Raw genomic sequence first — 55,874 nt, forward strand, 5'->3', positions numbered from 1 at the left:
GCCGACAGTGCCCACGCAGGGATCAAGCCTGACCGCCCGGAGTGGGCACTGTCGGCCGCAGCCCCAAACCGCAACCAAAGAGGGCAAATGACCCCGCCAACACTACTGACCATCGCCGGCTCGGACTCCGGCGGCGGCGCCGGCATCCAGGCCGACCTCAAGGTCTTCGCGGCGCTGGGCGCCTACGGCACCAGCGTCCTCACGGCGGTCACCGCGCAGAACACCCGGGGTGTCGACGCGGTGCTGCCGCTGCCCCCGCGCACCGTCACCGAGCAGTTGGACAGCGTGCTCACCGATTTCACCGTCTGCGCCGTGAAGACGGGGATGCTCGGCACCCCGGCGATCGCCGACGTGGTGGCCGAGGCCGCCCGGGACAACCGGCTGCCCCACCTCGTCGTCGACCCGGTGCTCGTCGCCACGAGCGGTCACCGGCTCGGCGTGGTGGGTGCGGTGGAGCGGCTGCTGCCGTACGCCACCGTGGCGACCCCGAACTGCGCGGAGGCCGCGGCGATCACCGGACGCCCGGTGGACGACGTGGCCGCGATGGTCGTGGCCGCCGAGGCCCTGGTGGCCGGCGGCCCGGAGTACGTGGTGGTCACCGGCGGTGACCTGGACGGGGGCGAGGCGGTCGACGTGCTGCACGGCCGCGGCGTCACCACCGTGTTGCGCGCACCCCGGGTGGCCACCCGGCACACCCACGGCACCGGGTGCTCGTTCTCGGCGGCGATCGCGGTGCGGCTCGGTCTCGGCGACCCGGTGCCGGACGCCGTGAGGGCCGCCAAGGAGTACGTGCTCCGTGCGCTGACCGGCGCGCGGGGCTGGGAGCTGGGCGCGGGGCGCGGACCGCTGAACCACTTCGGCTGGTCCGCCTGATCACCAGGGAGGCTGTCATGCACGCACGAGGCAAGGTGTACGTCGAGGGTTCACGGCCGGATGTCCGGGTGCCGTTCGCGGAGGTGGGGCTGACCGGTGACCTGCCGCCGGTGCGGCTCTACGACACGTCCGGCCCGGGGTCGGACCCGGAGGTGGGGCTGCCCGCACTGCGGGGCCCGTGGATCGCCGAGCGGGGTGACGTGGCGCCCGTACGGGGTGCGGGTACCCCGCTGGCCGGGGTGGGCAATCGCCGGCCCACCCAGTTGGCGTACGCGCGGGCCGGTGTGGTGACGCCGGAGATGGAGTTCGTGGCGATCCGGGAGAACGTCGAACCGGAACTCGTGCGGGCCGAGATCGCCGCCGGTCGGGCGGTGCTCCCGCTCAACGTCAACCACCCGGAGTGCGAACCGGCGATCATCGGTAAGGCGTTCCTGGTCAAGGTGAACGCCAACATCGGCACCTCGGCGGTCAGTTCGTCGGTCGCGGAGGAGGTGGAGAAACTGACCTGGGCCACCCGCTGGGGCGCGGACACCGTGATGGACCTGTCCACGGGTAAGCGGATCCACGAGACCCGGGAGGCGATCGTACGGAACTCGCCGGTGCCGATCGGGACGGTGCCGATCTACCAGGCGTTGGAGAAGGTCGGCGGCGACCCGGTGAAGTTGAGCTGGGAGGTGTTCCGGGAGACCGTGATCGAACAGGCCGAGCAGGGCGTGGACTACATGACTGTGCACGCCGGGGTGCTCCTGCCGTACGTGCCGCTGGCCGTGGACCGGGTGACCGGGATCGTGTCCCGAGGCGGTTCGATCATGGCAGCGTGGTGCCTGGCGCACCACGAGGAGAACTTCCTCTACACCAACTTCGAGGAGCTGTGCGCGCTGCTCGCGCGTTACGACGTGACGTTCTCCCTCGGCGACGGGCTGCGCCCCGGGTCGATCGCCGACGCCAACGACGAGGCGCAGTTCGCCGAGCTGCGGACCCTCGGTGAGCTGACGAAGATCGCCTGGGCGTACGACGTCCAGGTGATGATCGAGGGCCCCGGTCACGTACCGATGCACAAGATCAAGGAGAACGTGGACCTTCAGCAGGAGTGGTGCCACGAGGCGCCCTTCTACACGCTCGGCCCGCTGACCACCGACATCGCGCCCGCGTACGACCACATCACCTCGGCGATCGGCGCCGCGATGATCGGCATGTTCGGCACCGCGATGCTCTGCTACGTCACGCCGAAGGAGCACCTCGGCCTGCCGGACCGCGACGACGTGAAGGCGGGCGTGATCGCGTACAAGATCGCGGCACACGCGGCGGACCTGGCCAAGGGGCACCCGGGCGCGCAGGCCTGGGACGACGCCCTGTCGAAGGCGCGGTTCGAGTTCCGCTGGGAGGATCAGTTCAACCTCTCGCTGGATCCGGAGACCGCGCGCTCGTACCACGACGCGACCCTGCCGGCGGAGCCGGCGAAGACCGCACACTTCTGCTCGATGTGTGGCCCGAAGTTCTGCTCCATGAAGATCACCCAAGAGCTCAAGGAGTACGCGGCGCGCGGCATGAAGGACAAGTCGGAGGAGTTCGTCTCCGGCGGGAGCCGGGTCTACCTGCCGCTCGCCTGACCTCCCTGCGGGCGTAGGCCGTCCCTGTGTTGCGAGGCGACGCAGGGACGGCCCGCGTGGCCGGTGTCGGCCTGCGCGGCCCGGCGCGTGGGATGTCGCGGGGTCGGTCAGACGACCGGTCGGTGCGTCTGCGTGGTGGAGTCAGTCGCGGTGGTGTCGACCGGTGGAGCGCAACGACCGGCGGCTGTTCTCCTGCTCGGGCTCGTTGTCCGACACCGGCTTGCTCAGACCGGCGACCCAGTCGACGAATTCCTCGTCCTGGGACGCCAGCGGCTCCGCGTCATCCGACGTCTTCGGGCTCTCCTCGTCGGCGCGGGAGCGGTTGCGGCGGAACAGCCCACCGAGCCGCCCTCGCCGGGAGGGCTGCTCTGCCACCTTCGGTTGCGTCGGTTCTGCCGACGTGGTGTCGGTAGGCGTCAGATCGCCGGTGCCGGTGCCGGCACTGGTGGGCGCGCCCTCCGGCCGGCCCGGGTGTTCGGCCGGAGCGCTCTCGCCGGCTTCGGTTGGCGCTGTCCGTGCCGTCGAGCTGTCCTGCGATCCCGCGGACCCGCGGCGCCGAGAGGTGTCGAACGCGTTCCAGGTGCCGGCCCGGCTCAGGTCCGGCAACGGTGCCCGATGCCGGGGCCTCGGCCCGGTCGGCGCCTCAGGACTGCTCGACCCCTCCGATGCCGTTGCCCCCGGTTCGGGGGCCTGCGGTGGCACCGTCCACGTCGAGGTGACCGGCCAGGCCGACGGCGCGGGCGTCCACCGGTCCGTGTCCGGGTCGTTGGCGGCGGTGGCCGCGAACAATCCGGCGGCCGGAACGTCCTCGGCGGCGGACCGCGCGCTGTCGGTGCCACGAGCCCCGGCGATCGCGGAATCGCTGGTCGCGTCGGCCGCTGCTGCCTTGCTGTCCGTGCCGGCTTTCGGGACGCGCGGTGTGGCTTTCGCGCCAACCTGGCCGGCAGTGGTGGTCGGTGCTGGTGTCGCCCCGGTCCCGGTGGTCGGGGTCTGTGTGGCGTCGGTCGGCGTGCTGGGGGACTTCGGGTTGGCCGGCACCTGCGTCGCGCCGGTTTCGGCGGTCGTCGACGCGGCCGGTGCTCGCTTCGAGCCGGTGGCGGAGGTGGCAGGTGCTCGCTTCGCGCCGGTAGCGGTGGTCCGGGCTGCTGCCGTGCCGGAGGCAGCAGCCGAGGCGACCTCGGAGGTCGAACTCGACAGCTCACCCAGGCTTTCCTGGCTGGGCGCCGGAGTGTCGGTGGCGGTGCTGTCGGCGGACCTGCCCGGCCGGGTGCCCTTCGTGGCGCGGCCGGTGGTCGTCGCGTCGGTGGTGGTCTTGCTTGCGGTCGTCTTGCTTGCGGTCGTCTCGCTTGTGGTCGTCGCGTCGGCGGTCGTCTCGCTGGGTGTTGCCGAACCGGCAGAGGACGTGTCGTCGGCCACGTCGGAGGCGGTGGCGTCCGGGTTGGCTTTCGTCTTGCGGCTGCGTCGCGGCTTGATCGTCGGCGGCGCCTCGGGCGTGCCGTGGTCGAGCGTGCCAGCGGTGCTCGGGGTTGGCCCCGTGCCCGTCGATGCCGTGGCGTCGGGATCGGAAGCCTCAGTGCCCGGCGATGCCGTGCTGGTCGCCTCGGTGCCGCTGCCCGCGCTGGTCGGGCTGGAACCGGGTGCGCCCGTGGCGCTCGACGTGTCGGCGGACTTGCGGGTGGTGCGCCCACCGGTCGGCCTGCCACTGGTCGCCGTGCTGCCGCTCGGGTCCGTCGCTGTGCTGCCGCTCGGGTCCGTCGCTGTGCTGCTGGTCGGCTCGTCGACAGCCCGGCCGCCCGCCGGGGTCGCGGCGTCGGCGCGGCCGGCCGTCGTGCCGGTCGCGGTGGCGTCGGTGACGATGCTGACGTCCGCGCCGGCCGAGGGCTCGGTAGTGGCCAGGACATCATCCTGACGCGGGGGCGTCTGCCCAGCGGCGGTGAACTCACCGGTCGGCGCGGTCAGCCAGGCCGCGGGCTGAGCCGGTGCGGCGGGAGTAGCAGTGGCGGCGGGAGTAGCAGTGGCGGGAGCCGGACCGTGCTGTCCGCTCGCTGTGGTCGCCGGCCAGTCCCAGTGGGCCGGGACGGTGCGTACGGCATCGGGATCGCCCGCCGCCCACGGACCCGCAACGACGCCGGCGGGCTTCGTGCGGGTGGCCAGCTCCGTGTCGGTGCCCCCGGCGCTGTCCGTGTCGTTCGGCGCGCTGTCTCCGCCGTTCGCCGCGCTGTCAGTGTCGTTCGACGCGCTGGTCAGCGCCGGGCCGGTGGACAGCGGGCGCAGGATGGCGGTGGGCTCGATCGCCTGCGGATCGGTGGTACGGGTGCCCATCGGCCAGCGCAGCAGCGCGGCGGCGGCCGCGCCGAGCGCTCCGGCGAGGATCGCGATCAACGAGCCGTAGTAGGGGGCGGTCTGGTAGCGGTCCACAGCGTCGCCCGGACCGGCGGTCAGGTAGGCGAACGCCACCAGCACCGGACCGGCCACCCCGGTGGCTCCGCTGACCAGTGGAGCCTGACCCCGCGAGCGAGCCAGCCCGGCGGTCGCCGCACCGGCCAGCAGCGCCACGATGGGCAGCAGGAGCATCGCCAGCCGCTGTGCGGCGGCGTCGGCGAGCCAACTCGGCTCCAGTACGCCGAGCCGAACGGTCGGCAGTGGGCCGGCCGTGCCGAGCGACGGTAGGACGGAGATCAGCGCCAGCAGCCAGACCGTGCCGGCCACGGCCGCCATGTTCCACCCCAGCTCGGGCCGGAACAGGACGGCGATCGCCGCGCCCGCCCCGATCACCGCACCGACCATGGCGCAGATGCCCACCGCCCAGACCGGGTCAACGGAGATCAGCTCCGCAGCGCGGGCGGGCTGCATGCAGAGCGGAGCGATGACTGTGGCACCGAGCGCTGCCGCGCCACCGACCGCCAACTGCCGGCCGGTGCTGGCCGCCGGAGCGTCACGGCGAGCGAGGCGTCCGGTCAGGACGGCGCCGGCGACGGCTGCGTTGGCGGCGAACCAGCCCACCCAGACCAGCTGGGCCGGCCACTGGTTGACAGTCGTACCGGTGAATGCGCCGGTCAGGCGGACGATGCCGAAACCGTACGCGACGCCGAGCTGGCCGGCTCCGGCCAGCACGCTCACCCCGAGCGCCGTGAGCAGCAGTCTGCCCCAGGTCCGAAAGGCCATGTCCGGCACGTTACGCACCCGGTACACCCGATAGCCAACGGCGCGCCGCGCGGCACGCCGGTGGCCATCGGCGGGTCTACTTGAGTTCGACCAGCCGAGCCAGGTAAGTCGTATCCCCGACATTGGTCAGCATGTGCACCGCGCCCGGGTCCCGGTAGACGACTCCACCGGTGGGCTCGTCGGCGTCGATCAGGGTGCCGTCGATGGTCTGTACGACGTTCTTGGCGCCCTCGATCGCCACCACCAGGTAGGGGTGGTCGTGCCGGTGCAGCGGTTGCCGCTCGCCCGGCTCGAGGCGGATGTGCCAGACCCGGACCCGGTCGTTCTCGTACACGATCTCCTGGCCCACCGGTCCGAGTTCGGTTCCGTCGATCACGTCGGTCATCGTGCTCCGTCCAGTTGGGGCAGCACCTCGGCGGCGATCAGCTCAAGGTGGTCGAGATCGTCAAAGTCGATCAGGCGCAGGTGGACCCGGGTGGTACCGATCGCGGCGAACTCGCCGAGCCGCTGCGCGAGCTGCGCGGGGGAGCCGACCACCGGGTCCTCCGGTGGCAGAGCGCTCTTCTCGTGCAGAGGGGCGGCCCGACGCTGGGCCTCCGCGTCGGTCCGGCCGATGGCGACGACGATCCCGGCGGACAGCACCAACGGGGCGCGCCCGGACTCCGTCCGTCCGGTGCGCTCACACGTCTCGCGCACCCGGTCGTACGCCTCGGCGGTGGCGGCCACGGACTTGAACGGCATGTTGAACTCGTCGGCGTACCGGGCAGCCAGTTCGGGTGTGCGCTTGGGGCCACGCCCGCCCACGATGATCGGCGGGCCGGGCACCTGCACCGGCTTGGGCAGGGCGGGAGCGTCCACCAGCCGGTAGTGGTCGCCGGTGAAGCTGTAGGTCTCACCGGGTGGCGTTCCCCACAGCCCGGTGATCACCTCAAGCTGCTCGGCCAGCCGGTCGAAACGCTCGCCGACCGCCGGGAACGGGATGCCGTACGAGGTGTGCTCGCGCTCGTACCAGCCGGCGCCGATGCCGAGGTCGACCCGGCCACCGCTCATCTGGTCGACCTGCGCGACCATCACCGCGAGGGGGCCGGGCAGGCGGAACGTGGCCGACGTCACCAGGGTGCCGAGTCGGATCCGCTCGGTCTCCCGGGCCAGCGCGGCGAGGGTCAGCCAGGCGTCGGTGGGGCCGGGCAGGCCCGGGTCGGCGCCCATCGACTGGTAGTGGTCGGCGCGGAGGAAACCTTCGTAGCCGCAGGCCTCGACCAGCCGGGCGAACCGGAGCTGGGTGTCGTAGCTGGCGCCACGGTTCGGCTCGGTGAAGACCGACACCCGCATCGTCAGTGTCCTTCCGCGCCGGCGGTGGCCGGCTGTTCGCGTTCCATCAGCAGTTCGTGCAGGTCGGCGCTGACCTGGGCGACGTCGGCCAGGTGGGCGTTGCGGCCCAGGGTGCGGGGCCGGGGGATGTTCACGTCGACGACCTTGCGGATCCGGCCGGGGCGCGGGCTCAGCACGACCACCCGGTCGGCGAGCAGCACCGCCTCGTCGATCGAGTGGGTGACGAAGACGATGGTCGGCTTGTTCTCCATGTGCACCCGCTGGAGTTCGCCGGAGAGTTCCTCGCGGGTGAGCGCGTCCAGTGCGGAGAACGGCTCGTCCATCAGCATCACCCGGGGCTCACCGATCAACGACCGGCACAGCGACACCCGCTGCTGCATTCCGCCGGAGAGTTCGTGCGGCAGCCGCTTCTCGAAGCCGGCCAACCCGGCCACGTCGAGCAGTTGCCGGGCCCGCTCCCGGTGCTTGGCGCGGCTCCAGCCGAAGATCTCCACAGGCAGCAGGACGTTGTCCAGCACGGTGCGCCAGGGCAGCAGAGCCGGCTTCTGGAACAGCATGGCGATGTCCTGGCGGGGGCGGGCGATCGGCGTACCGGCGACGGTGATCTCACCGGCGCTCAGCGGGAGCAGCCCGGCGATCAGCCGCAGCAGTGTGGACTTGCCGCAGCCGGAGCGGCCGAGCACGGCGACGAACTCGCCCTCGGCGACGTCGAGGTTGATACCGCGCAGCGCCTCCACCCGGCCGGATCGGCCCTCGAAGGTACGGGACACCCCGGTCAGTCGGATCATCTCCGGCGTACCTCCGCTGAGTGGTCGGTCAGGAATCCGACAAAGGCTAGCCGCCCTGTCGAGGTATCGCACCGACTGGGGTGGTCGTCAGGTTGTTTCCGTTCCGCAACCCGATACGCCTGGCGTCGCAACTGTGGGTTTCTCGTACGCTGTGCCCGCGAAGAGTCCCCCCACGACGGCGGCGTCCGGCTTCCACCCCTCCCGCCGGCCCGTCACGACAACCCCCTCCGGTGGCCTGCGGCCCCGGTCGGAAAGGACATGGTGCACTGATGAGAAGGCTGACCCGTACGGTCGCTACGGCCGCGCTGGCCACCGCCCTCGCCCTTGTCTCTGCCTGCAGCAGCGGGTCGGATTCGGCCGACGATGCCAAGGGCGGCGACGGGACGACGCTGACGAAGGTGACCTACCTCACCTCGTTCGGTAACTTCGGCCGTGACTCCTACGCCTGGGTGGCGAAGGACAAGGGCTTCTTCAAGGACGCCGGTTTCGACGTCGAGATCAAGGCCGGTCAGGGCACCGGTGGTGTGATCCAGACCGTCGTCGGCGGCCAGGCCGACTTCGGCCCGATCGACCTCACCGGCGGCCTGCTCCAGCTCGGCAACGGCCAGGCGAAGGACTTCACCGCGGTGGCCGCGATCCAGCAGCGCACCATGGCGGGCATCGCCACCGTCGAGGGCAAGAACATCAGCTCGCCGAAGGACCTGGAGGGCAAGAAGCTCGCCGACACCCCCGGCTCCGTCGTCCGCAACCTGTTCCCGACGTACGCCCGGCTCGCCGGTGTGGACGCGACCAAGGTGACCTGGGTCAACGGTGAGGCGCAGAACCTGATCGGCACGCTGGCCGCGGGCTCGGTCGACGGCATCGGTCAGTTCGTCGTCGGTCAGCCGACCATCGAGGCGGTGGCCAAGAAGAAGGCCGTCATGCTGCCGTACAGCAACGTGATGCAGGACCTCTACGGCAACGTGCTGATCACCTCCTCGAAGATCGCCAAGGAGAAGCCCGAGATGGTGAAGAAGTTCACCGCGGCGCTGCTCAAGGGCCTGGAGTACAGCCTGGCGAACTCCAAGGAGGCCGCCGACATCCTGAAGAAGAACGTCGACGCCACCAACCCGGTCTCCGCCGCCGCCGAGCTGGAGCTGATGGCCGCGTACGTCCGTTCCGGCAACACCGGCACCGCGATCGGCACCCTGGACAGCGGTCGGGTCGCCAAGAGCATCGCCATCCTGCAGGGCGCTGGCGCGCTGAAGCAGAACATCACCCCCGAGCAGATCATCGACTTCAGCCTCGCGCCGAAGGCCTGATCGTCCGGTCGTCATCAGGGGGTACGTCCCACCGATCCCGGTGGGGCGTACCCCCGTCGCTCGTCGGCCCCCGGCGGGCCGTGGGATTTCGAGGAGGACAGAGATGACCGACGTCCGGTCAGCGGACCCGGCGGTGGCGGAACCCCCGCCCCCGAGTGCCGGCCCCGAGGTGGGGCGCGCGGGTCGAGGTGCCGGTCTGCGGGCCGGGGCCGAGGCGGTGCTGCCCGCGGTCGGCATCCTGGTCGCGCTGGCGGCGTGGTGGCTGGTCGCCCGGCTGGAGCTGGTTCACCCCGCAGCCCTGCCTCCACCCGGCGACGTGCTCACCGCGTTCGTCGACAAGCCGGCGCAGCTGCTGGAGCACACCTGGGACACCACGTTGGAGATCCTGACCGGGTTCGCCCTCTCGGTGGCCGCCGGTGTGCTGATCGGGCTCTCGCTGGCCAGTTCCCGCACTGTGGAGCGGATGTTCACGCCACTGCTGGTCGCCGTGAACGCGGTGCCGAAGATCACGCTGGGTCCGCTGCTGGTGGTGGCGCTCGGCTGGGGCCAGAAGCCGATCCTGACCATGGTGTTCCTGCTCTGCTTCTTCCCGATCGTGCTGTCCACCGCGACCGGGTTGACCACCACGCCGGCCGACCTGGCCGAACTGGTGCGGTCCTGGAACGCCTCCCGCTGGCAGGCGTTCCGCAAGGTGCGCTTCCCGGCCGCGTTGCCGCAGATCTTCGTCGGGCTCAAGGTGGCCATGCCACTGGCCGCGATCGGCGCGGTGATCGGTGAGTTCCAGGCCGGCGAGAGTGGCCTTGGCTACGTCATCACGCAGTACGCCGGCGTCGGCGACACCGCCACCGCCTGGGCGGCGATCATGCTGGTGGCGCTGGTGAGCATCCTGCTCTACTCGGCGCTCCTGCTGATCGAGCGGTTCGCCCTGCCCTGGGTGCGAGAAACCACAAGCAGCCGCTAACCACAGAAGAGATCACAGAGCAGCACCAAGACACCGATCAAGATCAACATTAAGAAACGCGCAGGGCCGGCCTCCCTCTCAGGAGGCCGGCCCGTCTTGTCGACGCTGCTGGCGCAAAGGGTGTGGCCTACCGTGCCCGGCGGAGGGATCAAGCCTGACCGCCCGGAGCCGGGCACGGTAGGCCACACCCCCCACCCGGCACTCGACGAAGAGCGCCGGGCCAAAGAACATGAGGCCCGAGCGTCTACCCAGCCAACCGCCAGCGCCCGTTGCGGGCGACCAGCGTGGTGAGCGCCTGCGGCATCAGGCCGCTGTGGTTGTCCGGCGTCATGCGGATCGGGCCGGAGAGGCCGTCCATCTGGGACGTCTCCAGCACGTCCCGGATGCCGTTGCGGTCCACCTTCCCGATCTCACCACCGGCGCGCAGTTCGGCGTCGGCGATGAGCTGGACGGCGTCCGCGGCGAACGACGAGGACCCGTTGTAGCCACCGAAGCGGGCGGTGTAGTCCTGGAACCACTGCCGCCGCGCCGCCTTGGCCGGCGTGGTCGCGATCACGTCATCGATCACCATCGTCTGGGTGAAGATCAGCGTGGCCTTCTCGGTCGCCTTGGCCGCCGCGCCGAGGAAGAGGTCCCCGGCCGCTCCCGCGTCGAAGTAGATCGACCCACGGAAGATGGTCTGCTGGACGGTGGTGGCTGCCAGTGTCGCCTGCTCCGGCGGGGTCCAGAAGACCATCGCGTCCGGCTTGCCCGACGCGAGCTGCTGGACCTGCTGGCTGACGTCGGTGTCGGTGGTCTTGACCCGCTGCTGTCGGAGCGTGATCTTGGCCTTGTCGAGCTCGCTCTTGAGCGCCGTCGCGCCCTCCTGGCCGTAGTCGTCGTCGCTGACCAGCATCCCCACCTTGCGGATGTTGTTGCGGCGCAGTTCGGTGGTCAGTGCGGCGGCGCTGTCCGGGGCGTTGGGGCCCAGCTTGAACACGTAGCGCCGTTCAGCGGCCGGCGCGGCGATCGCGCCGGAAGCGGCTAGCGCAATGGTGGGAATCCGCTTCTCGTTGATGGTCCCGACGGCTCCGACCGCGCATTCGTTGCAGCCGCCCATGATGATGGCGCTGACCTTCGAATCGCTGCTGAAGTCGACGATGTTGCGAAGTGACTCGGCCGAGTCGGAACGGTTGTCCTTCACCTTCAGGTCGATCCTCCGGCCGTTCAGTGCTCCGGAGGCGTTCAACTGATCGACCTTGAGTTCGAGGGCGCGCTGGTATGTCCGGCCAACTGTGGCGGCGGCGCCGGACAGTTCGAGATCGGCGGCGATCACGATCGGACTCGTGTCCTTCTCCGCCTCACCAAACTGGCAGCCGGTGAGCGTGGTGGCCACTACGGCCGATGCGAGCGCCGCGATGGTCGCGGAGCGGATGGGGCTCAACTCAGTCCTCCAGGTGCGGGCGCGGGCGCTGCCCGGTCACCGCCGCTAATCCGTCCTCAGTGGAGGACGGGATCTCCTCTGCCGTACGGTGTGCGCGAAGCCTGCAAAACCTTGCCAATGGCCGGCGCTGTGGTCAAGCGCGGACCCCGGCAGCATTTTCGGGACGGCCATCCCACATGCTGGGGTAACGCAATGTTTGCAAAAGCTCACTTTGCATGCACGCGTGACCACTCTGGAGTTACATGCCCTGTTCAGGGGCTTGCGGAAATGAAGGTATCAGTTGCCCGGATCACGGGATGCGCTCCGTCCGACCGTTTCCTACCTCACTGCGGCTTCCCAAACACGATCATCTCTGATGAAATCGCGGCCGTGCCGCGCGTGGTCCCCTCCGCTTACGGCATGGCTCGGCGGCTCAGGCGGGGAAGAAACGACGGAGGCGATGTCGTGAGCACCGGACCGACGACCCTGCCCGCGCTCGGCGATAGCGGTCGGCCTGCGCGCCGACGGATGCCGAGACTGCGTGACGCCCGGATCCGGTCCAAGTTGGCGTTGATTCTGGTCGTCCCGGTGGCGGCGGTGATCGCGCTGGCCACGGTCCGCCTGATCTCCGTCGGCGAGGGCGCGTTCGACGCCACCCAGGCCCGGTCACTGACGGCCCTCTCCGTCGACGTCAGCGCCCTCACCCAGGACCTCCAGTCCGAACGGATGGCGGCGGCCGCCTACCTCGCCGCTCCGCAGCAGCCGGCTGACGCGTACAACCTGCGGGTCCGCCAGACGCAGCAGCGGGTGGACGAGTACCGCGCCGAGCGGGGCCGGATCGGCGACGTGCCGGCCGCCCTGCGGGACCGGCTGGCCGCCATCGACGACCACCTGGCCACCTTGGACGGCACCCGTCAGGAGGTGTTGGACCGCCGGCAGATGGCGGTCGCCGAGGCGGTGCTCCGCTACGGAGTCATCCTCACCGACCTGGTCTCGTACGGTGACGGTCTGGCCCAGCTGCCCGGCTCGGAGAGCCTGGCGGACAGCCGCCGCGCGGTCGCCGCCTTCGCCCGCGCCAAGGCCTCCGTCGCCGAGGAAGAGGCCGTCGCCTTCACCGCGCTGACGGCCGGCCAGCTCGACTCGGAGCAGTTCTCCTCCTTCGTGGCAACGTTGACCGGTCAGCAGGAGGCCCTGGTCGCCTTCTCGCTGGCCGCCGACCCGGTGCAGCGCGCCCTGGTCGACAGCACCGTGTCCGGCGACGCCGTCGGCCTGGCCGACCGGGTGGCCACCGACATCACCCGCTCGGTCGGGCAGCGCTCACTGGTCACCGCCCAGGACGCCACCGCGGCGATCGGCGCCGTGAACGACCTGATGCGCTGGGCTGAGGTCCAACTGCAGGACCGACTGCTCCAGCAGGCCGACCAGGCCCGCTCGGACGTCATCCGGCAGGCAGTGGTCGAGTCGATCCTGGTGCTGTTGACCCTGATCATCGCCGTGTCGCTGGCCGTGGTGCTGGCCCGCTCGCTGAACCACTCGCTGCGCCGACTGCGCGAGGGCGCGCTTTCGGTGGCCAACCACGACCTGCCCGACGCCGTGCAGCGGTTGCAGAACATGGGCAGCGTGGGTGACGGCGGGGTGGACGAGATCGTCCGCCAGGTCCGGGACCCGATCCAGTTGAACAGCCGCGACGAGGTCGGTCAGGTGGCGCTGGCCTTCAACGTCGTACACCGGGAGGCGGTGCGGGTCGCCGCCGAGCAGGCGGCACTGCGTACCAGCGTCTCGGCGATGTTCCTCAACCTGGCCCGCCGCAGTCAGACCCTGGTCGACCGGATGATCGGCGAGCTGGACGCGATCGAGCGCGGCGAGGAGGACCCGAAGCGGCTCGCGCAGCTCTTCGAACTGGACCACCTGGCCACTCGAATGCGCCGCAACGACGAGAACCTGCTCGTCCTGGCCGGTGCCGACTCCGCCGCACCGCGTCACGACGACGCGCTGGTGGTGGACGTGCTGCGCGCCGCCCAGTCCGAGGTCGAGCTCTACAACCGCATCGAGTTCGGCACCGTGGACACCGACATCTCGGTGGCCGCGCACGCGGTGAACGACGTGGTACGCCTCGTCGCCGAGCTGCTCGACAACGCCACCCGGTTCTCACCGCCGAACACCACTGTGGTCGCCGACGGTCGCCGGATCCGTGACTACGTGCTGATCCAGATCGAGGACCGCGGGCTCGGCCTCACCGACGACCAGCTCGACTCGCTCAACCGGCGGCTCGCCGCCCCGCCGAGCGTGGACGTCGCCGCGTTCCGACTGATGGGTCTGGCCGTGGTGAGCCGGCTCGCCTCCCGCTACGGCATCCGGGTGGAGTTGCGCCGCAACGTCGAGGGCGGCACCGTCGCCCAGGTGACGTTGCCCGCCGCCACCGTGGTGCTGCCCAGCAACCGGGGCCGCGAGCAGGTGCTCGCCCGGCCGCGTCAGCCGATGGCAGTGGAGCAGGCCCCGCTCTCCTCGGCCGGCCACGCCGAGCAGTTCGCCGGTGCTGCCACGACGGCGGCGACGCTGCCCGACCAGTGGCGGACCAGCTCGCCGGCGCCCGCCCAGTGGCAGTCGCCGCTGGATTCGCGGGACACCACCCCGGCCGTGCAGGCCGGTGGCTACACCGGTCCGCGCTCGACGATGCCGCCGGCACCCGCGGCCCCGGCGCCTGCCGCCCCGGCACCCGCCGCCCCGCTGCCGCCGGCCCGGCCGGCCTACAGCAGCGGTGCGGGCGCCTCGCTGGGCAGCCCGACAGTGGCGTACCCGACGGTCGACCCACTGCCTCGGCGTGGCTCCACCCCGGACACCGCGGATGGGCGTGGCGCCCAGGGCCTCCCGGTCGGGCCGGTCGCCGGGCCGGGCGCGGTGGCACCGCCAGCCGTTCCGTCGGTGCCCGCCGCGCCGGTCAGCACCCGGCCGGACTTCCCGGCCGAGGCTCCGATCTTCCGGGAGATGGAGGCGGTCTGGTTCCGGTCGCACGGCGACGACGCCACCGCGATCTTCACCCGGCCCAACTTCGACGAGCCGCCCGCGCCCGCCACCACCGCAACGGCCGACACCGGCCTGCGCACCGGCAACGGCGGCCAGCCGAGCGCCGCGACGGTGCCGGCCGCGTCGCCGGCCCGACCGAAACTGCCGACCCGTACCCCGGGCGGCACCGACGGCACAGCCACCCTGGGCGACGGCCCCGGCGCCACAATGGACGGCTTCGCGGCGCGACCGTCGGCGCCGCCGACGTACGCCCCGCCCCCGGCCGCCCCGACGGCTCCGCCCGCGCCCGCCCCCGACCCGGCAGCATGGCGTACGGCGGCCGACGAGGGCTGGTCCCGGGCCAGCCGGGCTGCCGAGCCGGCTCCCGCCGGCACCACCCGCTCCGGCTTGCCCAAGCGGGTGCCGCAGCAACAGCTCGTGCCGGGTGGCATCGAACCGAAGAGCGGCCGGGACCGCAGCCGGCGGACCCCGGACGAAGTACGTGGTCTGCTGTCGGCCTACCACCGCGGTGTGCAGCGCGGTCGGACGGCCGGAACGGATCTGAACAGCACCTCGACCAAGGAGAGCCGATGAACAGGCCAGCTGCCATGCAGGACATGGGTTGGCTGCTCACCAACTTCGCCGACAGCGTGGCGGGCATCGCCCACGTGGTGGCGGTGTCCGCAGACGGGCTGTTGCTCGCGTCCTCCCGGGATCTGCCGGGGGACCGGGCCGACCAGCTCGCCGCGATCACCTCCGGGGTGGTGAGCCTGACCGAGGGCGCGGCCCGGATGTTCAGCGCGGGCGGGGTGTTGCAGACAGTCATCGAGATGGACAGCGGGTATCTCTTCCTGATGTCGATCAGCGACGGGTCCTCGATGGCCGTGCTGGCCGCGCGCAGCTGCGACGTGGGCCAGGTGGGCTACGAGATGGCGCTGCTGGTCGAGCGGGTGGGCGCCGCGCTGGTGCCGCTGCCGCGCGACGCGGTGCGCTCTTAGCACCGGAAGGCGGCGCTCGTTCCGAGCGCCGGACCAGGGACGAGAGGCGGCACAGTCCGGCTCAGCAGGGGACGAGGAGGTGATCGGGAATGGACCAACGACGCGCTGACCCGCGTGGCGCGCTGGTGCGTCCGTACGCGGTCACCCGTGGTCGTACCGAGCCCCGGCAGGACATCGCCCTCGAGGCCGTCCTGACCGCCTCTCCGACCCAGGTCGCCGAGTCCCGCTTCGCCGGGCACGACAAGCACCGCATCGCCACGGTCTGTGAGGGCCGAGCACAGTCGCTGGCGGAGATCGCCGCGTATACCCGGATGCCGCTGGGCGTCGCCCGGGTGTTGGTCGCCGACATGGTGGCCGAGAGCCTGCTGACGTTACACACTGCTGCTCCCGCCGAGGGGTTCGAGGAGCGGATGGAACTGCTTGGAAGGGTGCTAAGTGGACTTCGCAGGCTATGACCCCGCAGGGGGGCGGCCGGGCCGGGGAATCGTCTCCGCGAAGATCGTCGTCGCGGGCGGATTCGGCGTCGGTAAGACGACACTGGTCGGGGCGATCTCCGAGATCACACCGCTGACCACCGAGGCGTTGATGACAGCGGCGGGTGTCGGCATCGACGACCCGTCCAAGGTGCCGGGCAAGGAGACCACAACGGTCGCCATGGACTTCGGCCGGATCACAATGGCCCAGGACCTGATCCTGTACCTCTTCGGTACACCGGGTCAGACTCGGTTCTGGTTCATGTGGGACGAGATCATCCGTGGGGCGGTGGGTGCCGCCGTGCTGGTGGACACCCGCCGGATCACCGACGCCTTCGCCCCGCTGGACTACTTCGAGAACCGCAACCTGCCGTACGTGGTGGCGCTGAACAAGTTCGACGGCGCACCGCAGTACGAGGCCGAGGAGGTCCGCGAAGCGCTGGCCATCTCGCCGCAGGTGCCGCTGGTGATGACCGACGCCCGGCAGCGGGACTCGGTCAAGCAGGTGCTGGTGACGGTGGTCGAGCACGCCATGCTCCGGCTCCAGTCCGAGCACGGGCGGGGCTTCCCGACGCCGGTGGGCTGAAACGTCGCGTCACGGCCGGCACGCTACGGCCGGCCGTGACGTGTTCAGGGCGTGTGGAAGTGCCCTCGGCCCGATCGGGGACTCCGCACGCCCTAGTCGACCCGCAGCCGGTAGCCGCGCTTCACCACTGTCTGCACCACGCGGGGCGCGCGCAGCCCGGCCCGGAGCCGGGCGACGGCCATCTCGACGGCGTGCTCGTCCGCGCCCCGGGGCAGGGTCCTCAGCAACGCCGTGCGGGACAACACCCGACCCGGGGTCTGGGCCAGGGCCCGCAGCACCGCCATCGGCGCGGGCGCGAGCGGCCGCAGCTCGCCGTCGATCACTGCGGCGTGCCCGCGCAACGTGAGCAGGTGCCCGCCGGCCTTGAACGTCACGGTCCGGCGGGGCAGCTCGTCGACGATGGTCCGCACCAGTGCGCCCAACCGGGCCCGGCCCGGCGCGCTCACCGGCACCCCGTGCCGCAGCAGCGGCTCGGCGGTCACCGCCCCGACGCAGCTGGCCAGCACGTCGCCGCGCAACGCCGACAGCACCGCGTCGGTACGGTCGCCGGCGGCCCGCAGCAACGCCTCGGCCGCCGGTGCCGAGGTGAACGTCACAGCGTCCACCAGCCGACCGGCGATCAGGTCGATCAGCCGGTGCAGCGGCGCCGGATCGGTCGGCGGCGCCCAGCGGTAGACCGGCACCTCGATGACAGTGGCGCCCGCCGCCTCCAGCGCGAGCGTGCACTCGGGCTGCCGCTCGCCGTGCAGCTGCATGGCGATGACCTGCCCGGCGACGCCACGCCGGCGCAGGTGCTCGACCACCTCGTCGCAGCTCTCCGAGGCGGGTGACCACTGGTCGTGCAGCCCGGCCGCCCGGATCGCGCCGCGTGCCTTCGGGCCGCGCGCCACCACGTACGAGCTGGCCAGCACGGAGCGCAGTGGCTCGGCCAGCCCCCAGCCCTCGGCCGCCTCCAACCAGCCGCGCATGCCGATGCCGGTGTTGGCCATCAGGATGTCCGGTGGTTGGTCGAGGCAGGCGCGGGTCGCCTCGCGCAGCTCGGTGTCGTCGGACAGCGGCACGATCCGCAGCGCCGGGGCGAGCACCACCCGGGCGCCCCGTCGTTCGAGCAGCGCGGCCAACTCGTCGCGCCGCCGGTCGGCGGTCACCCCGATGGTGAAGCCCGCCAGTTCTTCGCGCATCAACCCTCCTGTCGCAGCCGCACCTCGACCAGCCCGTCGCGGCACCGTGCGTCGTGCCGAGCCACCGCCACCCCGGGCAGGTCGAGGCAGTGCCCGCTGCGCAGGTCGTACACCTGCTTGTGCAGCGGTGACGCGACGGTCGGCACTCCGCCGCGACTGCCGACGATGCCCCGGGACAGCACGTACGCCCCGGAGACCGGATCGCGGTTGTCGACCGCGAACAGCTCGTCGGCGGTCCGGAAAAGAGCGATCTGCACCCCGTCGACCAGGGCGGCGACGCCCCGGTCCGGTTCCAACCGGTCGAGCAGGCAGACGGTGGTCCAGGTCAGCGTGAGTGTCTGGGTCATCGCCGTACCTCCGGTAGGCCGAGGGTGACCGGTTGCCGACGGTGACCGTTGGTCGCCTCGGATCCGGTCGGGGACTGGTCGCGTACGGGAACCGGCTGGCCGCGTTCCCGGATGAAGGTGATCGACGGGTCGGGTACGTCGGGGGCGTTGACGAAGGAGGTGTAGCGGCGCAGCCGATCCGGGTCGTCCAGGACGTCGCGCCACTCGTCGGAGTACGACGAGACGTGTCGGGCCATCGCCGCGTCGAGGTCCTCGCAGAGCCCGAGCGAGTCGTCCACGATCACCGAGCGCAGGTGGTCCAGGCCACCGTCCATCGCCTCGATCCAGCCGGCGGTGCGTTGCAGCCGGTCGGCGGTACGGATGTAGTAGATGAGGAACCTGTCGATCAGCCTGATCAGGGCGTCAGTGGTCAGGTCGGTGGCGAACAGGTCGGCGTGCCGGGGTCGGAAACCGCCGTTGCCGCCGACGTAGAGATTCCAGCCGGTCTCGGTGGCGATGATGCCGAAGTCCTTGCTGCGCGCCTCCGCGCACTCCCGGGCGCAACCGGAGACCGCCGACTTCAGCTTGTGCGGAGCACGCAGCCCGCGATAGCGCAGCTCCAGCGCGACGGCCAGCCCCACCGAGTCCTGCACCCCGTACCGGCACCAGGTCTCGCCCACGCACGACTTCACAGTGCGCAGCGCCTTGCCGTACGCGTGCCCGGACTCGAAGCCGGCGTCGACCAGCCGCCGCCAGATCTGCGGCAGCTGCTCGACCCGCGCCCCGAACAGGTCGATCCGCTGCCCGCCGGTGATCTTCGTGTAGAGCTGGAAGTCCCGGGCGACCTCGCCGATCACGATCAGCTTCTCCGGGGTGATCTCGCCGCCCGGTATCCGGGGCACCACCGAGTAGCTGCCGTCGCGTTGCAGGTTGGCCAGGAAGTGGTCGTTGGTGTCCTGCAACGACGCCTGTTCGCCGTCGAGCACGTGCCCGCTGCCCAGCGAGGCGAGGATGGACGCCACCACCGGTTTGCAGATGTCGCAGCCGCGGCCCCGACCGTGCTCGGCGACCAGCCGGGAGAAGGTGCGGATGCCGCGGACGCGGACGATCTCGAACAGCTCCCGTCGGCTGACGTCGAAGTGCTCGCAGAGCGCGCTGGACTGCGCCACGCCGGCCGCGTCCAGGAGCTGCTTCAGCATCGGCACGCAGGAGCCGCAGCTGGTGCCGGCCCGGGTGCACGCCTTCAACGCCGGTACGTCCGCGCAACCGTCGGCGATGGCGGCGTCCACGTCGCCCCGGGTCACCGCGTTGCAGGAGCAGACCTGCGCGGCGGCGGGCAGCGCCCCGGCGTCCGCGCCGCCGCCGTCCGGGGCGAGCAGCGCCAACGGCGCGGCCGGCAGCGGGCCGCCCACGCTGGCCCGCAGCGTCGGGTACGCGCTGGCGTCACCCACCAGCACCCCGCCGAGCAGTGTGTGCGCGTCGTCGGAGAGGACGAGCTTCGCGTAGACCCGGGTGGCCGGGTCGGTGAACGTGACGTCCAGGCAGCCCTCGGTCGCGCCGTGGGCGTCGCCGAACGAGGCCACGTCGACCCCGAGCAGTTTGAGTTTGGTGGCGGTGTCCGCGCCGGGGAAGGTCGCCGCGCCGCCGACCAGCCGATCGGCCACCACCTCGGCCGTCGCATACCCCGGCGCGACCAGACCGTGGCAGGTGCCGTCGACCGCCGCGCACTCTCCGACGGCCCAGATCCGCTCGTCGGCGGTACGACAGGTCTCGTCGACAAGCACCCCGCCGCGCGGGCCCAGCGGCAGACCGGCGTCCCGGGCCAACTGGTCCCGGGGCCGGATGCCGGCGGCCACCACCACCAGCTCGGCGTCGAGGTCGGTGCCGTCGGACAGTTCCAGGGCCGCGACGCCGCCGTCCGGGCCGGGCCGGATCGCTGTGGTCGCCACCCCGAGATGGGTCCGTACGCCCAGTTCGTCGACGTAGCGGCGGAGCATCGCGCCGCCGGCCTGGTCCACCTGCACCGGCATCAGCCGGGGCGCGAACTCGACCACGTCGGTGCTCAGGCCGAGCAGCCGCAGGGCATTGGCGGCCTCCAGGCCGAGCAGCCCACCACCGATGACCGCGCCGACCCGTCGACCCCGCGCGTACGCCCGGATCGCCGCCAGGTCGTCCAGGGTCCGGTAGACGAAGACCCCGGGCAGCTCCGTGCCGGCCACCGGCGGCACGAACGCGTACGACCCGGTGGCGAGCACCAGCGCGTCGTAGCGGTATTCGCCGACGGCGGTGGTCACCACCTGGCGGTCCCGGTCGACGGCGGTGGCCGGCTCGCCGAGGCGCAGCCGCACCCCGTCGTGTGGGGTGTGCAGGTTGAGCTCGCTCTCACTGACCCCGTCGAAGTACGCCGAGAGCCGCACCCGGTCGTACGCCGGGCGCCCCTCCTCGGCCAGCACCGTCACCCGCCAGTCGCCCTGTGGGTCACGGGCGCGCAGCGCGTCCACGAAACGCTGCCCGACCATGCCGTTGCCGATGACGATCAGTTCGCCGCCGCTCATCGCGTCACCTCCACCGATTCCGCCTGGCTCAGCCAGTCGACGATGCCGCTCACCGCGTCCCGGCATCCGCCGCACCCGGTGCCGGCCCGGGTCGCGGCCACCACCGCATCGACGGTCCGGGCGCCGGAGCGCCAGCTTCTGACCAGTGCGCCCTTGCTCACCGTGTTGCACTGACAGACCGTGGCCGCGTCCGGCATCAGCGCCGGTGAGGCGGCCGGCGTCGCGCCGACCGTGCCGAGCGCCCGGCCGAGCAGCAGCGCCCGGCGGTCACTCGGCACCGGCTGGGCGCGGTCGAAGAGTTGGATCACCGTGCCGACCGCCGGGTTGTCGCCGAGCAGGATCGCGCCGATCAGCCGCTCGTCCCGGATCCGCAACCGGGCGTAGGTGCCCCGGGTCGGGTCGGCGAACGTCAACTCCTCGCCCGGTCCGCCACTGGCCGCGTCACCCATCGAGGCCAGGTCGATCCCGGCCGCCTTCAGCCGGGTCACCACCGGCCGGGGCCGGTACCGGGCCAGTGGGTCCGTGCCGCTCAGCACGTCCGCGAGCACCTGGGCCTGGGCCCAGGCGGGCGCGACCAGCCCGGTGAGCACGCCGTCGTGCTCGGCGCAGTCGCCGATCGCCGAGATGGACCGGTCGCTGGTGCGCAGCCGGTCGTCCACCACCACGCCGCGCCGCACGGTCAGGCCGGCGGCCTGCGCGAGTGTGGTGTCCGGGCGCACGCCACAGGAGAGCACCAGCAGGTCGGCGCGGAGCGTCCGGCCGTCGGCCAGGTCGAGGCGGACGCCGCTGGCGTCCGCGACCACGCCGGTCGCCGAAACCCCCAGTTGGACGGTGACGCCGAAACCGGCGAGCGTGCCCGCGAGCACCGCCCCGGCGGTCGGGTCCAGCTGCCGTTCCATCAGGTGTTCTCGCGGGTGCACGACAGTGGTGGCCAGCCCTCGGGTGGCCAGCCCTCGGGCGGCTTCCAGGCCGAGCAACCCGCCGCCGAGCACCAGCGCGCTGCGGGCGCCGTCCGCCGCGGCGAGTATCCGCCGGCAGTCGTCCAGGGTCCGGAAGGGCACCACCCGCTCCGGCAGGTTCGCCGGGTCGAGGCCTGGCAGTGGCGGCACCACCGCACGGGCGCCGGTGGCGAGCACCAGGTGGTCGTATCCGATGCGTTCGCCGTCGTCGGTGCGGACCTCCCGGGCGGACCTGTCGACGGCGGTCACCGGTACGCCGCTGCGCAGGTCGACGCCGTGCCCGGCGGCTTCGGTCAGCTCCACGTCCGGCTCGTCGATCCGGCCGGCCAGCAGGGTGGAGAGCAGGATCCGGTTGTACGCGCGATGCGGCTCGGCCCCGAGCACTGTGACCTTCCGGTCTCCCTCCCGGGCGTGCAGCTCACCGGCGAGGCGTGCGCCCGCCATCCCGTTGCCGACGATGACCACCCGCGCGGTCATGCCTTCTCCACCCGGACCGCGCAGATCTTGAACTCGGGCATCCCGGAGATCGGGTCCACCGCGTCGTTCGTCACCGAGTTGGCGCGTCCCGCCCCCGCGTAGTGGAACGGGGCGAACACGGTGTCGGGTCGGATCCCGGCGCTGAGCCGGGCCGGCGCGCGGAACTCACCCCGTCGTGAGGTCACCCGCACCGGGTCGCCGTCGTCGATGCCCAGCCGGGTGGCCAGGTCGGGGTGCAGTTCGACGAACGCCTCCGGGGCGGCGCGGCGGAGCGCCGCAACCCGCCGGGTCTGGGTGCCCGACTGGTACTGCGCCAGCACCCGACCGGTGGTGAAGTGCAGCGGGTACGTGGCGCAGACCTCCTCGGCGGCCGGCCGATGGTCGACGGGGTGGAAGCGGGCCCGGCCGTCCGGGGTGGCGAACCTGTTGGCGAAGAGTCGGGGCGTGTCCGGCCCTTCGTCGGTCGGGCAGGGCCAGTAGACCCCGTCGTCGGCGTCGATCCGGTCCCAACTGATGCCGGCGTAGTCGGCGGCCCCGCCGGCGGATGCGCGGCGCAGCTCGGCGAAGACGACAGCCGGGTCGGCCGGGAACCGAGCCGCCGCCACGGCTTCCGGTCGCGCCTCGGCGGCTGCCAGCCGCACCGCCAGGTCGGAGATGATGGCGAGGTCGGTGCGGACGTCCGGCGGGGGCGGCCGTAGCGCGCGCCGACGCAGCACCCGACCTTCCAGGTTGGTCATGGTGCCGTCCTCCTCGGCCCACTGCGCGGTGGGCAGCACCACGTCCGCCAGCGCGGCCGTCTCGGAGAGCAGAAGGTCCGCGACGACAAGCAGGTCGAGGTCGCGCAGCCGACCCTCGATGCGGGCCGCCCGGGGTGCCGAGACCACCGGGTTCGACCCGAACACCAGCAACGCGCGCGGGCCACCAGGGGTGCCGAGCGAGTCGAGCAGTTTGTAGGCGGGCACTCCCGGGCCGGGCAGTTCGTCGGCCCGCACACCCCAGACCCCGGCCACGTGCTCGCGGGCCGCCGGGTCGTCGATCCGCCGGTAGCCGGGGAGCTGGTCGGCCTTCTGCCCGTGCTCCCGCCCGCCCTGGCCGTTGCCCTGGCCGGTGAGGCAGCCGTACCCCGAACCGTCGCGGCCGGGCAGCCCGAGGGCGAGAGCGAGATTGACGTACGCGGTGACGGTGTCCACCCCCTTGGCGTGCTGCTCGGCGCCGCGCGCAGTCAGGATGATCACGCGACCGCCGGTGCCCAGCGCTCGGGCGGTCGCCTCCAGGTCGGCCACCGGCACCCCGGAGAGCTGTTCCGCGCGGGCCGGCCACCAGGCGGCGACGCCTCGGCGGACCGCGTCGAATCCGGTGGTGCGGTCGGCCACGTAGGCCCGGTCGACCCAACCTTCGGTGAGAGCGATGTGCAGCAGCGCGTTGGCCACCGCGAGGTCGGTGCCGGGCAGCGGTTGCAGATGCAGGTCTGCCTGGCGGGCGGTGGCGGTGACCCGGGGGTCGACGACGATCAGTTTCCCGCCGTTGCGGCGCTGCTCGGTGAGCCAGCGCACCAGCGGCGGCATGGTCTCCGCCGGGTTCGCTCCGACCAGCAGCAGGGTGTCGGCCCGACCCAGGTCGGCGAGGGGGAACGGCAGCCCGCGGTCGATGCCGAAGGCCCGCATCCCGGCGGCCGCCGCCGAGGACATGCAGAACCGTCCGTTGTAGTCGATGTGCCTGGTGCGCAGCCCGATCCGGGCGAACTTCCCCAACGCGTACGCCTTTTCGTTGGTCAGGCCACCACCGCCGAAGACGGCGACCGCGTCCCGGCCGGCGTCGTCCTGAACGGCGCGGATGCCGGCGACCACCCGGTCCAGTGCGGTGTCCCAGCTCGCCGGGTGCAGTTCGCCGGTGGCCGCGTCGCGCACCAGCGGAGTGGTCAGCCGATCCGGGTGATCGAGTAGTTCGGCGGCGGTCCACCCCTTCTGGCAGAGCCCGCCCCGGTTGGTGGGGAACTGGCGCGGGTGGACCGTCACACCGGTGTCGTCAGCGCGCAGTGTCATCCCGCACTGCAGTGCGCAGTACGGGCAGTGCGTCGCCACTTCCCGGGGCGTCAGCCCCGGTGGAGTCGCCGACCGTGCACCGTCTGTCATGTCGGGAAAGCGTGCCGCCGGGCGGTTTCCGGTCCGGGTCCCTTCTGTTTCGGTCCTGTCAAGTGGGGCTCACACCGCACAGGGGCAGCGCGCCTGACGGGTGGGCGAGCGGTCGCCTCGGACGGACGCTCGACCAGTGCGGGTCGCAGCCTGTAGAGCTGAATCGTCTACGACATCGGCGGTTGATTCGTTTGCGACATCAGCTCGACAGCGACAGCGCACCTCACCTGGCGGGGGCGGTCAGCGCACGTCGAAGCGGTGTGGTCGGCGGGTCAGGGACAGCCAGCCGAGGAACCGGGCGTGGAGTGCCCGCGGGTCAGGGTGAACGCCCAGGGAGTACAGGTCGTCGAACGCGTCGTGCATGTTCGCTGCCAGGTAGAGCGCCAGGGCGATCGAGTGGCCGTAGAACTCGGTCGTGAGGTGAAGCTGAGCCGGCGTACACGGCCAGGCAGCCGCGCAGTTACGGCAGAGCCACGCCGGGCGCATCGGCTGGTGCGGGCGGGGTCGGCGGCTCATCCGACCCTCACCGGACCGCGCCTGACGGGCGTGCGGGTGGTCGGGCGACGGGCCGGCGGGCCGGGCGGGCCCGGCCAGATCAGGCCCGCGGACATCACGAACAGCGACCGGCGCGCGACCGCGTCACCATTCGCGGCCAGCTCGTAACCGTCGATCCACAGCCACCCGTCGTACGTCGGCCAGTCGAGAACGCGAATCACGCGAACGAAGATCGGACGCAGGAACTGCACGCTCGCGGCACGGGTCAGGTGCAGGACCTCGCCCGCGTGCGGCTTCCGCCGTGTGGGCCTCGGCGTGGGTCTCCGATCCGGCGGCTCATCCGGCACGATGCTCTCCCCTTGGTCGTCACTGTGGGAAGAGGCCGCCCCGTGGTGCTCATCCGTCGAGATCTTGGACAGTTTCCGTCACGTGACGACGGAAACTGTCCAAGATCTGCGGCAGGCCGAGGGCGGCCCCACACGAACGCGCCCGCCGGGTCTCAGGTCCCTACCAGCCGCGCCGTCTGCCGGTTACATTGCCGAGAGCGATGGGATCAGTACACGACGTAGCTCTATTCCCAGGGACGTTCGGGATGTTCCTCTTGGAGGCAGGATGAACCATGCACTTCAAGTGGCCATGGCCGAAGCTGGCGAGACAGCCGAAAGCCTGGCAGCTCAGACTGGCGTTGATCCGAAAACGGCAGCGCGGTGGATAAGCCCGGGACGCGTGCCGCAGCCCCGTCGGCGCGCGAAGTTGGCCGCGCTCCTCGGAAGGGACGTTGGGGACCTCTGGCCGGATGTCCTCAAACGGCGCGAGCCGCAATGGCTGCGCGAGTGGGTTGACTGGGAACGCGAAGCCCTCGCGATTCGTTGGTTCGAGCACACCTGGGTGCCCGGCCTCTTGCAGACGGACGCGTACGCGCGGGCGACACTGGCAGGCGAAGCGTTGACGCTGGGCGAAGTTGACGACGTGGTCGCCTCCCGCATCGATCGACAGGCCGTCCTTCGCCGTGAACGTCCACCCCTTCTGGTCGCAGTCGTCCACGAACTGGTCCTGTATCAATCGGCGTATGGCGACCGAGCATTGATGCGTGAGCAGGTCGCACACCTTGCGCAGTGCGCGGCACTGCCCGCCGTGCAGGTGCTCGTGGTGCCGCAGGACGTCGGGATGTATCCGGGCCTTGGTGGGGGGTTCATCGTGGCCGAGTTGCCCGACGGCGGGCAGGTCGCACATATCGACAGCCAGGTGCGGGCGCAGATCCTTAATGGAGCTGCGGACGTTGCTACGCTCAATCGCAGGTGGGAACGCATCAGAAGCGAAGCTCTTTCCCGTCAACAGTCCCTCGACCTGATCAGGAAAGCAGCAGAATCATGGACCTGACCGGCGCGCAGTGGCGTAAGAGCACGAAGAGCGGAAACAACGGAGGCTCGTGCGTCGAGGTTGCTGACAACCTTCCCGGCGTCGTCCTCGTCCGCGATACCAAAGACCGCGATGGCGGGACGTTGACCTTCGGACCGGCGGCATGGACCGGTTTCCTGCACCTGGCGAAGGCCATCGGCCCCGTCGGCTGACCAACGCAGCACCAACTGCCCCCGGCGTCCTGGACATCACGGAACCGGGGGCCATTCGTGTGTCCAGGATGAGGTCCGCTCACCCCCGTGGTGCTTATAATGTGGGAAACTCGTCTCACTTATTGGGAGAGCGCGATGAGCGTGACGGACGTCTTCGACGCCGTGGCCGGCACGTACGACGAGGCGCGCAGGCGGCTGGTGCCGTGCTTCGACAGCTTCTACGGCACCGCCGTCCAGGTGGCCGCGCCGCCGTTGCGGGCCGCGCTCGCCGCCGGGCGTACCCCGCAGGTTCTGGACCTGGGCGCGGGCACCGGCCTGCTCTCGTTGCTGCTCGCCGCGGCGGTGCCCGGAGTCCGGCTGACCCTGGTGGACGGAGCGCCGGCGATGCTCGCCCGCGCCACCGACCAGTTGGACGCGCGGTCCGTGCCACACCGAACGGTCCACGCCGATCTGGCCGACGAACTGCCGCCGGGCCGGTACGACGCGGTGGTCAGCGCGCTGGCGATCCACCACCTGGACGACGCCGGCAAGCGCGTGCTCTACCGGCGGGCCGCCGCCGCGTTGGCACCGGGTGGGGTGTTCGTCAACGCCGAGCAGGTGGCCGGCCCGACGCCGGAACTGGACCGGCGCTACGACGAGGTGTGGATGAAACGGATCACCGAGCTGGGTGCGTCCCCCGACGAGATCGCTGCTTCCCGGGAGCGGATGCGCCACGACCGCCCGGCGACAGTGGCCGACCAGTGTCGGTGGCTCGCCGAGGCGGGCCTGGTCGACGTCGACTGCTACTTCAAGGAGTGGCGCTTCGCGGTGTTCGGCGGCCGGGCCGGGTGAGCCCGGCGGAATGTGCGTTTCGCCGCCCGGGGACGAGCCGGTAAGCGCGGGGATGACTGTCGGTCATACCTCTGGGTAATCTGCTCGGCATGACTGCCAAGGTGACTCTCTCGTTCACGGACGAGACCATCGAGGAGGCGCGGCGGTTCGCCAAGCGCGAAGGGCTGTCGCTCTCCGCATGGATGGACCAGGCCGCCCGGGAGAAGGCGCTGCGCGAGGTCTTCACCGCGCACGCCGCCGCCGTGGGCCGCGCCAGCCTGGATCTGGAGTCTGCCGCGCTCGCCGACGCCCGCGAGGTGGGCATGGTCAACGACCTGTTCTCCGGCGGACGGCCGCGTGCTGCGTAGGGGTGAGATCTGGCGCATCGAAGGTGCCCGGGAACGCCTCGGCCTCGTGATCAGCTCGGACGTCTACAACTCCACCGACGTGCCCATCGTGATCGTGGTCGAGGTGGTCGAGGAATCACTCCTGCGGGACTCGCCGCTCGCCGTGTCGATGGGCCGGTACGTGGTGATGCCCGACCGGATCTCCTCGCCCATGAAGAAGTGGTTCACCGCGTGCGTGGACGTCGCCGACACCGACACCATGCTTCGGGTCGGTCGGGCGCTGCGCATCCTCCAACAGCTCTGATCGGAAGGGCAGCCCTGCGCACGCCGCCCCCGGTGGCGTGCTCACCATCGCCGCCGGCCCGTGGTGCGATCCCCGTTTCCGGCCCGACCCGCGACGGGCACTGCCAGGTAACCGGCCGTTCCTAGCGTTTCTGCTCGTCACACCGACGAGGAGGAGCCGCCGTGAGCACGCTCACCAGCACCGTAGTCACCGCCGAGCCGCCCGCCGTCACCGGTCGTCGGCAGCCGCTGCACGACTGGCGCCCCGAGGACCCGGACTTCTGGCAGGCCACCGGCGCGCCGATCGCCCGACGCAACCTCTGGGTCTCCATCTTCGCGGAGCACGTCGGCTTCTCGGTGTGGAGTCTCTGGTCGGTCACCGTGCTCTTCCTCGGCCCCGCGTACGGCATCGATCCGGCCGGGAAATTCCTGCTCACCGCGGTGCCGGCCGCCCTGGGCGCGGTGCTGCGACTGCCGTACACGCTGGCGGTGGCCCGCTTCGGCGGACGACGCTGGACGATCATCAGCGCACTGCTGTTGCTGGTGCCCGCGGTCCCGATGACGGTGCTGCTGGAACCCGGCGTGTCCTACAGCACCCTGATGGTGCTCGCCTGCCTCACCGGGGTCGGCGGGGGCAACTTCGCCTCCTCGATGGCGAACATCAACCTGTTCTACCCACAGCGGCTCAAGGGACGGGCGCTCGGGCTCAACGCCGGTGGCGGCAACCTGGGCGTACCCGCCGTGCAGCTCGTCGGCCTGGCCGTCCTCGCCACCGCTGGTGCCGCGTACCCCCGGTTGGTGCCGGCGGTCTACCTGCCGCTGATCGTGCTGGCCGCGCTGGCGGCGGCCCGCTGGTTGGACACCGTGCCCGGGGCGCGCAACGAGCCGGGCGCGTTGCGGGAGGCGGCCCGCGACCCGCACACGTGGGTGATGTCGCTGCTCTACATCGGCACCTTCGGCTCGTTCATCGGCTTCGGTTTCGCCTTCGGGCAGGTGCTCCAGCTCCAGTTCGCCGAGCGGTTCCCGACCCCGGTCGACGCCGCCTGGCTGACGTTCCTGGGCCCGCTGGTCGGCTCGCTGATCCGGCCGCTGGGTGGGCACCTCGCCGACCGGTTGGGCGGGGCACGGGTGACCTTCTGGAACTTCGTGGCGATGGCGGCCGGCGCGAGCACAGTGCTGTACGCGGCCCGGGAGCGTTCGTTCGGGCTCTACCTCGCGGGGTTCCTCGCCCTCTTCGTCTTCTCCGGCGTCGGCAACGGCTCCACGTACAAGATGATTCCGGCGATCTTCCGGGCCCGGTCGGCGGACGCGGTGGCCACGGGGCAGCGTGATCCGGAGGCCGCCGCGCGGTGGGCGCGGCGGATGACCGGCGCGTTGATCGGCATCGCGGGTGCGATCGGCGCCTTCGGCGGGGTGCTGGTCAACATCGCGTTCCGCCAGTCGTTCCTCAGCTCGGGCAATGCCGACGCCGCCTACCTGGCCTTCATCGGCTGGTACGCGTTGTGCTTCGCGGTCACCTGGGTGGTCTACCGCCGTCCGAGGGCCGGTCGACTCACCAACGTGTGAGCTGAGACACCCTCGGCGCGTCGCCGCGCGGGACCGCACCCCCGTTTTGACCTGCGGACCGGGCGCCGGGTATCGTTGCCTGCTGTTGTACGACATCCAGAGGCGTGCCCCTTCAGGTACGCTTGGTCGTTCGTGCGCGCTGGTCCGGCCTGCTAGATCTGGTCACCTCGGCGCGCGACCCCAGACCGACGACGAGACAAGGTAGACCTGTGCGTACGTACAGCCCGAAGCCGGGTGAGATCGAGCGTCAGTGGCACGTCATCGACGCCTCTGATGTCGTGCTGGGCCGCCTGGCCACCCACGCCGCCACGTTGCTGCGTGGTAAGCACAAGCCGACTTTCGCGCCGCACGTCGACACGGGCGACTTTGTCGTCATCGTGAACGCGGGCAAGGTTGCGTTGACCGGCAACAAGCGCCAGACCAAGGTCGCTTACCGCCACTCCGGTTACCCGGGTGGTCTGAAGCAGATCGGCTACGACGAGCTGCTGACCAAGCGTCCCGAGCGGGCCATCGAGCTGGCTGTGAAGGGGATGCTCCCGCACAACAAGCTCGGCCGTCAGCTGATCAAGAAGCTGAAGGTCTACGCCGGTGCCGAGCACCCGCACCTCGCGCAGCAGCCGGTGCCGTTCGAGATCAAGCAGATCGCGCAGTGAGCGCGGGCGAAGGAAGCAGCATGACCGACATCATCGAGACCGAGGTCGCCCCGGAAGCCCCCGAGGCCACCGAGGCGCCGGCGCCCGTCGCCCGCGCGCCTCGTGGTGACCGGCCGATCCAGACCGTGGGCCGCCGCAAGGAGGCCATCGTCCGGGTCCGCATCGTCCCGGGCACCGGCAAGATCACCTGCAACGGCCAGGACCTCGAGGCCTACTTCCCGAGCAAGGTGCACCAGCAGCTCATCAAGGACCCGCTGGTCACCGCCGAGAAGCTCGAGCAGTTCGACGTGATCGCCAACCTGCGTGGCGGCGGCACCACCGGCCAGGCCGGTGCGCTCCGGCTGGGCATCGCCCGCGCGTTGATCATCAACGAGCCGGACGACCGCCCGGCCCTCAAGAAGGCCGGCTTCCTCACCCGTGACGCCCGGGTCAAGGAGAGCAAGAAGTACGGCCTCAAGAAGGCCCGTAAGGCTCCCCAGTACTCGAAGCGCTGATCTTTCCCAGCGCGTTGTACTTCTGACGGACGGCCGGTCCGCCTCCCCCTCGTCGGGGGGAGGTGGGTCGGCCGTTCCGCTTTCTCCTCACTGGCAGTGCACTTTCGGAGGTTGGCGGGTATGGGTCGGTTGTTCGGCACGGACGGCGTACGCGGGCGGGCGAACGCGGATCTCACCCCGGAATTGGCGCTGGCGCTCGCGGTGGCCGCCGCGCACACACTCGCCGAGACGGACCGCAGCCATCCGCCGCTCGCCGTCGTCGGTCGCGACACCCGCGCCAGCGGCGAGATGCTGGAGGCCGCCGTGGTCGCCGGGCTGACCAGCGCCGGTGCCAACGTTGTGCGGGTCGGCGTGCTGCCCACCCCGGCGGTGGCGTTCCTCACCGCCGAGGCCAAGGCCGACCTGGGTGTGATGCTTTCCGCGTCGCACAACCCGATGCCGGACAACGGCATCAAGCTCTTCGCCGCCGGCGGGCACAAGTTGCCCGACGAGATCGAGCTGCAGATCGAGGCGGCCGTCGAGACGAACGCCACCACCGCCTGGGACCGGCCGATCGGTGCCGGCGTCGGCCGTGTGCACGACCTGCTCGACGGTGCCGACCACTACGTCCAGCACCTGGTGGGCACCGTTCCGCACCGGCTGGAGGGGATCAAGGTCGTGGTCGACTGCGCCAACGGCGCAGCCGCCGAGGTCGCCCCCGTCGCCTACCGGGAGGCCGGCGCGGAGGTCATCGCCATCCACGCGGAGCCCGACGGGCTGAACATCAATGACGACTGTGGCTCCAACCACATCGAGGCGCTGCGCGCCGCCGTGGTCGAGCACGGCGCTCACCTGGGCATCGCCCACGACGGCGACGCCGACCGCTGCCTGGCGGTCACCGCCGACGGCGACGAGGTGGACGGCGACCAGGTCATGGCGATCCTCGCGCTGGCCATGCGGGACGCCGGCACGCTCACCCAGGACACCCTGGTGGCCACCGTGATGAGCAACCTCGGGCTGCGGCTCGCGATGTCCGCGCAGGGCATCCGCCTGATCGAGACCAAGGTCGGTGACCGGTACGTGCTGGAGGAGCTGCGCGCCTCCGGGCTGGCGCTCGGCGGTGAGCAGAGCGGCCACATCGTGATGCCCGCGCACGCCACCACCGGCGACGGGGTGCTGACCGGTCTGCACCTGATGGCTCGGATGGCGGCCACCGGCCAGTCCCTCGCCGAGTTGGCCTCGGTGGTCACCAAGCTGCCCCAGGTGCTGATCAACGTGCCGGTCGGCGACCGGACCGTCGGCGCCGCCGCACCCGCGGTACGCGCCGAGGTCGAGCGGGCCGAGGCGGAGCTGGGGGAGACCGGCCGGGTGCTGCTGCGCCCGTCGGGCACCGAACTGCTGGTCCGGGTGATGGTCGAAGCGGCCACCGAGGCGACCGCCCGTGAGGTCGCCGAGCGGATCGCCGAGCTGGTCCGCACCGCGAGCCCGGTCGCCTAGCCCGGACGGACGCTGTGGAGCTGAACCGTCTACGGCATCAGCTCCACAGCCCTGGCCGGCCCCGTCTGATCAGCGAGTCAGGGCGTGCAGCCGGCTGACCGCCTCGGTCAGCACCTCCGGGCGCTTGCAGAAGGCGAACCTGACCAGCCGCCGGCCCGCGTCGACGTCGTCGTAGAAGACCTGGGTGGGCACCGCCACCACACCGCAGCGCTCCGGCAACGAGCGGCAGAACTCCACCCCGTCCCGGCCGCCGAGGGCGGTGATGTCGGCGGTGACGAAGTACGTCCCCTCCGAGTCGAGCACCTCGAAACCGGCGTCGGTCAGACCACCGACGAGCTGGTCCCGCCGCTGCTGGAGACCGTCCCGGAAGCCGGTGTAGTAGGCGTCCGGCAGGGCCAGCGCCACTGCCACCGCCGGTTGCAGCGGCGCGGCGTTGACATAGGTGAGGAACTGCTTCACCCGGAGCAGCGCCGAGACCAGCGCCGCCGGGCCGCTCGCCCAGCCGACCTTCCACCCCGTGCAGGAGAACGTCTTGCCGGCCGACGAGATGCGCAGCGTTCGCTCCCGCATCCCGGGCAGGCTGGCCAGCGGCACGTGCGGGCTCGACGCGTCGGTGAAGACCAGGTGCTCGTACACCTCGTCGGTGACCGCGTACGCGCCGAACTCCTGACACAACTCGGCGACCTGCGCCAACTCAGCCGGGGTGAAGACCTTGCCGGTCGGGTTGTGCGGCGAGTTCAGCAGCACCAGCCGGGTGCGCGGGCCGAACGCCGCACGCAGCGCCTCCGAGTCGAAGGCGTACCGGCCGTCGGCCGAGGGGCGCAACGTCACCGGCCGGCGGACCGCGCCGGCCAACGCGATCGAGGCGGCGTACGAGTCGTAGTACGGCTCGAAGCACACCACCTCGTCGCCCGGTTCGCAGAGCGCGAGGATGCTCGCCGCGACCGCCTCGGTCGCACCCGCCGTGATCACGATCTCGCTGTCCGGGTCGTACGCCAGGTCGTAGAACCGCCGCTGATGCGCCGCTACGGCCGCGCGCAGGGCGGGGATCCCCGGGCCGGGCGGGTACTGGTTCTGCCCGTTGCGCAGCGCCTCGGCGGCGGCGGCCAGCATCTCCGGCGGGCCGTCGGTGTCGGGAAACCCCTGGCCGAGGTTGACCGCGCCGGTGCGTACGGCGAGGGCGGACATCTCGGCGAAGATCGTCGTGCCGAACGGCCGCATCCGGGCCACCAGCGGGTCGACATCGGTGCTCGTCGTCACCTGCGCCAGCCTACGGCCATACCCGGCTCGGACCCCAGCCTCACTCGGGCGTGCAACTGGTCGCCCAGTACCCGCGGATCTTCTTGACGACCGGCTTGCCGGCACCGGTGACCGTGACGGTGCAGTCGAGTGGTCTCTCACCCTCGTCGTCGGCCCATCTGGCCTCCACCATCACCCTGGTCTTGCCGTTGGTGCGGATGGTGGTGCTCCAGGGCAGTTTCTGGCCGTCGACGTGGATGAGATCGCTCTCGGCGTCGAAGTACGCCAGGTCGACGACACCCGACCCGCTGAGCTGGTAGACCACCGTCACGGGTGCCGGTCCTGAGGTCGGTCGGGTGACCGGCTTCTTGCTGGGGGTGGGGGACGTGGTGGGCGGCTGCGGGGCGGTGGGTCGCTCCGGAATGATCGGCCCGGTGGTGGGCTCCGTCCAGCCGTCGTCGTCGGGGACGACCCACGGCTCCTCGGCGACCGGGTCCGGGTCTGTCTGATCGAGCCACAGGCCAGCCACGCAGAGACAGCCACACACCAGCAGGACGAGTGCCACGACGGCCGCGACGACGATCCCGACGATCCGCCCGCTGCTCGTGGTCGTCTTGCTGGGGCCCTGCGGATGCCCGGGGTAGGCGTAGGGCGGCGGATAACCGGGCGGCGGCCAGCCGGTGCCGGGGGGCGGATAGCCGGGGGGCGGATAGCCGGGCGGCGGATAGCCGGTGCCGGGCGGCGGCCAGCCAGCGATGTGCGGCTGCCCGTCGGGCATCGGCCACCCCGCCGACGGTGGCGATCCGGCCGACGGCGGGCCTGCGGGGTCGGGCGACCACGGGGGTGTCTGCGGGTCGGGCGACCACGGCGTCGCGGACGGTTGTGGCGTCCACTGGGCGGCGGGCGGCGACGGCGTCCACGGCGCGGCCGGCGGGGGTGGCTCCCAGGGGGCCTGCGGGGCCCACGGCTGCCCCGGCGCCAGCGGGTCGGGGGCCGGAGACGAAGCCGTGGACGGCGGCGCCGTCGGGTCCGGCGGAAGTGCCTGGGAAGCCGGGTCCGGAGCGGACGAGGGGGTCGGGTCGGGCGGCGGCGCGTCGGACATGGCTGCTCCGGGCGGGAGTGGGTATGGGACGAACGGGCCGTGGACGGGAGCGCCAAACCCGCCGAGAGACTTCCGCACCCGCAGGCGTGTCGCAACCCCGCCCTGCGGAGCGGGGCGCGAGGGGCCTGTGACGCTCGTCCCGTTGCGGCCGCGTAGGCACTGATCGCTCAGATTACGTGATTGATAACCCGACTTTCGAGCACCCAACGTGAGTGAAACTGGGTTAGGCTGCGGGCCATGTGTGGAATCGTGGGATACGCGGGCGCGCGCCCCGCACTCGGCATCGTCCTCGACGGGCTGCGGCGGCTGGAATACCGTGGCTACGACTCGGCAGGCGTCGCGATCGTCTGTGACGATCAGCTGCTGACCGAGAAGAAGGCCGGCAAGCTGGCCAACCTGGAGAAGGTGCTGTCCGAGCGGGCCGCCGACGACCCGACCTCCTGCGCGGCCAGCCCGATCGGCATCGGTGACGGCACCACCGGCATCGGGCACACCCGGTGGGCCACCCACGGCGGCCCGACCGACCGCAACGCCCACCCACACGTCGCCCCCGACGGGCGGGTCGCGGTGATCCACAACGGCATCATCGAGAACTTCGCCAAGCTCCGCGCCGAGCTGGAGGCCGACGGCGTCCAGTTCACCAGCGACACCGACACCGAGTGCGCCGCGCACCTGCTCGCCGCCGCGCTGGCCGACCTGCGCGCCGCCGGCCAGCCGGACAGCCCGCAACTGCTCGCCGCCGGCATGCGCGTGGTCTGCCAGCGACTGGAGGGCGCGTTCACACTGCTCGCCGTGGACGCCTCCGTGCCCGGTGCGGTCGTCGGCGCCCGGCGCAACTCGCCGCTGGTGGTCGGCCGGGGCGACGGGGAAAACTACCTGGCCAGCGACGTGGCCGCGTTCATCGAGCACACCCGGGAAGCGGTCGAGCTGGGCCAGGACCAGATCGTGCTGATCACCGGTGACAGCATCGAGATCACCGACTTCGAGGGCCAGCCCGCCGCCGGCCAGGACTTCCACATCGACTGGGACTCCTCGGCCGCGGAGAAGGGCGGCTACGACTGGTTCATGCTCAAGGAGATCGAGGAGCAGCCGCAGGCCATCGCCGACACGCTGCTGGGCCGGCTCACCGAGAGCGGTGAGATCGCCCTCGACGAGGTCCGCCTCAGCGACCAGGATCTGCGCGACGTCGACAAGATCTTCATCGTGGCCTGCGGCACCGCGTACCACGCCGGCATGGTCGCCAAGTACGCCATCGAGCACTGGACCCGGATCCCGTGCGAGGTGGAGCTGGCCAGCGAGTTCCGCTACCGCGACCCGGTGCTCGACCGGTCCACGCTCATCGTGGTCATCTCGCAGTCCGGCGAGACCATGGACACCCTGATGGCGCTGCGCCACGCCAAGGAGCAGAAGGCCCGGGTGCTGGCGATCTGCAACACCAACGGCTCGACCATCCCCCGCGAGTCCGACGCTGTCCTCTACACCCACGGTGGGCCGGAGATCGCCGTCGCCTCCACCAAGGCGTTCCTCACCCAGGTCGTCGCCTGCTATCTCATCGGCCTGCACCTGGCCCAGGTGCGCGGCATCAAGTTCGCCGACGAGGTGGGCGCGGTGGTCGCGCAGCTGCAGGAGATCCCCGGCAAGCTGCGTGAGCTGCTCGACCGGATCGAGCCCGTCCGCGAACTGGCCCGGGAGCTGAAGTCCGAGCCGACGGTGCTGTTCATCGGCCGGCACGTCGGCTACCCGGTGGCCCTGGAGGGCGCGCTGAAGCTCAAGGAATTGGCGTACATGCACGCCGAGGGCTTCGCCGCCGGTGAGCTGAAGCACGGCCCGATCGCCCTGATCGACAAGGGCACCCCGGTCATCTGCGTGGTGCCCTCGCCGGTGGGCCGGGGCATGCTGCACGACAAGGTCGTCTCCAACATCCAGGAGGTACGGGCGCGGGGCGCGCGGACCATCGTGATCGCGGAGGAGGGTGACGAGGCGGTCGTCCGGTACGCCGACCACCTGATCTACGTGCCGCGTACGCCCACCCTGCTGGCTCCGCTCGTCACCACTGTCCCGTTGCAGGTGCTCGCCGCCGAGATCGCCGCCGCCCGGGGACACGACGTGGACCAGCCCCGCAACCTGGCCAAGTCGGTCACCGTCGAGTAGGCACCCCGCACCTCCGGAACCCCGGTCGCCGCGCCCCGCGGCGGCCGGGGTTTCGTCGTCACCGGCCCAGCACGACACGGGCCATCCCGTCCAGCGCCGGGTTTCCCGCCTCCCAGTAGCCGGTGTGCCCGCCGCGGCCGCTGGGGAGCACCCGCCCGCCGAAGCCGGGATCGGCCGGGTCGTGACCGAACCACAGCTCGTGCCCCGTCCGGCCGGGCCAGCCCAGCACGGCGGCGAGTGGTGCCGCGCCGAACAGAGCCCGCCGGCCCAGCTCGTCGGGTGACCGGGCCGCCCGGATCACGTCGTCGGGGGCGCTGCTCGCCCAGACCTCGCCGGGCGGCACACCCAGCTCGGTGGCGTGCGACGCGCCGACACCGGGGGAGCCGACGAAGACCAGCGCGTCGGCGGCCAGGCCGTGCTCCCGGGCGGCAACACCCACCACCAGCGACCCGTAGCTGTGCCCGAGCACCGTCTGCCGGGCCGGCGGCCCGTCGTGGCTGACACGCAGCCCCTCCTGGAAGCGGTGCAACGCCGGGCCGGCGTCCCGGGCCTGACCCGCCGAGGCGGCCTCGGTCAGCAGATCCGGAGCGTCGTAGTCCAACCAGAGCACCGCCGCGCTGCGCTCATCCGGGGCGAGCGCGGCGCACCGCTCCAGCACTCGGGCCGCCCTGCCCAGCTCGCCGGAGGCGTCGTCCAGGCCGGCCGTCATCCCCGGCACGTAGGTCAGCACCCGGTCGGCGTGGTCCGGGTCGCCGAGCGCCACCACCGCCCGGCCCTCACCCGCCGGATCCAACCCGAGCAGGTACGCCCGCGGCGCCTCGCCGGCCGTCAGCCGGCCGACCAGCGCGTCCAGACCGGCCAACCGCCCGGCCACCCCGCGCAACCGGATCAACTGGAGCGGCCCCGGCGGCACCTGGGACAGCAGCCGTCGCCGCTCGACCAGCAACTCCGTACGCCAGGCGTCGAGCCGTAACCGGTTGGCCTGGTCCCGGGCGGCCACCGGCAGCCCGTCCAACCGGCCCACCAGGGCCGGCTCGCGAACGATCAGCCACCGTCGCTGCGCCGGCGTCAACCCGGCCCACCAGGCGCCGACCAGCGTGGGCGCGGCACCGAGGGCCGGTCGGCCCGGCGGGGGCGGGGACGCCCAACCGGTGCCGGCGGCCCTGGCCAGCTCATCCAACCGGTCCGCGGCGACCCGGTCCGCAGCGGCTGCCCCGTCGAGCGCGGCCCGCAGGGCCGCGGCCACTCCAGCCGCGGCGACCCCGGCCCGCTCGGTAGGTCGATACCGGGCCGGATCGACCCGCACCGCACCCGAGCGGTCCACCAGCAGGCCCGCCGCATCGGCCTGGGCGACCGCCTGGGAGAGCCGCGCCTTCGCCACCGCCAGCCCACCGGACAACTCCGCCAGCACCTGGTCGACCTCGATCAGCGCTGGTGCGACCGAGGCCAGCGCGTCACGCAGGCCGTTGAGGCGAGTGTCCGCCGCCGTGGCTGCCGTCCCCGACCAACCGTCCCGCAACCGCCCGGTGGCCGCCCGCAGCTCGCCGAGGCGCCGATCGAGTGGCCTCGCCAACCCCGCCCACGCCACCCCGGCGGCCCTCCACGCACCAGGATCGACAGCCCACAGCTGTCGGTAACCGACGCTGCTCACCGAGGTAGGGAGGCGAACCGGCCGGCGGCCCGGTCGTCCACCGTCTCGTACGCGTCGGCCGACGCCCGGACGCCGCCGGAGGTCGCCGCGACCCGGTCACCCAGCCGGCAGAACCAGGCGTGCACGGCCGCCTCCAACCCGGCCAGTGCCGCGCCGGCTCGCCATTCGGGCGCCGCCACCACCAGGCCGGGCAACCCCGCGAGGCCCAACGCCAACCGGTGCGCCTCGTCGTCGAGCAGGCCGGCGACCGCCCGCAACTCCTCCGGCTGAACGGCGAACGGCTCGTCGGTCATGACCACACCCCCGTGGACGATCGGCATCGACGCGCTCACGCTAGGCACGTGCCGGAGCCCGCGCGGTGCCCTGTGGACAGCCGACGTCGAGGCGTACCCCGGGGTGTCCACAGGCGTTGCCCAGCGCGAGCCCGACGGCTAATCTGCGGCCTCGACCGCCGGTAGGGTGGTGTGGTGATCGTCGCTGTCGGCATCGACGTGGTCCTGGTCGACCGGTTCGCCCGGGCCCTGGCACGGACGCCGCTGCTCGCCGACCGGCTCTTCACCGAGGCCGAGCGGCACACCCGCTCCGGCAGCCCGCGCTCGCCCGAGTCGCTCGCCGCCCGGTTCGCCGCCAAGGAGGCGGTGGCCAAGGCGCTCGGCGCCCCGGCCGGCCTCAACTGGCACGACTGCGAGATCGTGCCCGACCCGGCTGGCCGCCCCTGGCTGGCCGTCTCCGGCACTGTCGCGGCGGTGGCCGACGCGCGCGGGGTCAACCACTGGCATCTCTCGTTGTCGCACGACGGCGGGATCGCGTCGGCGATGGTGGTCGCGGAACGATGACGTCGGCCGGGAGGGCCGGTCAGGTCCGCCCGCTAACTGAATGGGACACGGTGGCATGAGAGCGGTGTGGCGGGTGGCCGACGTACGGGCGGCCGAGGCGGGGTTGATGGGCACGCTGCCGGAGGGGACGCTGATGCAGCGGGCCGCCGCCGGCCTGGCCCGCCGGGCCGCGCTCCTGCTCGCCGAGCGGGGCGGAGTCTACGGAGGCCGGGTGCTGCTGCTGGTCGGCTCCGGTGACAACGGCGGCGACGCGCTGTACGCGGGGGAGCGGTTGGCCCGGCGAGGTGTCCACGTGTCCGCCCTGCTGCTCACCCCCGGGCGGGCGCACGCCGCCGGCCTGGCCGCGTTGCGAGCCGCTGGCGGCCGGCTGGTCCAGGCCCCGGCCGGCCCGGTCGACCTGGTCCTCGACGGCATCGTCGGCATCGGTGGCACCGGTGGGCTACGGGCGAACGCGGACGAGGTGGTCCAGCGCCTCGGCGAGCTGCGCGGACGCGACGGGGGACGGGCCACGGTGCTGGCGGTCGACGTGCCCAGCGGGGTCGCGGTCGACACCGGCCACGTGCCGCTGTCCGCGTCCGGCCGGCCCACAGCGGTCCGCGCCGACGTGACGGTGGCCTTCGGCGCGCTGAAGCCCGCCCTGGTGGTCGGCCCGGCCGCCGCGCTGGCCGGGCAGGTCGAGCTGGTCGACATCGGGCTGCGGCCGTGGCTGCGCGGCACCCCGGCGCTGCGGGTCACCGAATGGTCCGACCTGGTCGACTGGTGGCCTCAGCTGGGCGCGGCGTCGGAGAAGTACACCCGGGGCGTGGTGGGGGTGTCGACCGGTTCGGCGACCTACCCCGGTGCGGCGGTGCTCTCCGTGGGCGGCGCCCTGGCCGGGCCTACCGGCCTGGTCCGCTACGCCGGCAGCGCCCGAGCCGAGGTGCTGCACCAGCACCCTTCGGTGATCGCCAGCGGGCGGGTCGCCGACGCGGGCCGGGTGCAGGCCTGGGTCTGCGGCTCCGGGTTGGGCACCGGCACCGACGCGGCGGCCGAGCTGCGCGCCGTACTGGCCGCCCCGGTGCCGGTGGTGCTCGACGCCGACGCTCTGACCCTGCTGGTGGACGGCTCGCTCGCCGACCGGCTGCGGGGTCGGGACGCGCCCATCGTGGTCACCCCGCACGACCGCGAGTTCACCCGTCTCTGCGGGGAGGAGCCGGGCGCCGACCGGGTCGGCGCCGCGCTGCGGCTGGCCGCCTGGATGAACGCGGTGGTGCTGCTCAAGGGCGATCGCACGGTGATCGGCACGCCGGACGGTCGGGCGTACGTCAACCCGACCGGCACCCCGGCGCTGGCCACCGGCGGCACCGGCGACGTGTTGGCCGGGCTGCTCGGCTCGCTGCTGGCGGCCGGGGTACCCGCCGATCGGGCCGCCGCCTCGGCCGCGTACCTGCATGGGCTCGCCGGGCGGGAGGCGGCCCGGGGTGGTCCGGTGACCGCGCCCGACGTGGCGACCGCGCTGCGTCCGGTGCTGGCCCGGCTGGGCTGAACGGGGCGGTTCCGGGCGCGCTGACCGGATCGCCGCCTCGGGACGTGCGTCGCCGCCCGCGGTGATCACGGCGGAAAGTAGGCTGGGTGCATGTGGCAGGCCGAGGTACGCGTCGATCTTGACGCCATCCGCGAGAACGTGAGCAGGCTCCGATCCGGCACCACCGCCGAGCTAATGGCAGTGGTCAAGGCCGACGGGTACGGCCACGGCATGCTTCCGGCCGCCCGCGCGGCGCTCGACGCCGGCGCTGACTGGCTCGGTGTCTGCACCCTCGACGAGGCCCTCACCCTGCGGCGGGCCGGGGTGACAGTGCCGGTGCTGGCCTGGCTGCTCGCCCCCGGGTTGCCGCTGCACGAGGGGGTCAGTGCCGGGGTGGACCTGGGCGCGGCCAGCCTGACGCAACTGGACGAGATGATCGAGGCGAGTCGCCTCGCCGGGCGTCCCGCCCGCCTGCACCTCAAGATCGATACGGGGCTGTCCCGGGGCGGTGCGACAGTCGCCGACTGGCCCGCGCTGCTGGACGCCGCGGCGAAGGCGCAGGCAGACGGCCTGGTCGAGGTGGTCGGCGTGTGGAGCCACTTCGTGTACGCGGACTCGCCCGGCCACCCCACCACCGACCGCCAACTGGCCGTCTTCCACGAAGCGCTGGCCATGGTCGAGCGGGCCGGGCTGCGACCGCGCTGGCGGCACCTCGCCAACTCGGCCGCCACCCTCACCCGCCCGGACACCCACTTCGACCTGGTCCGGCCCGGCCTGGCCATCTACGGCCTGTCACCGGTGGCCGGCGAGACGTACGGGTTGCGGCCGGCGATGACCGCCCGCGCCCGGGTGATGCTCACCAAGCGGGTGCCCGCCGGCACCGGTATCTCCTACGGGCACGCCTACACCACGCAGGCCGACGCGAACCTGGCCGTGGTGCCGCTCGGGTACGCCGACGGGGTTCCCCGACACGCGTCCAACACCGGCCCGGTCCAGCTCGGCGGCGTACGCCGGACGATATCGGGCCGGGTCTGCATGGACCAGTTCGTGCTCGACTGCGGGGACGACCCGGTGGCCGACGGCGACGTGGCGACGCTCTTCGGCAGCGGCGTCGACGGCGAACCGACGGCGGACGACTGGGCCGAGGCGGTCGGCACGATCAACTACGAGATCGTGACGCGGTTCGGCGGCACGCGGGTGCCCCGGGTCTACGACGGCGAGAAGCCATGAGTAATCGCATTCCGCGTCCGCGGACGGCTGCGGGCCGGGTAGCGGGGATCGTCGGCGCGGCGGTCGGGGTGGCCGCGGCAGGTCTGGCGGCTGGCGTCGCGACCGAGCGGACCCTGGTCCGTCGGCTCAAGGCCGATCCGGCCGACCGCTACGCGCACGAGACGTTCGACAAGCAGCGGTACGACGAGGCGTTCCGCCTGGAGCTGCCGGACGGCACCGACATCCACGTCGAGGTGGTCGAGCCCACCCGGCCGGTGCCGGGGCACCCGACTGTGGTGCTGGTGCACGGTTTCTGCCTGGACATGGGGACGTTCCACTTCCAGCGCCAGATGCTCGCCGCCCGCGGTGACTACCGGATCGTGGCGTACGACCAGCCCGGTCACGGCCGGTCCGGCCGGCTGGAGACCGGGGAGTACGACCTCGCCGTGCTCGGCCGAACGCTGCGTCAGGTGATCGACCGAACCGCCCCGGACGGGCCGCTGGTGCTGGTCGGCCACTCGATGGGCGGCATGACGATCATGGCGTTCGCCGAGTTGTTCGGAGAGCTGTTCGGTGACCGGGTGGTGGGCACCGTTCTGATGGCCACGTCGGGCGGGCTCATCGCGGAGACCAAGCTGGTCGCGCCCGCGCTGCTCGGCCGGGTCGGCGGTCCGATGCTCTACATGGTCAGCAACGCCACCCGGTACGGCGGGCCGGTGATCGACAAGGCCCGCAAGTCGACGTCGAACGTGGCCTGGTTACTGACCCGCAAGTACGGCTTCGGCACCCGCAAGCCCAGCCCGTCGCTGGTGTCCTACGTGGAGACGATGAACTCCCGGACGTCGGCCGACACGGTGACCCGCTACCTGCGGACCCTGGCCACCCACTCGCGCTTCCCGGCGCTGGCGGCGCTGGCGGCGACTCCGGTGCTCGTGGTGGTCGGCGACAAGGACATGATCACGCCGGTGACCCACTCCGAGGAGATCGTCCGCCGGTTGCCGCACGCCGAGTTCGTGAAGATCAAGGACAGCGGTCACGTGGTGATGTTGGAGCACGCGGACGAGGTCAACGCCGCCCTGGCGCGGTTCCTGGAGTCATTGCAGAGCGTGGAGGAACGGTGAGTCACGTCGTCAAGCTGCCGACCGTCGAAGACACTCGGGACTTCGGCCGGCGGCTGGCCGGGCTGCTGCGCGCCGGCGACCTGGTGCTGTTGACCGGCCCGTTGGGTGCCGGCAAGACCGCGCTCACCCAGGGCGTCGGGGCCGGGCTCGGTGTCCTCGGGGACATCACCTCGCCGACCTTCGTGATCGCCCGGGTGCACCGCCCCGATCCGGCCCGGGGCGGCCGGGTGGCGCTCGTGCACGCCGACGCGTACCGGTTGGGTGACGCCACCGACCCGCGCGCCGAGATCGACGACCTGGACCTCGACGCCTCGGTGGACGACTCGGTGACAGTGGTGGAGTGGGGCGAGGGCCTGGTGGAGCAGTTGGTGGACGCGCACCTACGGGTTCGCATCGACCGCCGCGACGACGACACCCGCGTCGTCGAGCTGGACCCGATCGGCGGTGACTGGGCCCGGCGGCTCGCCGACCTGGGCTAGGTCGGTGGCTGTCGTACCCGATGCCTAGAGTGCGGGGGACCGACCCACGCTGTGAGAGGTTCCCGATGCCCGACGACGCCCCCGCCCTGGATCTGCTGGCCCTGCTGCCGGAGCAGTGGCGCACAGTGCTCACCCCGCACCTCGACCCGGCACGCACCGCCGCGCTTGGCGAGTTCGTCGCCCGGGAATACGCGACGCAGACGGTCTTTCCGCCGCAGGAGGATCTGTTCTCGGCATACCGGCTGTGCCCGCCGCAGGGCACCCGGGTGCTCATCCTCGGGCAGGATCCCTACCACCGGGCCGGGCAGGCTCACGGGTTGAGCTTCAGCGTCCGCGACGGTGTGACGGTGCCGCCGTCGTTGCGCAACGTCTTCAAGGAGCTGGGCGAGGACGTGGGCGTCCCCAAGCCGCGCAGCGGCAACCTCGACGGGTGGGCCGCCCAGGGGGTTCTGCTGCTCAACGCGGTGCTGACCGTCCGACAGGCCACCCCGGGCTCGCACGCCAACGCCGGCTGGGAAGAGTTCACCGACGCGACGATCCGGGCACTGGACGCGGCACCGGACCGGGTGGTCTTCCTGCTCTGGGGCGGCTACGCCCGCAAGAAGGCCGCGCTGGTCACCAACCCGCAGCACGTGGTGCTGGAGGCGGGTCACCCCAGCCCGATGAACCCGCGCGGCTTCCTCGGCAGCCGCCCGTTCAGCGCCGCCAACAAGGCACTCGCCGACGCCGGCCTGCCCACCATCGATTGGGAGCGCACCGCCGGCTGAGCCGCTCGTCGACGTTGCACCGCCGGGCCGGCAGTTGACTCAGCTGTCGCTGGCCAACTGCCGGTTGCGGTAGCGGCGTAACAGTCCCGCGGCGCGCGGCTCGCTGAGTTCCAGCTCGACGAGCGGCACCACCTGGTAGATCCTTTCGCCGTGGCGCACCTCGATCGTCTCGGGCAGCTCGTCGCACATCGTGGCCCTGATCTCCCCGTACCGGGTCGACCACCGGTGTTCGCCCGGCTCCTCGGGCTCCAACCACACCCCGCCGAACTCACCCCAGCGGTCGTTCCACCGCTGCCCGTAGTTCGTCTCCAGCCAGCGGGTGAACGGTTTGGAGTCCTGCCAACGCAGGGCGATCTCCAGCGCGTCGACCGGCACCGGCGCGCCCTGTAGCAACGCCGCTGTGCAACCGGTGATCACCTGTGGGAAGTCGGTGAGCCGGTCCAGCAGCCGATCCAGCCCCAACCCGTCGATCCGTTCGGCGATCGGCCGGGCGGCCAAGCCGTCGATCTGGGCGTCGAGGTGCGCGTCCAACGGCTCGACTCCGACGACCAACTGCACGTCCATCGCGGCAAACAGCCGTTCCAGCACCGGGATGGTCGGCGCTCGCTCACCACGTTCGAACCGGGCCACCGCGGCCTGGTCGACCTCGGCCAACGCGGCCAACTGACGTTGGCTCAGGTCGCGCAGCTGTCGTTGCTGCCGCGCGGCAGCACCAAGCAGGGCGACAAGGCGAGTCGATGACATCCCGGCATCGTGGACCACGGGTGAGATGCCCGCGATCCCGCTGCGGCAGGTCGGCGGCTTGCGGCGCGATCCGCGCGCCCTGATACGCCGAGCGCATGACCTGGCGGGCCTCACTTCGATGAGCGTGATGTCTGTGAGTCATCACGATGACTCACAGACATCAGGCTGATTAGCGGGTGTGGTTCCAGCGCTCGTCCCTGGCTAGCCGTTGGGCCGGCGTCCAACGGCGGCGGGGCGGTCCGCGGCGGGGCGGTCCGCGGCGGGGCGGTCCGCGGCGGGGTGGCAGGGGCGGCGCGAGGCGGGGCGGGGTGAGGCGGAGTGGGGCGGTGTGGGGCGACGTGAGACGAAGGGAGAACGCGGGTGGCCGGGGGCAAGGTCGGTACAAGGTCCGGGCGAGAGGGGGTGGGGCGGGCGAGGTCGGGGCGAGGGGCGAAGGGGGGTGGCGGGGCGTGACCGGGAGGGCTGGGCGGGGCGGCTAGGCTGGCTTACCGTGCTCGTACTCGTGGTGGACAGCTCGACCCCCGCGGTCACCGCGGCGCTGGTGGAGATCTCGGCAGACGGCGTGGCGTCGCGGGCGCACCGGTGCACGGTCGATGCTCGCGCGCACGGTGAGCTGCTCGCGCCCCAGGTGGATGCGGTCCTCGCCGACGCTGACGCGCGCCCGCGTGACCTGGCGGCCATCGTCGCCGGGCTCGGCCCGGGTCCGTTCACCGGGCTACGGGTCGGCCTGGTCACCGCCGCGACAATGGGTCAGGTGCTGGGGATCCCCACGTACGGTGTCTGTTCGCTGGACGCCATCGGTTACCCGGCGGCGTCCGGCACGCCGGTCCTGGCCGCCAGCGACGCCCGGCGCAAGGAGCTCTACTGGGCCGTCTACGACGGCGCCGGCGAGCGGATCGTCGGGCCCGAGGTGTCCGCGCCGGCGGTCGCCGCCGCGCGGGCCCGCGAACTGGGCGCGACGATCGCGGTCGGTGACGGGGCGCACCGGTACGCAGACGTCCTGGACCTGCCCGTCCGGGTCGAGCCGCGCTATCCGGACGCGACAGTGCTGGCGTTGCTCGCCGCCGAGCGGATCCGGGCGGGGGCGTCCAGTGAGCGGCTCACTCCGCTCTACCTGCGACGCCCCGACGCGGTGGCGGCGACCGGCCGCAAACCGGTCCTGCCATGACCGCGGTACGGCTCGAACCGTTCCGCTGGTGGCACATCGACGACGTGCTGCCGATCGAGGCGGACCTCTTCGGCGCTGAGAAGTGGTCGCCCGCCATGTTCTGGAGCGAGCTCGCCAACGGGCACCACTACCGGGTCGCCGTCGACGCGGACGGTTCAGTGCTCGGCTACGCCGGGCTCGCCGGCGTTCCGCCGGACGAGGTGTGGGTACAGAACATCGCCGTCCGCCGGGACGCCCAGCGGCGCGGCGTAGGCCGTGCCCTGCTGGAGGAGTTGCTCGCCGAGGCGGTCCGGCGCGACGCCAGCAGCACCCTGCTGGAGGTCGCCGTGGACAATGCTGCAGCTCAGCGGCTCTACGCGACGTACGGTTTCGAGCCGATCGGGGTGCGGCGCGGCTACTACCAACCGAGCAACACAGACGCGCTGGTCATGCGGCGCGACGCCGAGCCGACCGGGAACGGACCACACGACAATGGCTGACGAACCACTGATCCTGGGTATCGAGACCTCCTGCGACGAGACCGGTGTCGGCATCGTGCGGGGGCACACCCTGCTGGCCGACGCGCTCGCCTCCAGCGTCGAGGAACACGCCCGGTTCGGGGGTGTGGTACCGGAGGTGGCCAGCCGGGCGCACCTGGAGGCCATCGTGCCGACCATGGACCGGGCCCTGACCGAGGCGGGCGTCACGCTGGCCGACATCGACGCGATCGCTGTCACCTCGGGGCCAGGGCTGGCCGGTGCGTTGCTGGTTGGCGTCGCTGCCGCCAAGGGGTACGCGGTCGCCGCCGAGAAGCCCATCTACGGCGTCAACCACCTCGCCGCCCACGTCGCGGTGGACACCCTTGAGCACGGCCCACTGCCCGAACCCGCCATCGCGCTCCTGGTGTCCGGCGGCCACTCGTCCCTCCTGCTCGTGGACGACCTGGCCCGGGGTGTCACCCCGCTCGGCGCCACCATCGACGACGCGGCCGGGGAAGCGTTCGACAAGGTCGCCCGGCTGCTCGGGTTGCCGTTCCCGGGAGGTCCGCCCATCGACAGGGAGGCCCGGGCCGGCGATGCCGCCTCGATCGCCTTCCCCCGCGGTCTGACCGCCGCGAAGGATCTCGCCGCCCACCGGTACGACTTCTCGTTCTCGGGCCTGAAGACGGCTGTGGCCCGGTGGGTCGAGGCCCGCCAGCGTGCCGGTGAGCCGGTTCCGGTGGCCGACGTGGCCGCGTCCTTCCAGGAGGCGGTCTGTGACGTCCTGACCAGCAAGGCGCTCGCCGCCTGCCGGGCGCAGGGCATCGAGACCCTGGTCATCGGCGGGGGAGTGGCGGCGAACTCCCGGCTGCGGGCGATGGCCGAGCAGCGAGCCGAGAAGTACGGCATCCGGGTTCGGGTACCCCGGCCGAAGCTGTGCACCGACAACGGCGCGATGGTGGCCGCGCTCGGTTCGCACCTGGTCGCCGCCGGGGTCGCTCCGAGCCGACTGGACCTGCCGGCCGATTCGGCGCTGCCGTTGACCACGGTCAGCGTGTGACGGGGGCGGCGGACATGATCGTGCGGATGTGGGAGGCGCGCGCCGAGGCGTACGGAGTCGCCGACCTGATCACCTGGGTGTGCGACACCGCCCTGCCCGAGTTGGAGCACGACCCGCTCCACGTCTCCAGCGAGGTCTTCTCCTCCACCGACCACCGCGTGGTGGTGATCTCCAAGTGGCGCAGCAGCCCCCGCCCGCTACCGGACCCGCCAGCCCTGCTGGTGGCCCGCGCCCCGCACTCCTGGGACTTCACCCAGGTGGACCGGTAACGCGAGCCACCATCCATCCAGGCAGCTGGCTGACTGGTCAGCTGCGGCGCAACATCCGGTAGGTGGCGATTCCGCCGGTGCCCAGCGCGGCGAGGAAGACCAACCAGACGACGGTGCTGCTGACTCCGACCTGCGGGCCGGAGTTGGCCGAGGCGGCGGCCAGGAGTCCGTCCTCACCCGGGGCGGGCAGCGCGGCCGGCGGCAGCTCCGGCCACCGAACCAGTCCGGTGGACTCCAGCATCTGCATGTGGTGCGTGACGAAGCCGGTGGCGTCCTCGCAGAGCTTGCGGACGGTGGCGTCCCGGGTGCTGGCCCGTACTGCGCTGATCACCGGGAGAATGCTGCCGTGGGCGACCCGGAGGCGGGTCACGAAGATCTGGTCGAACCGGGCGCCGGAGGCGTCCTTCATCTCCGTCAGCCAGCCCTTTTGTTGGGCCGTCGGCTCGCTCGGGATGGTCGCGCCCAGCTTGTTGGCCGCCTCGACCACGAGTTCATCGAGCTTCTGGTGCTCGCCGGCGATGCCGGCGCCGATCTCCCGTACCTTCGCCGACTGTCCCTTCTCGGCGGCCATCTGGCCGGCCGGCATCTCCCACAGCCCGGCCAACCGCACCCCGTTGAGCAGTGTCATGTCGGCGGCGTTGAGCTGTCGCCCGCCGGCGGGGGCGGCGATGGCCGCGCCGGGCAGGACACCGACCCCCGCGATGATCGCGATGAGCAGCATCGCCGCTCGGTGGGTCCGGGTGCCCAGTCGGCGATGGGCGGATCTGAGCGGTGCCATGTCTGTGGTGCCTCCTCGGTCCGGACCGAACGCGTCTGGACCGGGCAGCCGCGCCTTGCCGGTTGCCCGTCCGCCCACTGGTACGGGCTGATCGCGCGATCAGTTCATCGCTGAGCGACCCGGATCCGCGGGTGACAGCGAGCAACTCCAGATCCACGCCGGACAGCGTACGGATCAGCCCACGTCGAGGGGGTCGGCGAGGAGCCGTTCGAAGGCCAGCTCGGCGGCGCCGATCAGGGGCGCGTCCGTACCCAGTTTCGGCGTACGCAGCCGGACGTGCTCCAGGCAGGCGCCGAGCGCGTTGGAGTTGAGCCGGCTGCGGATCTGCGCCGCCGCCGCGAGGTAGAGGTCACGCATGGTGCCGCCGAAGATGACCATCTCGGGGTTGAAGACGTTCACCAGGTTGGCCACCCCGAAGCCGAGCCAGTCGCCGGCCTGGCGGACCGCCGTCTGGGCCCGGGCGTCCCCGCGGTCGGCCGCGTCGAAGACCTCCAACAGCGCGTCGCGGCCCCGGGCGTCGGAGCGTCCGGCGGCACGCAACAGGCCGTGCTCGCCGATCTCGGTCTCCCAGCAGCCTCGGGACCCGCACTCACAGGGTTTGCCGTCGCGGACCACCTTCATGTGGCCGACCTCGCCGCCGTACCCGCCGTGCCCGGTCAGCCGGCGCCCACCGGCGATGATGCCGGCACCCACGCCGACGTCGCCGTACAGGTAGAGAACGTTGTCACAGCCCGCAGCCACACCTCGTGCGTGCTCGGCGAACGCGGCGACGTCGGCCACGTTGCCCACTGTGACCGGTACGTCGATGCCCAACTCGTCGGCGAGGGCAGCGCCGATCGGCTCGTCCACCCAACCGGTGGTGGGGCCGAGTCGGACCAGGCCGTCGTCCCGGCGAACCATGCCGCAGACCGCGACGCCGGCGCCGACGCAGATCGCGTCCGCCGGCACCAGTTGCTGCATCTCCTTGACCGCGCCGGCCAGCAGCGGCGCGGCCTCCGCGGCCAGCAGCCCGCGCGGCCGGTCCAGATCCCGGCGGTCCAGGACCGCGCCACCCAACCCGATCCGGGCGGCGCGCAGCCGGTCCACCTCCACCGAGTACGCGTACGCGTAGACCCGGGTCGACTCGGGCCGGACGACCAGTGACGGTCGTCCGGCCCGGCCGGTTTCCTTCGGAGCGCCTTCGCTGACCAGCCCCACCGCGGACAGGTCGGCGGTGAGCGCGCCGATGGTGCTGCGGTTGAGGCCCAGCGTGGTGGTCAGCTCGGCACGCGTGGTCGCCCCGTTGACGTGCACGTGCCGCAGCAGGGCCCCGAGGTTCTGCCGTCGGACGTCATCCTGGCTCGGTCCTGGGCGCATGCTGGTGCTACCTCCCGCGCGGTCAGCGGGTGCCGGTGGCTGCCGCGCGGCGGCGGGAGAGCGCGTCGACGCTGGCGGCGAGCAGCAGTACGACGCCCGTGACCACGTACTTGACTCCCGCGTCGTACCCCATCAGGCCCATTCCGTTTTCGATGACCGCGACCACCGCGCCGCCGAGTACGGCGTCGAGGACGCGGCCCTTGCCACCGAAGAGGCTGGTGCCACCGATCACCGCTGCGCCGACCGCGTAGAGCAGTACGTTACTGCCCCCGGTGTTCGGGTCGACCGAGTTGGCCCGGCTGGCCGCCACGATGCCACCGATGGCGGCCATCGAGGAGCAGATCACGAAGACCGAGACCCGGATCCGGTCGACGCCGATGCCGGCCCGGCGGGCAGCTTCGCGGTTGCCGCCCACGGCGTAGATGTGCCGGCCGTAGCTGGTGCGTTGGAGCACGAAGGTCCAGATGATCAGCAGCACCGCGATGATCGGCACCACGATCGGTACGCCCTTGAGTGAGCTGATCAGGACGTTGCGGCTGCGCTCCAGGTTGAGCACGTACACCGCGGTGCCGAGGATGACGGCGAGCCCGCCGATCCGCAGCGCCACCACCGCGAGCGGGTCGGTGATCAGGCCGCGGGCCACCCGGGTGCGGTGGCGCAGCAGTTGCACCGCCGCGTAGCCGATGACCGCGAGGACGGTCAGCCCCCAGCCCAGCGTGGGGGCGAGGTTGCGGTTGGCGATGGCGACCAGCACGTCGTCGCGGACGGAGATGTTGGTGCCCTCTTTGACGAGCAGCAGCACGACGCCCTGGAAGGCGAGGAAGCCGGCGAGGGTGACCACGAAGGACGGAATGCCGATCTTCGCCACGAGCATGCCGAGCGTGGTGCCGATGACCACACCGGTGGCGACGGCGGCGAGCACGGCGACCCACCAGGGGTAGCCGAGCACGGTGACCACATTGGCCAGCACCGCAGCGCAGACGCCGCTGGCGAAGCCGGCGGAGAGGTCGATCTCGCCGAGCAGCAGCACGAAGACCAGGCCCATCGCGATCAGCGTTACCGCCGCGCCCTGGGTGAAGAGGTTGGCGAAGTTGCCGGCCGACAGGAACGACGACGGCCGCATGATCGCGAAGACCGTGCAGAGCACGATCAGGCCGAGGACGGCTGGTAGCGCGCCGACGTCGCCACCGCGTACCCGGCTCAGGTAGTTGCGGAAGTGGCCTCCGATGGTCGGCGTCGGTGTGACGGCGGCGGGGCCGTCCTTCCGCACGGCGGTGGTGGTCATCGGGCGCCTCCTGAGATCGAGTCGGCCGCCTGCGGGCCGTCGCCGTTGCTGCCCGGGTCGGTGGCGAGGCCGAGCCCGCCCGAGCGCCCGGCGGTGATCAGCTCGACCACCTGGGCGTGGGTGATGTCGGTGGTCTTCACCTGGGCGACCATCTGACCGAGGTACAGCGCGGCGATCCGGTCGGAGACGGCGAAGACGTCGTTCATGTTGTGCGAGATGAGCACCACGGCCAGGCCGTTGTCGGCGAGGCGTCGGACCAGTTCGAGCACCTGGGCGGTCTGTGCCACGCCGAGCGCCGCGGTCGGCTCGTCCAGGATGACGAGCTTGCTGTTCCAGAGCACCGCCTTGGCGATGGCAACGGTCTGTCGTTGACCGCCGGAGAGGCTGGACACGTGCTGCCGGAGTGAGGTGACGGTGCGGATGGAGAGCCCCGCCAGGGTTTCGGCGGCGAGCTGTTCCATGGTCGGCTCGTCGAGGACGATGCCGCTGCGCTTCTCCCGGCCGAGGAACATGTTCTGCACGATGTCCAGGTTGTCGCACAGCGCGAGGTCCTGGTAGACGACCTCGATGCCGAGCGTGGCAGCGTCGCGGGGGCTGCCGATGTGCACCGGTTCACCGTTGAACAGGAACTCTCCGGCGTCGGTGGGGTGGATGCCGCTGATGCACTTCACCAGGGTCGACTTGCCGGCGCCGTTGTCGCCGACCAATGCGGTCACTTCACCCGGGTGGACGGTCAGGGCGACGTCGCGGAGCACCTGGACGGGACCGAAGCTCTTGTCGATCCCGCGGAGTTCCAGCAGGGGGGTCGCGGACACGGGGGTCTCCTTCTTAAGGGAGGGTCGGGGCCCGTCCGGCGGGCGCCGCCCGGCACGGGAGGGGTGCTCCCGTGCCGGGCGGCGATGGTCGTTCCGGCGGGTACTGCGGCGTCGGTCAGCTGATGCCGGCTTCGGCGCAGAACTTGGTGTACGCCGCGGTGCAGACCTCTTCCTTGGTCACGTAGCCGTCGGCGATGACGTCCTTGACGCTCTCCTTGTAGATGGCCTTCGGGGTGAGCAGCACCGAGGGCACGTCCCGGTCACCGTCCTTGACCGTCTGGCCGGTGTCCTTCTTCTCACCCTTGGCGAGGGCGATGGCCAGGTCGGAGGCGGCCTTGGCCTCTTCCCGGACCGCCTTGTAGACGGTCATGCACTGGTCACCGGCGAGGATGTTCTGCAGGCCCTCGGTGCTGGCGTCCTGCCCGGTCACCGGCACCTTGCCGTTGAGCTTGTTCTTCTTCAGGATCGAGATGGCCGCGTTGCCGAGACCGTCGTTGGCGGCCAGCACGCCGTCGATCTTGCCGTTGGCCGTGGTGAGCTGCTGCTCGAAGATCGTCGCGGCCTGCGCGTTGTCCCACGCCGGCACCGCGTCCTCAGGGCCCTTGACGTATTCCTTGGAGTCGAACTTCGGCTTGAGCACCGAGTCGTAGCCAGCCTTGAACAGGGTGGCGTTGTTGTCGGTGGGGGAGCCGTTCAGGTACGCCACGACGGGGTTCTTGGCGCCCTTCTCGGTCAGGCACTTCGACAGACCCTCGCCCTGGAGCTTGCCGACGGTCTCGTTGTCGAAGCTGACGTAGTACTGGGCGGAGCCGCCGAGGGTGAGCCGGTCGTAGTCGATGGTGGCGACGCCCTGCGACTTGGCCTTGTCGAGCACTGCCTTGCCGGTGCCGGAGTCCAGGTTGACGATCATCAGAGCGGTCACACCGCTGGTGATCATCTGGTCGGCGATGGTCTGGAAGGCGGTCTTGTCGTTCTGGGCGTTCTGGATGTCGTACTGGACGCCGGCGGCCTTGAACGCCTCCTCCAGGAACCGGCGGTCCGCGGTCTCCCAGCGGGCCGAGGACTTGCTGTCCGGGAGGATCACGCCGATCTTGGGGGTCTTGGCGGAGGCGGCCTTGTCGCCGGAGTCGTCGCCACAGGCGGTCAAGCCGCCGGTCGTGAGCAGGCCCACGGCGGCGATGGTGAGGATCCCCTTACGCATGTGCAGGGTCCTTTCGGAGGTGGGGGAGGTGTTGTTTTGTTGTGTCCGGCAACGTATTTCGCGTCACACCGGCTCCACAAGACCGCGCAGGTGCATAGTTTGTTGGGAGCGATAACAATTCAGCAACGCGACTGTTACTCCGCGGGTATCCCACGGGGGTGTCGACGTAACGACTGTCGTCAGTGGGTCTGCAACGGCGCGGTACAGGCGTCGGTCAGCGCCACCAGATCCGCCGCGGCCAGTTCGAGTTGCAGACCACGCCGACCAGCCGAGACGTAGATCGTCGGGAGATCCAGCGCGGATTCGTCCAGCACTGTGGGCAACCGTCGACGCTGCCCGAGCGGGCTGATCCCACCGCGTACGTAGCCGGTGGCCCGCTCGGCGACCGCCCGGTCGGCCAACGCCGCCCGCTTGCCGCCGACCGCAGCCGCGAGAGCCTTCAGATCCAACTCGCCGGTGACCGGAACGACCGCCACGGTGAGCGCGCCGTCGACGTCGGTCACCAGAGTCTTGAACACGCGCTCCGGTGCCACGCCGAGCGCCACCGCCACCAACGCGCCGTAGTTCGGGGCGTCCGGCGCCACCCGGTACGGATGGGTGCGATGCGCGATGCCCCGCTTGACCAAGAGTGCCGTTGCCGGCGTGCCCTGTCCCGCCACAGCGAAGACGCTAGTCGAGACGGCGCTAGTCGACCGGCCGGCCGATCAGCACCGTCGGTGCGCCGCCGACCCGGGTGAGCACCAGACTCGCCGCTGCGTCCCCGGCCAGCCGCAGGTCCCGCCGGAGCTGCTCCGGGGTGAGCGCCGAACCCCGCTTCAGGATCTCCACCCGGCCCACCCGGCGCTCCCGCAGCAGCGCCCGCAGGCGCTTGAGCGAGAACGGCAACACGTCGGTGATCTCCAGGCAGCGCGCGTACGGGGTGCGGACCGGCTGGTCGGCGTAGAGGTAGGCGATGCTCGGATCGCCCAGGTTGGCGTCCAGTTCGCTGGCCAGTTCGGCCACGAGGTGCGCGCGCACCACCGCCGGGTCCGGGTCGTACAGGTAGCGACGCGGCGGCCCGACCGGCGCCTCGGCGGCACCCGAGCCGGTGAGCTGGTGGCTGCGGGCCTCGCCGCCCCGCTGGCGGTAGAGGGTGGCGCGACGGGGCACCTCCGCCAGCTCACCGCACCAGAGCGCGGCCTCGACCAGGTCGCCGTCCACGCCGACCCACTCGGCCTCCGCCCCGGCCGGGATGAGCGCGTGGTCCAGGCCCGGCGCGACCTTCACCACGGTGCGCGGCACCCGCTCGGCCAACCCGGTGACGAAGTCCCACGGTGGCGAGTAGGCGCGCGGGTCGAAGATCCGCCGCCCGGTGCCGGTGGCGCGGCGGGCCGGGTCGCAGAAGACCCCGTCGACCCTTGCCACGTCGAACCCGGTCGCGTCGCCGCACTCGACGGTGAACAGCTCGGCCAGGCCGGCCGCCTCGGCGTTGGCGGCGGCCATCGCCGCGGTCACCGGGTCAGCCTCCACCCCGTACACCCGGATGCCGGCGCGGGCGGCGGCCAGCGCGTCGGCCCCGAGCCCGCACCCGAGATCGGCCAGGGTCCGCACGCCGGCCGCGTGCAACCGGGCGGCTCGACGGTCGGCGACCACCCGGCGGGTGGCCTGCTCCAGGCCGGGGCGGGTGAGGAACATCCCAGCGGCGGCCGAGCCGAACTTGCCCACCGCCCGGTGGCGCAACTCGGCCTGGGTCAACGCCGCCGCGGCCAACGTCGGCGGCACCCCGGTCGCGCGCAGGGCCGACGCCGCGACCAGTGGATCACCGCCGGCCAGGTCGGCCGCCGCGGTGAGCGCGGCCGACCCCTCAGGGGTACGCAGCGCCGCCAGCTGATCGAGATCCACCCGGCCATTGTCCCGTCCGACTCGGAAAACTTGGCTGGCGGGGCGCGACGCGCTGGCACTCTCCTTGACGGAGTGCTAGCCACGGAATAACCTGCGATTAGCACTCTCACCCTGAGGGTGCCAGCTTCCGGGTCTCGCGACCCGGGTGCGCACGCCAGGCGGACCGGCACCCGCGACGACGGCACCGCCCGGTGGCATGAGGCAGATTGACGCTGGTCAGCCCCGCTGGCCAGCAACGAAACCAGTACCCCAGGAGGGTATGCCCGTGACTACCGCGACCAAGGTTGCGATCAAGCCGCTCGAGGACCGCATCGTGGTCCAGGCGAACGAGGCTGAGACCACCACGGCGTCGGGCATCGTGATCCCCGACACCGCCAAGGAGAAGCCGCAGGAGGGCACCGTCCTCGCTGTGGGCCCGGGGCGCGTCGACGACAACGGCAACCGGGTTCCGGTTGACGTGCAGGTCGGCGACACCGTCCTTTACTCGAAGTACGGCGGCACCGAGGTCAAGTACGCCGGCGAGGAGTACCTGGTGCTCTCCGCCCGCGACGTCCTCGCGGTCATCGAGAAGTAAGCAACCGATCAGTGCCACTGCCCCGGTCCGGCTCGCCGGGCCGGGGCAATGGCGCTTCGAAGGGACATTAATGGCGAAGATCCTGAGCTTCTCGGACGACGCCCGGCACCTGCTGGAGCACGGTGTCAACGCCCTCGCGGACACGGTCAAGGTCACCCTCGGCCCGCGCGGGCGCAACGTCGTCCTGGACAAGAAATTCGGTGCGCCGACGATCACCAACGATGGTGTGACCATCGCCAAGGAGATCGAGCTCACCAACCCGTACGAGAACCTTGGCGCGCAGCTGGTCAAGGAGGTGGCGACCAAGACCAACGACGTCGCCGGCGACGGCACCACCACCGCGACAGTGCTGGCCCAGGCGATGGTTCGCGAGGGTCTGCGCAACGTGACCGCCGGGACCAACCCGGCCG

Annotated in this window: 54 protein-coding genes (1 of these 54 running past the window's edge); 30 read left to right on the forward strand and 24 right to left on the reverse strand. The window is 71.8% G+C overall.

Going from position 1 to position 55,874, the window contains the following annotated elements:
- Positions 1–87 precede the first annotated feature (87 nt).
- Positions 88–873, forward strand: coding sequence for a bifunctional hydroxymethylpyrimidine kinase/phosphomethylpyrimidine kinase (thiD, locus tag AB0B68_RS17710; RefSeq protein ID WP_357204321.1), 786 nt, complete (start codon positions 88–90; stop codon positions 871–873).
- A 17-nt stretch (positions 874–890) separates the two neighbouring features.
- Positions 891–2,483, forward strand: coding sequence for a phosphomethylpyrimidine synthase ThiC (gene thiC / locus AB0B68_RS17715; protein ID WP_357204323.1), 1,593 nt, complete (start codon positions 891–893; stop codon positions 2,481–2,483).
- Between the two features lie 141 nt (positions 2,484–2,624).
- On the opposite strand, the gene AB0B68_RS17720 is transcribed toward thiC, so the two are convergent.
- From AB0B68_RS17720 to AB0B68_RS17735, 4 genes are all read right to left on the reverse strand, one after another.
- A complete protein-coding gene (locus AB0B68_RS17720) occupies positions 2,625–5,648 on the reverse strand; it encodes a hypothetical protein (protein ID WP_357261138.1) in 3,024 nt (1,007 codons plus the stop codon).
- A gap of 76 nt (positions 5,649–5,724) precedes the next feature.
- Positions 5,725–6,033, reverse strand: a complete 309-nt coding sequence (locus AB0B68_RS17725; protein WP_328652122.1) for a cupin — start codon at positions 6,031–6,033, stop codon at positions 5,725–5,727.
- Positions 6,030–6,980 (reverse strand): LLM class F420-dependent oxidoreductase, encoded by a 951-nt coding sequence (locus tag AB0B68_RS17730; RefSeq protein ID WP_357222619.1) that lies wholly within the window; start codon positions 6,978–6,980, stop codon positions 6,030–6,032. Before AB0B68_RS17730 ends, AB0B68_RS17725 begins: the two co-directional genes overlap by 4 nt.
- Positions 6,981–6,982: 2 nt before the next feature.
- The gene (locus AB0B68_RS17735; RefSeq protein ID WP_357204329.1) at positions 6,983–7,768 is read right to left on the reverse strand and encodes an ABC transporter ATP-binding protein; all 786 of its coding nucleotides are present in this window, start codon (positions 7,766–7,768) and stop codon (positions 6,983–6,985) included.
- A 269-nt stretch (positions 7,769–8,037) separates the two neighbouring features.
- On the opposite strand from AB0B68_RS17735, the gene AB0B68_RS17740 reads away from it, so the two are divergent.
- Positions 8,038–9,069 carry an ABC transporter substrate-binding protein gene (locus AB0B68_RS17740; protein ID WP_357204331.1) on the forward strand — a complete coding sequence of 344 codons (1,032 nt, stop codon included), beginning with the start codon at positions 8,038–8,040 and terminating at the stop codon, positions 9,067–9,069.
- A 103-nt stretch (positions 9,070–9,172) separates the two neighbouring features.
- Positions 9,173–10,030 (forward strand): ABC transporter permease, encoded by an 858-nt coding sequence (locus tag AB0B68_RS17745; protein ID WP_357199051.1) that lies wholly within the window; start codon positions 9,173–9,175, stop codon positions 10,028–10,030.
- Positions 10,031–10,274: 244 nt separating this feature from the next.
- On the opposite strand, the gene AB0B68_RS17750 is transcribed toward AB0B68_RS17745, so the two are convergent.
- Positions 10,275–11,453, reverse strand: a complete 1,179-nt coding sequence (locus AB0B68_RS17750; protein WP_357199054.1) for an ABC transporter substrate-binding protein — start codon at positions 11,451–11,453, stop codon at positions 10,275–10,277.
- 444 nt (positions 11,454–11,897) lie between these two features.
- Here AB0B68_RS17750 and AB0B68_RS17755 point away from each other — a divergent pair, with 444 nt between their 5' ends.
- The 4 genes from AB0B68_RS17755 to AB0B68_RS17770 all read left to right on the forward strand — a co-directional run bounded on the left by AB0B68_RS17755 (position 11,898) and on the right by AB0B68_RS17770 (position 16,492).
- Positions 11,898–15,029 (forward strand): nitrate- and nitrite sensing domain-containing protein, encoded by a 3,132-nt coding sequence (locus AB0B68_RS17755; RefSeq protein WP_357261140.1) that lies wholly within the window; start codon positions 11,898–11,900, stop codon positions 15,027–15,029.
- Positions 15,026–15,433: a roadblock/LC7 domain-containing protein gene (locus AB0B68_RS17760; protein WP_007465177.1), complete on the forward strand. Its 408-nt coding sequence runs from the start codon at positions 15,026–15,028 to the stop codon at positions 15,431–15,433. The genes AB0B68_RS17755 and AB0B68_RS17760 overlap by 4 nt, the downstream gene beginning before the upstream one ends.
- Before the next feature lie 89 nt (positions 15,434–15,522).
- Entirely contained in the window at positions 15,523–15,888 is a 366-nt protein-coding gene (locus tag AB0B68_RS17765) for a DUF742 domain-containing protein (RefSeq protein WP_007465174.1), read from the forward strand.
- Positions 15,869–16,492, forward strand: a complete 624-nt coding sequence (locus tag AB0B68_RS17770) for an ATP/GTP-binding protein (protein WP_030329978.1) — start codon at positions 15,869–15,871, stop codon at positions 16,490–16,492. The genes AB0B68_RS17765 and AB0B68_RS17770 overlap by 20 nt, the downstream gene beginning before the upstream one ends.
- 92 nt (positions 16,493–16,584) lie before the next feature.
- Here the strand turns inward: AB0B68_RS17770 and AB0B68_RS17775 are convergent, their stop codons facing one another.
- From AB0B68_RS17775 to AB0B68_RS17805, 7 genes are all read right to left on the reverse strand, one after another.
- Positions 16,585–17,673 carry a uroporphyrinogen-III synthase gene (locus AB0B68_RS17775; RefSeq protein WP_355009632.1) on the reverse strand — a complete coding sequence of 363 codons (1,089 nt, stop codon included), beginning with the start codon at positions 17,671–17,673 and terminating at the stop codon, positions 16,585–16,587.
- Positions 17,673–18,020, reverse strand: coding sequence for a nitrite reductase small subunit NirD (gene nirD, locus AB0B68_RS17780; protein ID WP_357199063.1), 348 nt, complete (start codon positions 18,018–18,020; stop codon positions 17,673–17,675). Before nirD ends, AB0B68_RS17775 begins: the two co-directional genes overlap by 1 nt.
- A complete protein-coding gene (nirB, locus tag AB0B68_RS17785; protein WP_357261143.1) occupies positions 18,017–20,554 on the reverse strand; it encodes a nitrite reductase large subunit NirB in 2,538 nt (845 codons plus the stop codon). Before nirB ends, nirD begins: the two co-directional genes overlap by 4 nt.
- Positions 20,551–21,990 (reverse strand): FAD-dependent oxidoreductase, encoded by a 1,440-nt coding sequence (locus AB0B68_RS17790; RefSeq protein WP_357261146.1) that lies wholly within the window; start codon positions 21,988–21,990, stop codon positions 20,551–20,553. The genes nirB and AB0B68_RS17790 overlap by 4 nt, the downstream gene beginning before the upstream one ends.
- Positions 21,987–24,122 (reverse strand): molybdopterin oxidoreductase family protein, encoded by a 2,136-nt coding sequence (locus tag AB0B68_RS17795; RefSeq protein WP_357261149.1) that lies wholly within the window; start codon positions 24,120–24,122, stop codon positions 21,987–21,989. The genes AB0B68_RS17790 and AB0B68_RS17795 overlap by 4 nt, the downstream gene beginning before the upstream one ends.
- 240 nt (positions 24,123–24,362) lie before the next feature.
- Positions 24,363–24,638 (reverse strand): hypothetical protein, encoded by a 276-nt coding sequence (locus AB0B68_RS17800; RefSeq protein ID WP_357261152.1) that lies wholly within the window; start codon positions 24,636–24,638, stop codon positions 24,363–24,365.
- Entirely contained in the window at positions 24,635–24,892 is a 258-nt protein-coding gene (locus tag AB0B68_RS17805; RefSeq protein WP_357261297.1) for a hypothetical protein, read from the reverse strand. Before AB0B68_RS17805 ends, AB0B68_RS17800 begins: the two co-directional genes overlap by 4 nt.
- Positions 24,893–25,229: 337 nt before the next feature.
- Between AB0B68_RS17805 and AB0B68_RS17810 the strand changes: the two genes are divergently transcribed.
- From AB0B68_RS17810 to glmM, 9 genes are all read left to right on the forward strand, one after another.
- A complete protein-coding gene (locus tag AB0B68_RS17810) occupies positions 25,230–25,997 on the forward strand; it encodes a DUF5753 domain-containing protein (protein ID WP_357261155.1) in 768 nt (255 codons plus the stop codon).
- Complete coding sequence (locus AB0B68_RS17815) at positions 25,988–26,188, forward strand: DUF397 domain-containing protein (RefSeq protein WP_357261158.1); 201 nt, start codon at positions 25,988–25,990, stop codon at positions 26,186–26,188. Before AB0B68_RS17810 ends, AB0B68_RS17815 begins: the two co-directional genes overlap by 10 nt.
- 135 nt (positions 26,189–26,323) lie before the next feature.
- On the forward strand, positions 26,324–27,019 hold the full coding sequence (locus AB0B68_RS17820; RefSeq protein ID WP_357261161.1) for a methyltransferase domain-containing protein: 696 nt from the start codon (positions 26,324–26,326) through the stop codon (positions 27,017–27,019).
- 89 nt (positions 27,020–27,108) lie between these two features.
- Positions 27,109–27,366, forward strand: coding sequence for a DUF6364 family protein (locus AB0B68_RS17825; RefSeq protein ID WP_091403518.1), 258 nt, complete (start codon positions 27,109–27,111; stop codon positions 27,364–27,366).
- Complete coding sequence (locus tag AB0B68_RS17830) at positions 27,356–27,649, forward strand: hypothetical protein (protein ID WP_091402325.1); 294 nt, start codon at positions 27,356–27,358, stop codon at positions 27,647–27,649. The genes AB0B68_RS17825 and AB0B68_RS17830 overlap by 11 nt, the downstream gene beginning before the upstream one ends.
- Before the next feature lie 161 nt (positions 27,650–27,810).
- Positions 27,811–29,193 (forward strand): nitrate/nitrite transporter, encoded by a 1,383-nt coding sequence (locus AB0B68_RS17835; RefSeq protein WP_357261164.1) that lies wholly within the window; start codon positions 27,811–27,813, stop codon positions 29,191–29,193.
- Positions 29,194–29,402: 209 nt separating this feature from the next.
- Positions 29,403–29,846, forward strand: a complete 444-nt coding sequence (gene rplM, locus AB0B68_RS17840; protein WP_053653864.1) for a 50S ribosomal protein L13 — start codon at positions 29,403–29,405, stop codon at positions 29,844–29,846.
- Positions 29,847–29,866: 20 nt separating this feature from the next.
- Positions 29,867–30,340, forward strand: coding sequence for a 30S ribosomal protein S9 (gene rpsI / locus AB0B68_RS17845; RefSeq protein WP_112626216.1), 474 nt, complete (start codon positions 29,867–29,869; stop codon positions 30,338–30,340).
- A 120-nt stretch (positions 30,341–30,460) separates the two neighbouring features.
- Positions 30,461–31,816, forward strand: coding sequence for a phosphoglucosamine mutase (glmM, locus tag AB0B68_RS17850; protein WP_357261167.1), 1,356 nt, complete (start codon positions 30,461–30,463; stop codon positions 31,814–31,816).
- 69 nt (positions 31,817–31,885) lie between these two features.
- Here glmM and AB0B68_RS17855 read toward each other — a convergent pair whose 3' ends face one another.
- Together AB0B68_RS17855 and AB0B68_RS17860 are read right to left on the reverse strand one after the other, a co-directional pair.
- Positions 31,886–33,076, reverse strand: coding sequence for a pyridoxal phosphate-dependent aminotransferase (locus AB0B68_RS17855; protein WP_357261170.1), 1,191 nt, complete (start codon positions 33,074–33,076; stop codon positions 31,886–31,888).
- A 40-nt stretch (positions 33,077–33,116) separates the two neighbouring features.
- Positions 33,117–33,833 carry an MmpS family transport accessory protein gene (locus tag AB0B68_RS17860; protein WP_357261173.1) on the reverse strand — a complete coding sequence of 239 codons (717 nt, stop codon included), beginning with the start codon at positions 33,831–33,833 and terminating at the stop codon, positions 33,117–33,119.
- Between the two features lie 561 nt (positions 33,834–34,394).
- Between AB0B68_RS17860 and glmS the strand changes: the two genes are divergently transcribed.
- On the forward strand, positions 34,395–36,308 hold the full coding sequence (gene glmS, locus AB0B68_RS17865; protein ID WP_355009648.1) for a glutamine--fructose-6-phosphate transaminase (isomerizing): 1,914 nt from the start codon (positions 34,395–34,397) through the stop codon (positions 36,306–36,308).
- Positions 36,309–36,366: 58 nt separating this feature from the next.
- Here glmS and AB0B68_RS17870 read toward each other — a convergent pair whose 3' ends face one another.
- Together AB0B68_RS17870 and AB0B68_RS17875 are read right to left on the reverse strand one after the other, a co-directional pair.
- Positions 36,367–37,959: an alpha/beta hydrolase gene (locus AB0B68_RS17870; protein WP_357261176.1), complete on the reverse strand. Its 1,593-nt coding sequence runs from the start codon at positions 37,957–37,959 to the stop codon at positions 36,367–36,369.
- On the reverse strand, positions 37,956–38,252 hold the full coding sequence (locus AB0B68_RS17875; protein WP_357199102.1) for a hypothetical protein: 297 nt from the start codon (positions 38,250–38,252) through the stop codon (positions 37,956–37,958). Before AB0B68_RS17875 ends, AB0B68_RS17870 begins: the two co-directional genes overlap by 4 nt.
- Positions 38,253–38,426: 174 nt before the next feature.
- On the opposite strand from AB0B68_RS17875, the gene AB0B68_RS17880 reads away from it, so the two are divergent.
- The 6 genes from AB0B68_RS17880 to ung all read left to right on the forward strand — a co-directional run bounded on the left by AB0B68_RS17880 (position 38,427) and on the right by ung (position 43,875).
- Positions 38,427–38,795, forward strand: coding sequence for a holo-ACP synthase (locus AB0B68_RS17880; protein ID WP_355009651.1), 369 nt, complete (start codon positions 38,427–38,429; stop codon positions 38,793–38,795).
- A 55-nt stretch (positions 38,796–38,850) separates the two neighbouring features.
- The gene (locus AB0B68_RS17885) at positions 38,851–40,320 is read left to right on the forward strand and encodes an NAD(P)H-hydrate dehydratase (protein WP_357261179.1); all 1,470 of its coding nucleotides are present in this window, start codon (positions 38,851–38,853) and stop codon (positions 40,318–40,320) included.
- 90 nt (positions 40,321–40,410) lie between these two features.
- The gene (gene alr / locus AB0B68_RS17890; RefSeq protein WP_355009653.1) at positions 40,411–41,529 is read left to right on the forward strand and encodes an alanine racemase; all 1,119 of its coding nucleotides are present in this window, start codon (positions 40,411–40,413) and stop codon (positions 41,527–41,529) included.
- Complete coding sequence (locus AB0B68_RS17895; protein WP_357261182.1) at positions 41,526–42,629, forward strand: alpha/beta hydrolase; 1,104 nt, start codon at positions 41,526–41,528, stop codon at positions 42,627–42,629. The genes alr and AB0B68_RS17895 overlap by 4 nt, the downstream gene beginning before the upstream one ends.
- Positions 42,626–43,108, forward strand: coding sequence for a tRNA (adenosine(37)-N6)-threonylcarbamoyltransferase complex ATPase subunit type 1 TsaE (gene tsaE, locus AB0B68_RS17900; RefSeq protein WP_357261185.1), 483 nt, complete (start codon positions 42,626–42,628; stop codon positions 43,106–43,108). Before AB0B68_RS17895 ends, tsaE begins: the two co-directional genes overlap by 4 nt.
- A gap of 65 nt (positions 43,109–43,173) precedes the next feature.
- Positions 43,174–43,875 (forward strand): uracil-DNA glycosylase, encoded by a 702-nt coding sequence (ung, locus tag AB0B68_RS17905; protein WP_357199115.1) that lies wholly within the window; start codon positions 43,174–43,176, stop codon positions 43,873–43,875.
- Between the two features lie 39 nt (positions 43,876–43,914).
- On the opposite strand, the gene AB0B68_RS17910 is transcribed toward ung, so the two are convergent.
- Positions 43,915–44,619, reverse strand: coding sequence for a helix-turn-helix transcriptional regulator (locus AB0B68_RS17910; protein WP_357199118.1), 705 nt, complete (start codon positions 44,617–44,619; stop codon positions 43,915–43,917).
- A 490-nt stretch (positions 44,620–45,109) separates the two neighbouring features.
- On the opposite strand from AB0B68_RS17910, the gene tsaB reads away from it, so the two are divergent.
- From tsaB to AB0B68_RS17930, 4 genes are read left to right on the forward strand one after another with little or no spacing between them, the layout of a single operon-like run.
- Positions 45,110–45,787, forward strand: coding sequence for a tRNA (adenosine(37)-N6)-threonylcarbamoyltransferase complex dimerization subunit type 1 TsaB (gene tsaB, locus AB0B68_RS17915; RefSeq protein ID WP_357206738.1), 678 nt, complete (start codon positions 45,110–45,112; stop codon positions 45,785–45,787).
- Complete coding sequence (gene rimI, locus AB0B68_RS17920) at positions 45,784–46,266, forward strand: ribosomal protein S18-alanine N-acetyltransferase (RefSeq protein ID WP_357261188.1); 483 nt, start codon at positions 45,784–45,786, stop codon at positions 46,264–46,266. The genes tsaB and rimI overlap by 4 nt, the downstream gene beginning before the upstream one ends.
- Positions 46,259–47,305 carry a tRNA (adenosine(37)-N6)-threonylcarbamoyltransferase complex transferase subunit TsaD gene (gene tsaD, locus AB0B68_RS17925; protein WP_091402289.1) on the forward strand — a complete coding sequence of 349 codons (1,047 nt, stop codon included), beginning with the start codon at positions 46,259–46,261 and terminating at the stop codon, positions 47,303–47,305. The genes rimI and tsaD overlap by 8 nt, the downstream gene beginning before the upstream one ends.
- Positions 47,306–47,319: 14 nt before the next feature.
- A complete protein-coding gene (locus AB0B68_RS17930) occupies positions 47,320–47,574 on the forward strand; it encodes a hypothetical protein (protein WP_039906914.1) in 255 nt (84 codons plus the stop codon).
- A 37-nt stretch (positions 47,575–47,611) separates the two neighbouring features.
- Here the strand turns inward: AB0B68_RS17930 and AB0B68_RS17935 are convergent, their stop codons facing one another.
- The 7 genes from AB0B68_RS17935 to AB0B68_RS17965 form a co-directional block, all read right to left on the reverse strand.
- On the reverse strand, positions 47,612–48,352 hold the full coding sequence (locus AB0B68_RS17935; RefSeq protein ID WP_357206742.1) for a DUF4142 domain-containing protein: 741 nt from the start codon (positions 48,350–48,352) through the stop codon (positions 47,612–47,614).
- 174 nt (positions 48,353–48,526) lie between these two features.
- A complete protein-coding gene (locus tag AB0B68_RS17940; RefSeq protein ID WP_357206744.1) occupies positions 48,527–49,708 on the reverse strand; it encodes an ROK family protein in 1,182 nt (393 codons plus the stop codon).
- A gap of 22 nt (positions 49,709–49,730) precedes the next feature.
- A complete protein-coding gene (locus AB0B68_RS17945) occupies positions 49,731–50,993 on the reverse strand; it encodes an ABC transporter permease (RefSeq protein WP_357206746.1) in 1,263 nt (420 codons plus the stop codon).
- Complete coding sequence (locus AB0B68_RS17950; RefSeq protein WP_357206748.1) at positions 50,990–51,808, reverse strand: ATP-binding cassette domain-containing protein; 819 nt, start codon at positions 51,806–51,808, stop codon at positions 50,990–50,992. The genes AB0B68_RS17945 and AB0B68_RS17950 overlap by 4 nt, the downstream gene beginning before the upstream one ends.
- 115 nt (positions 51,809–51,923) lie before the next feature.
- Positions 51,924–53,009 (reverse strand): substrate-binding domain-containing protein, encoded by a 1,086-nt coding sequence (locus AB0B68_RS17955; RefSeq protein WP_357206750.1) that lies wholly within the window; start codon positions 53,007–53,009, stop codon positions 51,924–51,926.
- Positions 53,010–53,188: 179 nt separating this feature from the next.
- A complete protein-coding gene (gene ybaK / locus AB0B68_RS17960) occupies positions 53,189–53,668 on the reverse strand; it encodes a Cys-tRNA(Pro) deacylase (protein WP_357206752.1) in 480 nt (159 codons plus the stop codon).
- 25 nt (positions 53,669–53,693) lie between these two features.
- Positions 53,694–54,890 (reverse strand): methyltransferase domain-containing protein, encoded by a 1,197-nt coding sequence (locus tag AB0B68_RS17965; RefSeq protein WP_357261191.1) that lies wholly within the window; start codon positions 54,888–54,890, stop codon positions 53,694–53,696.
- 259 nt (positions 54,891–55,149) lie between these two features.
- On the opposite strand from AB0B68_RS17965, the gene groES reads away from it, so the two are divergent.
- Positions 55,150–55,464, forward strand: a complete 315-nt coding sequence (gene groES / locus AB0B68_RS17970; protein ID WP_030330046.1) for a co-chaperone GroES — start codon at positions 55,150–55,152, stop codon at positions 55,462–55,464.
- A gap of 70 nt (positions 55,465–55,534) precedes the next feature.
- Positions 55,535–55,874, forward strand: partial view of a chaperonin GroEL gene (groL, locus tag AB0B68_RS17975; RefSeq protein ID WP_357261194.1) — the 5' portion only. The gene runs 1,307 nt beyond the window's last position; the window shows 340 of its 1,647 coding nt (coding positions 1–340); it begins with the start codon at positions 55,535–55,537; its stop codon lies beyond the right edge, outside the window.

Source organism: Micromonospora sp. NPDC049049 (assembly GCF_040649115.1).
In the GTDB taxonomy this organism is placed as follows: Bacteria; Actinomycetota; Actinomycetes; order Mycobacteriales; family Micromonosporaceae; genus Micromonospora.

What these genes read in the sequence shown, in the direction of transcription:
- AB0B68_RS17825 (WP_091403518.1), top strand. Translation starts at nt 27,109, where the DNA reads ATGACTGCCAAGGTGACTCTCTCGTTCACGGACGAGACCATCGAGGAG.
- AB0B68_RS17930 (WP_039906914.1), top strand. Translation starts at nt 47,320, where the DNA reads ATGATCGTGCGGATGTGGGAGGCGCGCGCCGAGGCGTACGGAGTCGCC.
- glmM (WP_357261167.1), top strand. Translation starts at nt 30,461, where the DNA reads ATGGGTCGGTTGTTCGGCACGGACGGCGTACGCGGGCGGGCGAACGCG.
- AB0B68_RS17860 (WP_357261173.1), bottom strand. Translation starts at nt 33,833, where the DNA reads ATGCCCGACGGGCAGCCGCACATCGCTGGCTGGCCGCCGCCCGGCACC.
- thiD (WP_357204321.1), top strand. Translation starts at nt 88, where the DNA reads ATGACCCCGCCAACACTACTGACCATCGCCGGCTCGGACTCCGGCGGC.
- AB0B68_RS17885 (WP_357261179.1), top strand. Translation starts at nt 38,851, where the DNA reads ATGAGAGCGGTGTGGCGGGTGGCCGACGTACGGGCGGCCGAGGCGGGG.
- AB0B68_RS17730 (WP_357222619.1), bottom strand. Translation starts at nt 6,980, where the DNA reads ATGCGGGTGTCGGTCTTCACCGAGCCGAACCGTGGCGCCAGCTACGAC.
- nirB (WP_357261143.1), bottom strand. Translation starts at nt 20,554, where the DNA reads ATGAGCGGCGGCGAACTGATCGTCATCGGCAACGGCATGGTCGGGCAG.
- glmS (WP_355009648.1), top strand. Translation starts at nt 34,395, where the DNA reads ATGTGTGGAATCGTGGGATACGCGGGCGCGCGCCCCGCACTCGGCATC.
- thiC (WP_357204323.1), top strand. Translation starts at nt 891, where the DNA reads ATGCACGCACGAGGCAAGGTGTACGTCGAGGGTTCACGGCCGGATGTC.
- alr (WP_355009653.1), top strand. Translation starts at nt 40,411, where the DNA reads ATGTGGCAGGCCGAGGTACGCGTCGATCTTGACGCCATCCGCGAGAAC.
- AB0B68_RS17875 (WP_357199102.1), bottom strand. Translation starts at nt 38,252, where the DNA reads ATGACCGACGAGCCGTTCGCCGTTCAGCCGGAGGAGTTGCGGGCGGTC.
- AB0B68_RS17725 (WP_328652122.1), bottom strand. Translation starts at nt 6,033, where the DNA reads ATGACCGACGTGATCGACGGAACCGAACTCGGACCGGTGGGCCAGGAG.
- AB0B68_RS17765 (WP_007465174.1), top strand. Translation starts at nt 15,523, where the DNA reads ATGGACCAACGACGCGCTGACCCGCGTGGCGCGCTGGTGCGTCCGTAC.
- AB0B68_RS17745 (WP_357199051.1), top strand. Translation starts at nt 9,173, where the DNA reads ATGACCGACGTCCGGTCAGCGGACCCGGCGGTGGCGGAACCCCCGCCC.
- AB0B68_RS17820 (WP_357261161.1), top strand. Translation starts at nt 26,324, where the DNA reads ATGAGCGTGACGGACGTCTTCGACGCCGTGGCCGGCACGTACGACGAG.
- AB0B68_RS17910 (WP_357199118.1), bottom strand. Translation starts at nt 44,619, where the DNA reads ATGTCATCGACTCGCCTTGTCGCCCTGCTTGGTGCTGCCGCGCGGCAG.
- rimI (WP_357261188.1), top strand. Translation starts at nt 45,784, where the DNA reads ATGACCGCGGTACGGCTCGAACCGTTCCGCTGGTGGCACATCGACGAC.
- rpsI (WP_112626216.1), top strand. Translation starts at nt 29,867, where the DNA reads ATGACCGACATCATCGAGACCGAGGTCGCCCCGGAAGCCCCCGAGGCC.
- nirD (WP_357199063.1), bottom strand. Translation starts at nt 18,020, where the DNA reads ATGACCCAGACACTCACGCTGACCTGGACCACCGTCTGCCTGCTCGAC.
- AB0B68_RS17895 (WP_357261182.1), top strand. Translation starts at nt 41,526, where the DNA reads ATGAGTAATCGCATTCCGCGTCCGCGGACGGCTGCGGGCCGGGTAGCG.
- AB0B68_RS17760 (WP_007465177.1), top strand. Translation starts at nt 15,026, where the DNA reads ATGAACAGGCCAGCTGCCATGCAGGACATGGGTTGGCTGCTCACCAAC.
- AB0B68_RS17810 (WP_357261155.1), top strand. Translation starts at nt 25,230, where the DNA reads ATGAACCATGCACTTCAAGTGGCCATGGCCGAAGCTGGCGAGACAGCC.
- AB0B68_RS17795 (WP_357261149.1), bottom strand. Translation starts at nt 24,122, where the DNA reads ATGACAGACGGTGCACGGTCGGCGACTCCACCGGGGCTGACGCCCCGG.
- AB0B68_RS17735 (WP_357204329.1), bottom strand. Translation starts at nt 7,768, where the DNA reads ATGATCCGACTGACCGGGGTGTCCCGTACCTTCGAGGGCCGATCCGGC.
- ung (WP_357199115.1), top strand. Translation starts at nt 43,174, where the DNA reads ATGCCCGACGACGCCCCCGCCCTGGATCTGCTGGCCCTGCTGCCGGAG.
- AB0B68_RS17775 (WP_355009632.1), bottom strand. Translation starts at nt 17,673, where the DNA reads ATGCGCGAAGAACTGGCGGGCTTCACCATCGGGGTGACCGCCGACCGG.
- tsaD (WP_091402289.1), top strand. Translation starts at nt 46,259, where the DNA reads ATGGCTGACGAACCACTGATCCTGGGTATCGAGACCTCCTGCGACGAG.
- AB0B68_RS17955 (WP_357206750.1), bottom strand. Translation starts at nt 53,009, where the DNA reads ATGCGTAAGGGGATCCTCACCATCGCCGCCGTGGGCCTGCTCACGACC.
- AB0B68_RS17800 (WP_357261152.1), bottom strand. Translation starts at nt 24,638, where the DNA reads ATGAGCCGCCGACCCCGCCCGCACCAGCCGATGCGCCCGGCGTGGCTC.
- AB0B68_RS17940 (WP_357206744.1), bottom strand. Translation starts at nt 49,708, where the DNA reads ATGCGCCCAGGACCGAGCCAGGATGACGTCCGACGGCAGAACCTCGGG.
- AB0B68_RS17815 (WP_357261158.1), top strand. Translation starts at nt 25,988, where the DNA reads ATGGACCTGACCGGCGCGCAGTGGCGTAAGAGCACGAAGAGCGGAAAC.
- AB0B68_RS17790 (WP_357261146.1), bottom strand. Translation starts at nt 21,990, where the DNA reads ATGACCGCGCGGGTGGTCATCGTCGGCAACGGGATGGCGGGCGCACGC.
- AB0B68_RS17720 (WP_357261138.1), bottom strand. Translation starts at nt 5,648, where the DNA reads ATGGCCTTTCGGACCTGGGGCAGACTGCTGCTCACGGCGCTCGGGGTG.
- AB0B68_RS17935 (WP_357206742.1), bottom strand. Translation starts at nt 48,352, where the DNA reads ATGGCACCGCTCAGATCCGCCCATCGCCGACTGGGCACCCGGACCCAC.
- groES (WP_030330046.1), top strand. Translation starts at nt 55,150, where the DNA reads ATGCCCGTGACTACCGCGACCAAGGTTGCGATCAAGCCGCTCGAGGAC.
- AB0B68_RS17740 (WP_357204331.1), top strand. Translation starts at nt 8,038, where the DNA reads ATGAGAAGGCTGACCCGTACGGTCGCTACGGCCGCGCTGGCCACCGCC.
- AB0B68_RS17945 (WP_357206746.1), bottom strand. Translation starts at nt 50,993, where the DNA reads ATGACCACCACCGCCGTGCGGAAGGACGGCCCCGCCGCCGTCACACCG.